53 protein-coding genes (1 of these 53 cut by a window edge) are annotated in these 56,842 nt (G+C 69.0%); 25 read left to right on the forward strand and 28 right to left on the reverse strand.

Going from position 1 to position 56,842, the window contains the following annotated elements:
• Positions 1-480: hypothetical protein (locus NE2_RS36210; protein WP_063025389.1), on the forward strand; the 480-nt coding region annotated here is incomplete at its 5' end.
• Between the two features lie 12 nt (positions 481-492).
• On the opposite strand, the gene NE2_RS08340 is transcribed toward NE2_RS36210, so the two are convergent.
• The 3 genes from NE2_RS08340 to NE2_RS08345 all read right to left on the reverse strand — a co-directional run bounded on the left by NE2_RS08340 (position 493) and on the right by NE2_RS08345 (position 2,435).
• The gene (locus NE2_RS08340; RefSeq protein ID WP_063025391.1) at positions 493-1,587 is read right to left on the reverse strand and encodes a methyltransferase; all 1,095 of its coding nucleotides are present in this window, start codon (positions 1,585-1,587) and stop codon (positions 493-495) included.
• Positions 1,588-1,709: 122 nt separating this feature from the next.
• On the reverse strand, positions 1,710-1,841 hold the full coding sequence (locus NE2_RS37430) for a hypothetical protein (RefSeq protein ID WP_267468902.1): 132 nt from the start codon (positions 1,839-1,841) through the stop codon (positions 1,710-1,712).
• A 27-nt stretch (positions 1,842-1,868) separates the two neighbouring features.
• Positions 1,869-2,435: a helix-turn-helix domain-containing protein gene (locus NE2_RS08345; protein ID WP_063025393.1), complete on the reverse strand. Its 567-nt coding sequence runs from the start codon at positions 2,433-2,435 to the stop codon at positions 1,869-1,871.
• 80 nt (positions 2,436-2,515) lie between these two features.
• Here NE2_RS08345 and NE2_RS08350 point away from each other — a divergent pair, with 80 nt between their 5' ends.
• Entirely contained in the window at positions 2,516-3,790 is a 1,275-nt protein-coding gene (locus tag NE2_RS08350) for an alpha/beta hydrolase family protein (RefSeq protein ID WP_063025395.1), read from the forward strand.
• Positions 3,791-3,841: 51 nt separating this feature from the next.
• Here NE2_RS08350 and NE2_RS08355 read toward each other — a convergent pair whose 3' ends face one another.
• On the reverse strand, positions 3,842-4,447 hold the full coding sequence (locus tag NE2_RS08355; RefSeq protein ID WP_063025397.1) for a TetR/AcrR family transcriptional regulator: 606 nt from the start codon (positions 4,445-4,447) through the stop codon (positions 3,842-3,844).
• 91 nt (positions 4,448-4,538) lie between these two features.
• Here NE2_RS08355 and NE2_RS08360 point away from each other — a divergent pair, with 91 nt between their 5' ends.
• A complete protein-coding gene (locus tag NE2_RS08360) occupies positions 4,539-5,000 on the forward strand; it encodes a nuclear transport factor 2 family protein (RefSeq protein ID WP_063025400.1) in 462 nt (153 codons plus the stop codon).
• A gap of 13 nt (positions 5,001-5,013) precedes the next feature.
• Here NE2_RS08360 and NE2_RS08365 read toward each other — a convergent pair whose 3' ends face one another.
• The 4 genes from NE2_RS08365 to NE2_RS08380 all read right to left on the reverse strand — a co-directional run bounded on the left by NE2_RS08365 (position 5,014) and on the right by NE2_RS08380 (position 10,083).
• A complete protein-coding gene (locus NE2_RS08365; protein WP_063025402.1) occupies positions 5,014-5,943 on the reverse strand; it encodes a D-isomer specific 2-hydroxyacid dehydrogenase family protein in 930 nt (309 codons plus the stop codon).
• Positions 5,940-6,908, reverse strand: a complete 969-nt coding sequence (ligD, locus tag NE2_RS08370) for a non-homologous end-joining DNA ligase (RefSeq protein WP_063025404.1) — start codon at positions 6,906-6,908, stop codon at positions 5,940-5,942. Before ligD ends, NE2_RS08365 begins: the two co-directional genes overlap by 4 nt.
• A gap of 57 nt (positions 6,909-6,965) precedes the next feature.
• Complete coding sequence (locus NE2_RS08375) at positions 6,966-9,080, reverse strand: RecQ family ATP-dependent DNA helicase (RefSeq protein WP_063025406.1); 2,115 nt, start codon at positions 9,078-9,080, stop codon at positions 6,966-6,968.
• 115 nt (positions 9,081-9,195) lie between these two features.
• Positions 9,196-10,083: an alpha/beta fold hydrolase gene (locus tag NE2_RS08380; protein WP_063025408.1), complete on the reverse strand. Its 888-nt coding sequence runs from the start codon at positions 10,081-10,083 to the stop codon at positions 9,196-9,198.
• Positions 10,084-10,232: 149 nt separating this feature from the next.
• On the opposite strand from NE2_RS08380, the gene NE2_RS08385 reads away from it, so the two are divergent.
• Positions 10,233-10,712: a hypothetical protein gene (locus tag NE2_RS08385; RefSeq protein ID WP_030512770.1), complete on the forward strand. Its 480-nt coding sequence runs from the start codon at positions 10,233-10,235 to the stop codon at positions 10,710-10,712.
• Positions 10,713-10,761: 49 nt separating this feature from the next.
• On the opposite strand, the gene NE2_RS08390 is transcribed toward NE2_RS08385, so the two are convergent.
• The 4 genes from NE2_RS08390 to NE2_RS08405 form a co-directional block, all read right to left on the reverse strand.
• Complete coding sequence (locus tag NE2_RS08390; protein WP_063025410.1) at positions 10,762-11,985, reverse strand: RtcB family protein; 1,224 nt, start codon at positions 11,983-11,985, stop codon at positions 10,762-10,764.
• A 136-nt stretch (positions 11,986-12,121) separates the two neighbouring features.
• Positions 12,122-13,075, reverse strand: a complete 954-nt coding sequence (gene lipP1, locus NE2_RS08395; RefSeq protein ID WP_063025552.1) for a LipP1 family hormone-sensitive lipase — start codon at positions 13,073-13,075, stop codon at positions 12,122-12,124.
• A 26-nt stretch (positions 13,076-13,101) separates the two neighbouring features.
• Entirely contained in the window at positions 13,102-13,863 is a 762-nt protein-coding gene (locus tag NE2_RS08400) for a glucose 1-dehydrogenase (protein ID WP_063025412.1), read from the reverse strand.
• A gap of 109 nt (positions 13,864-13,972) precedes the next feature.
• A complete protein-coding gene (locus NE2_RS08405) occupies positions 13,973-15,100 on the reverse strand; it encodes an LLM class flavin-dependent oxidoreductase (protein WP_063025414.1) in 1,128 nt (375 codons plus the stop codon).
• Positions 15,101-15,253: 153 nt separating this feature from the next.
• On the opposite strand from NE2_RS08405, the gene kstD reads away from it, so the two are divergent.
• Genes kstD through NE2_RS08420 form a run of 3 tightly spaced genes read left to right on the forward strand, consistent with a single transcriptional unit; the run spans position 15,254 to position 18,572 of the window.
• A complete protein-coding gene (kstD, locus tag NE2_RS08410) occupies positions 15,254-16,999 on the forward strand; it encodes a 3-oxosteroid 1-dehydrogenase (protein WP_063025416.1) in 1,746 nt (581 codons plus the stop codon).
• Positions 17,000-17,001: 2 nt separating this feature from the next.
• Complete coding sequence (locus tag NE2_RS08415; protein WP_063025418.1) at positions 17,002-17,733, forward strand: glucose 1-dehydrogenase; 732 nt, start codon at positions 17,002-17,004, stop codon at positions 17,731-17,733.
• Between the two features lie 17 nt (positions 17,734-17,750).
• Positions 17,751-18,572, forward strand: a complete 822-nt coding sequence (locus NE2_RS08420) for an SDR family NAD(P)-dependent oxidoreductase (RefSeq protein WP_063025420.1) — start codon at positions 17,751-17,753, stop codon at positions 18,570-18,572.
• A gap of 44 nt (positions 18,573-18,616) precedes the next feature.
• Here NE2_RS08420 and NE2_RS08425 read toward each other — a convergent pair whose 3' ends face one another.
• Positions 18,617-20,350, reverse strand: a complete 1,734-nt coding sequence (locus NE2_RS08425) for an AMP-binding protein (RefSeq protein WP_084493907.1) — start codon at positions 20,348-20,350, stop codon at positions 18,617-18,619.
• 275 nt (positions 20,351-20,625) lie between these two features.
• Between NE2_RS08425 and NE2_RS08430 the strand changes: the two genes are divergently transcribed.
• Positions 20,626-22,755, forward strand: a complete 2,130-nt coding sequence (locus NE2_RS08430; protein ID WP_063909331.1) for a pyruvate, phosphate dikinase — start codon at positions 20,626-20,628, stop codon at positions 22,753-22,755.
• On the forward strand, positions 22,745-23,527 hold the full coding sequence (locus NE2_RS08435) for a tyrosine-protein phosphatase (RefSeq protein WP_167356722.1): 783 nt from the start codon (positions 22,745-22,747) through the stop codon (positions 23,525-23,527). Before NE2_RS08430 ends, NE2_RS08435 begins: the two co-directional genes overlap by 11 nt.
• A 6-nt stretch (positions 23,528-23,533) precedes the next feature.
• On the opposite strand, the gene NE2_RS08440 is transcribed toward NE2_RS08435, so the two are convergent.
• On the reverse strand, positions 23,534-23,719 hold the full coding sequence (locus NE2_RS08440) for a hypothetical protein (protein WP_063025426.1): 186 nt from the start codon (positions 23,717-23,719) through the stop codon (positions 23,534-23,536).
• A gap of 126 nt (positions 23,720-23,845) precedes the next feature.
• Between NE2_RS08440 and NE2_RS08445 the strand changes: the two genes are divergently transcribed.
• A complete protein-coding gene (locus NE2_RS08445; protein WP_063025553.1) occupies positions 23,846-24,295 on the forward strand; it encodes a thioredoxin family protein in 450 nt (149 codons plus the stop codon).
• On the opposite strand, the gene NE2_RS34830 is transcribed toward NE2_RS08445, so the two are convergent.
• The 3 genes from NE2_RS34830 to NE2_RS08455 form a co-directional block, all read right to left on the reverse strand.
• Complete coding sequence (locus tag NE2_RS34830; RefSeq protein WP_218018576.1) at positions 24,292-24,456, reverse strand: hypothetical protein; 165 nt, start codon at positions 24,454-24,456, stop codon at positions 24,292-24,294. The two genes, NE2_RS08445 and NE2_RS34830, sit on opposite strands and share 4 nt — an antisense overlap.
• Before the next feature lie 89 nt (positions 24,457-24,545).
• Positions 24,546-25,529 (reverse strand): GlxA family transcriptional regulator, encoded by a 984-nt coding sequence (locus NE2_RS08450; protein ID WP_063025428.1) that lies wholly within the window; start codon positions 25,527-25,529, stop codon positions 24,546-24,548.
• A 60-nt stretch (positions 25,530-25,589) separates the two neighbouring features.
• Entirely contained in the window at positions 25,590-26,978 is a 1,389-nt protein-coding gene (locus tag NE2_RS08455; RefSeq protein ID WP_106958603.1) for an MFS transporter, read from the reverse strand.
• Positions 26,979-27,049: 71 nt separating this feature from the next.
• On the opposite strand from NE2_RS08455, the gene NE2_RS08460 reads away from it, so the two are divergent.
• On the forward strand, positions 27,050-28,072 hold the full coding sequence (locus tag NE2_RS08460) for a GlxA family transcriptional regulator (RefSeq protein ID WP_228831070.1): 1,023 nt from the start codon (positions 27,050-27,052) through the stop codon (positions 28,070-28,072).
• Positions 28,073-28,110: 38 nt separating this feature from the next.
• Here NE2_RS08460 and NE2_RS08465 read toward each other — a convergent pair whose 3' ends face one another.
• The 3 genes from NE2_RS08465 to NE2_RS37500 form a co-directional block, all read right to left on the reverse strand.
• Positions 28,111-29,586, reverse strand: coding sequence for an FAD-dependent oxidoreductase (locus NE2_RS08465; RefSeq protein ID WP_063025430.1), 1,476 nt, complete (start codon positions 29,584-29,586; stop codon positions 28,111-28,113).
• Positions 29,587-29,659: 73 nt separating this feature from the next.
• Positions 29,660-30,592: a tyrosine-protein phosphatase gene (locus NE2_RS08470; RefSeq protein WP_233429714.1), complete on the reverse strand. Its 933-nt coding sequence runs from the start codon at positions 30,590-30,592 to the stop codon at positions 29,660-29,662.
• Positions 30,593-30,684: 92 nt separating this feature from the next.
• Positions 30,685-33,102, reverse strand: a complete 2,418-nt coding sequence (locus NE2_RS37500) for a PEP-utilizing enzyme (RefSeq protein WP_146165289.1) — start codon at positions 33,100-33,102, stop codon at positions 30,685-30,687.
• A gap of 314 nt (positions 33,103-33,416) precedes the next feature.
• Here NE2_RS37500 and hsaA point away from each other — a divergent pair, with 314 nt between their 5' ends.
• A complete protein-coding gene (hsaA, locus tag NE2_RS08480) occupies positions 33,417-34,580 on the forward strand; it encodes a 3-hydroxy-9,10-secoandrosta-1,3,5(10)-triene-9,17-dione monooxygenase oxygenase subunit (RefSeq protein WP_063025434.1) in 1,164 nt (387 codons plus the stop codon).
• Positions 34,580-35,434, forward strand: coding sequence for an alpha/beta fold hydrolase (locus tag NE2_RS08485; RefSeq protein WP_063025436.1), 855 nt, complete (start codon positions 34,580-34,582; stop codon positions 35,432-35,434). The genes hsaA and NE2_RS08485 overlap by 1 nt, the downstream gene beginning before the upstream one ends.
• Positions 35,435-35,542: 108 nt before the next feature.
• On the opposite strand, the gene NE2_RS08490 is transcribed toward NE2_RS08485, so the two are convergent.
• Positions 35,543-37,825 (reverse strand): LuxR C-terminal-related transcriptional regulator, encoded by a 2,283-nt coding sequence (locus NE2_RS08490; protein WP_063025438.1) that lies wholly within the window; start codon positions 37,823-37,825, stop codon positions 35,543-35,545.
• A gap of 170 nt (positions 37,826-37,995) precedes the next feature.
• Between NE2_RS08490 and NE2_RS08495 the strand changes: the two genes are divergently transcribed.
• Both NE2_RS08495 and NE2_RS08500 read left to right on the forward strand, forming a co-directional pair.
• Positions 37,996-38,907, forward strand: a complete 912-nt coding sequence (locus tag NE2_RS08495) for a TIGR03564 family F420-dependent LLM class oxidoreductase (RefSeq protein ID WP_063015506.1) — start codon at positions 37,996-37,998, stop codon at positions 38,905-38,907.
• Positions 38,908-38,961: 54 nt separating this feature from the next.
• On the forward strand, positions 38,962-39,324 hold the full coding sequence (locus NE2_RS08500; protein ID WP_063025557.1) for an MmcQ/YjbR family DNA-binding protein: 363 nt from the start codon (positions 38,962-38,964) through the stop codon (positions 39,322-39,324).
• Between the two features lie 32 nt (positions 39,325-39,356).
• Here NE2_RS08500 and NE2_RS08505 read toward each other — a convergent pair whose 3' ends face one another.
• Entirely contained in the window at positions 39,357-40,598 is a 1,242-nt protein-coding gene (locus NE2_RS08505) for a bifunctional 3,4-dihydroxy-2-butanone-4-phosphate synthase/GTP cyclohydrolase II (protein ID WP_063025440.1), read from the reverse strand.
• Between the two features lie 147 nt (positions 40,599-40,745).
• On the opposite strand from NE2_RS08505, the gene NE2_RS08510 reads away from it, so the two are divergent.
• Positions 40,746-41,408, forward strand: coding sequence for a class I SAM-dependent methyltransferase (locus NE2_RS08510; RefSeq protein ID WP_063025442.1), 663 nt, complete (start codon positions 40,746-40,748; stop codon positions 41,406-41,408).
• 38 nt (positions 41,409-41,446) lie between these two features.
• Here the strand turns inward: NE2_RS08510 and NE2_RS08515 are convergent, their stop codons facing one another.
• Together NE2_RS08515 and NE2_RS08520 are read right to left on the reverse strand one after the other, a co-directional pair.
• Positions 41,447-42,073 carry a PadR family transcriptional regulator gene (locus NE2_RS08515; RefSeq protein WP_063025444.1) on the reverse strand — a complete coding sequence of 209 codons (627 nt, stop codon included), beginning with the start codon at positions 42,071-42,073 and terminating at the stop codon, positions 41,447-41,449.
• Between the two features lie 38 nt (positions 42,074-42,111).
• Positions 42,112-42,954 carry an IclR family transcriptional regulator gene (locus NE2_RS08520; RefSeq protein ID WP_036522673.1) on the reverse strand — a complete coding sequence of 281 codons (843 nt, stop codon included), beginning with the start codon at positions 42,952-42,954 and terminating at the stop codon, positions 42,112-42,114.
• A 233-nt stretch (positions 42,955-43,187) separates the two neighbouring features.
• Here NE2_RS08520 and NE2_RS08525 point away from each other — a divergent pair, with 233 nt between their 5' ends.
• The 5 genes from NE2_RS08525 (at position 43,188) to NE2_RS08545 (ending at position 47,518) form a co-directional block, all read left to right on the forward strand.
• Positions 43,188-43,688 (forward strand): flavin reductase family protein, encoded by a 501-nt coding sequence (locus NE2_RS08525; RefSeq protein ID WP_106958614.1) that lies wholly within the window; start codon positions 43,188-43,190, stop codon positions 43,686-43,688.
• A gap of 326 nt (positions 43,689-44,014) precedes the next feature.
• Entirely contained in the window at positions 44,015-45,157 is a 1,143-nt protein-coding gene (locus tag NE2_RS08530) for a 3-ketosteroid-9-alpha-monooxygenase, oxygenase component (RefSeq protein ID WP_063025448.1), read from the forward strand.
• 47 nt (positions 45,158-45,204) lie between these two features.
• Positions 45,205-45,414, forward strand: coding sequence for a hypothetical protein (locus NE2_RS08535; RefSeq protein WP_233429715.1), 210 nt, complete (start codon positions 45,205-45,207; stop codon positions 45,412-45,414).
• Positions 45,415-45,465: 51 nt separating this feature from the next.
• Positions 45,466-46,617: a ferredoxin--NADP reductase gene (locus tag NE2_RS08540; RefSeq protein WP_084493895.1), complete on the forward strand. Its 1,152-nt coding sequence runs from the start codon at positions 45,466-45,468 to the stop codon at positions 46,615-46,617.
• 22 nt (positions 46,618-46,639) lie between these two features.
• Positions 46,640-47,518 (forward strand): VOC family protein, encoded by an 879-nt coding sequence (locus NE2_RS08545; protein ID WP_063025452.1) that lies wholly within the window; start codon positions 46,640-46,642, stop codon positions 47,516-47,518.
• A gap of 60 nt (positions 47,519-47,578) precedes the next feature.
• Here NE2_RS08545 and NE2_RS08550 read toward each other — a convergent pair whose 3' ends face one another.
• Positions 47,579-49,282: a nitroreductase family deazaflavin-dependent oxidoreductase gene (locus NE2_RS08550; protein ID WP_063025454.1), complete on the reverse strand. Its 1,704-nt coding sequence runs from the start codon at positions 49,280-49,282 to the stop codon at positions 47,579-47,581.
• A gap of 129 nt (positions 49,283-49,411) precedes the next feature.
• On the opposite strand from NE2_RS08550, the gene NE2_RS08555 reads away from it, so the two are divergent.
• On the forward strand, positions 49,412-49,975 hold the full coding sequence (locus tag NE2_RS08555) for a TetR/AcrR family transcriptional regulator (protein WP_063025559.1): 564 nt from the start codon (positions 49,412-49,414) through the stop codon (positions 49,973-49,975).
• Here the strand turns inward: NE2_RS08555 and NE2_RS08560 are convergent.
• The 3 genes from NE2_RS08560 to NE2_RS08570 form a co-directional block, all read right to left on the reverse strand.
• Positions 49,950-50,819: a ribokinase gene (locus tag NE2_RS08560; RefSeq protein ID WP_063025456.1), complete on the reverse strand. Its 870-nt coding sequence runs from the start codon at positions 50,817-50,819 to the stop codon at positions 49,950-49,952. The two genes, NE2_RS08555 and NE2_RS08560, sit on opposite strands and share 26 nt — an antisense overlap.
• Before the next feature lie 50 nt (positions 50,820-50,869).
• Positions 50,870-51,328, reverse strand: coding sequence for an SRPBCC family protein (locus NE2_RS08565; RefSeq protein ID WP_063025458.1), 459 nt, complete (start codon positions 51,326-51,328; stop codon positions 50,870-50,872).
• An 82-nt stretch (positions 51,329-51,410) separates the two neighbouring features.
• Positions 51,411-53,003 (reverse strand): MFS transporter, encoded by a 1,593-nt coding sequence (locus tag NE2_RS08570; protein ID WP_063025460.1) that lies wholly within the window; start codon positions 53,001-53,003, stop codon positions 51,411-51,413.
• Between the two features lie 92 nt (positions 53,004-53,095).
• On the opposite strand from NE2_RS08570, the gene NE2_RS08575 reads away from it, so the two are divergent.
• The 3 genes from NE2_RS08575 to NE2_RS08585 all read left to right on the forward strand — a co-directional run.
• Positions 53,096-54,364, forward strand: a complete 1,269-nt coding sequence (locus NE2_RS08575; RefSeq protein WP_063025462.1) for a glutamate-5-semialdehyde dehydrogenase — start codon at positions 53,096-53,098, stop codon at positions 54,362-54,364.
• A gap of 158 nt (positions 54,365-54,522) precedes the next feature.
• On the forward strand, positions 54,523-55,416 hold the full coding sequence (locus NE2_RS08580) for an AAA family ATPase (protein WP_030512810.1): 894 nt from the start codon (positions 54,523-54,525) through the stop codon (positions 55,414-55,416).
• Positions 55,417-55,464: 48 nt separating this feature from the next.
• Positions 55,465-56,842 carry the 5' portion of a vWA domain-containing protein gene (locus NE2_RS08585; protein ID WP_106958613.1) on the forward strand. 68 nt of this gene lie beyond the right edge of the window, so only the first 1,378 of its 1,446 coding nucleotides appear in the window; the start codon lies at positions 55,465-55,467; its stop codon lies off the right edge, out of view.

The following is a 56,842-nucleotide window of genomic DNA, read 5'->3' on the forward strand; positions in this document are numbered from 1 at the left end:
GGCGCCGTGGGGACGGGCGCCCCGGGCACGGCCGCCGAAATCCACCCCGGAATACCCGACGGGCACGAACTACTCGCCGCCTGCTGCGGCCATATCGGCGACCACGCCGACGACCATCCGGTCACCCGGGCCGCCCGTCAACTGGCCGAACTGCACCTCGCCCGCCGTCGCTCCCCGGTGCGCGCCGCGGAGATCGACTGCCGTAGAAGGGAAATCGTCGTCCACATCGACCGCTGGGTCAGCGACCGCACCGGCGCCCCGGCGCATGCGCGGTCTCTCGGCGCGGCCGTCGACGGACTCGCCGCCGCGCAGGTGCGCGCCACGGTCCTGCTGCGCGACGCCGAGACGGTCGACGACGAACGAATCCGGGCCGCATGGTTTCTGGTCGGCTCCCTCGCCAACTGGTGGGGCGAACTGGTCGAGCAGCATGTCGGCAATGCCCGCCCGTATCCGCGCCGGCGTCCGCGCGGACCGCGATAGCGCAGGCGGCCCTTATACCGGTCGCGCCTCGATCACGGATTCCGGTGACACCGTCTCGGTGATGCGGGTCAGCGTGAAACCGCAGCGCGCGAGCAGAGCGCGGTAGTCACCGGCGGTGCGCTCGCGGCCGCCGCTGTTGATCAACATCTCCAGGTCGGTGTACTTGCCCGGATGCGGCCGATTGCCTTGGGGCAAAACGATTTCCACGACGATCAGCCGGGCGTGCGGGGCCATCGCGGCGCGTACGGTGCGCAGGATCTGCTCGGCGCGCGCATCCGGCCAATCGTGAATCACGTGTTTGAGCAGATACGCCTCCGCGCCCGCGGGAACCGATTCGAAGAAGGACCCCGGAGCCACCTCGGCTCGCCCGTCGAATCCGGCGGCCGCGAACCGCTCCGCCGCGTCGGCCACCACATCGGGCAGGTCGAACAGGATGCCCCGGGTGCCGGGTGCGCGCGAGAGGATCTCGGAGAGCATCGCGCCGCGCCCACCGCCGACGTCCACGATCGTCGCAAAGCGCCCGAAATCGTATGCGGCGAACAATGATTCCGTGGTGAGCGATCCGATGCTGGTCATCGCGCGGTCGAACAGATCACCGAATCGACGGTCGGTGCGGATGTATTCGAAGAAAGGCGCCCCGTCCAGCTGTGGCCCCACCGGCTTGCCGGTCCGTACCGCATCGACCACATGTGTCCAATGCGCCCGGTGCGTGGCCGAACCGAAGAACAGTGCGGCATCACGCAGCGATTCCGGGGAGTCGCTGCACAGCGCACGAGCGGGCGCGGTGAGCCCATACCGTCCGTCGCGTCGCTGAGCGAAGATGCCGTGACTGATGAGCAGCCGCAACAGCCGGCGCAGCGCATCCTCGTCCGCACCCACGCGCCGCGCCAGCTCGGAGCCGGTGAGCGGTCCCCGCGCCAGCTCATCGGCGATCCCCAGCGCCGCCGCCGCATGAATCGCCTGTGCCAGCCACCCCGCCGCCAGCAACTCCATCAACGACAGCGGCGCCGGCGCCAACCGCCGATAGGCTTCGCCGAGCGCGTAGCGAACGGTCTCGACGGCCCGCACCACCGGCAGCGGCGGCAGTTTCGGTAACCCGAACACCATGCACAACTCCTCCGATAGGCGGACAGGGTCGCGCTCCGCAGCCTACGGCGTAAACCGGAAACGCGGCCACCGTAACGCGGGACTGTGGAGACTGCCCGTCGCGGGGTGGGGCCGCTGCTCGGTCACGCGTTGTCGGCATGTGTGGTCGGGATGAAGTCGAAGGCGGGGGCTCCGGCGTCGCTGTTGGTCGGATCGGGGCGCTCACCGGGGGCGGTGTCGGGCGGCGCGCGCGGATGCGGGAGTAGCTGGGGCATGTCACGCCATGCGGTGTCCGCTGCGTCTCACTCGGTGGTGCCGGCTCCGTCCCGGCTCTCGGCGTGTGGGTGGCCGATCGGAAAAAGTATGGGGCTCAACAGATATTGTGTCCGGCCGTCGGCCGGCTCGTTGTGCAGGCGCGGAACGATCGCGGCACGCAAATCGGCGATGAGGTCCGCCAGCTCGTCCGGGTCGAGCCACAGGGCATGCTGGCGGTATCCGACGGAGTCGGTTGCGGGATCGGCGTTCTCACGATCGAGATAGGCGTTGAACTCCGCGAGCAGGGTGGTCATCGCGGTGGTGAAGACGGCGCGATGCTCGTCACGGCTCGCGGCGGCCACCGCGTCGGCGTCGATGACGGCCCGCTCGCGGCGCAGCCGGTAATGCCGCTCCACCGCCCCGCGCACCCGCCGCTCCTCGGTCACCTCGAGAATCCCGCCAGCGGTCAGTAGATCCACGTGGCGATAGACCGTGGCCTTCGAGACGTCGGGAAGGCGCGCGCACAACTGCGCGGTGGTCAGCGTATGGCCGCCCGACATCGCGTGCACGATGCGCAGGCGCACCGGATGTGCCAGCAGTTCGATCGGTCCCATTGGCAAATCTTCTCATTCTTGCTACCTTTCTCAAAATTGAGAAAGATATAGCCGCGATATGCGGTGTAAGGGAGGACCTGATGAACCGCAACGACGCCGCAATGGGTGAGACCGTGGTCCGGATGCTGTGCGCGGGCCGGTTCGGCGAGGCCTACGAGCATTTCGGGACCTCGCTGCGCGCATTGCTGTCGCTGGAAAACCTCATCGCCGCTTGGCATCGGGAGATCGGGCCGGGTGCGACGCCCGGTGCAGCGGAGGACCGCGACGGCGTAGTGGCGGTGCCGGTCCTGGACCGGGAGGCGACGATCCTTATGTCGGTCGTGCGCGGGAAGCTGAGCGGCCTGCGCATCGCGCGCGATGTGCCGCCGTGGCAACCGCCGCACTACGTCGACTCGGCGGCGTTCGACGAGGAGGAGATCGACCTCGAGACCGCGGCCGGTCCGGTCCCGGGCACGGTGAGTGTTCCGCGTCGTCGCGCCGCGCGGCATCCCGCGGTCGTATTGCTCAGTGGCGGTGGGCCTTTCGACCGCGACGGTACGGCCGGCGCGAACAAGACGATGAAGGACATCGCCTGGGGCCTGGCCACCGGTGGGGTTGTCGTGCTGCGGTTCGACAAGCCGAGTCATCTCGAAGCGGCGCGCGGTGGGAACTGGGCGGACATCACTCCGACCGCCGATTACGTGCCGCCGGCGATCGCGGCGGTCCGGGCGCTGCGGGCGCGTGCCGACGTCGATCCGTGCCGGGTATTCGTCCTCGGGCACAGCTTGGGTGGCAGATACGCGCCGCGCGTCGCGGCGGCCGAACCGGCGATCGCCGGTGTGATCCTGCTGGCCGCCGATACCCAGCCGATGCAGCGCGCGGCCGTGCGCGTCGCCCGGTATCTGATGACGGTCGCACCGGAGTCCGCGCGAGCAATGCTGCCCGATCCCGAGGAACTTCTCGTCCAGGCCGAACGAGTGGAACGCGCCGATCTGTCCGAATCCACTCCGGCCGACGAGTTGCCCCTGGGGATGGCGGCCGGCACCTGGCTGGACCTGGGCGAATACGACCCGGTCGCCACCGCGCTCGCGGCGCGCAAGCCCATGTTCATCGCCCAGGGCGGACGCGATTATCAGGTCACCGTCGCCGACGATCTGGCCGGTTGGCGGCAGGCTTTCGACGGCCGGGGCGACGTGGACATTCGCGTATACGAATCCGACGACCACATGTTCTTCCCGGGAAGCGGTGCCTCCACGCCGTCGGATTACGAAGCGCCACAACACGTCGACGAGGCTGTGATCGCCGACATCGGATCCTGGGTGGCGGCGGTCGCGGTCGGGGAGCGGGGGGCCCAGGCGGCCGGCGGGCGATCGTAGGGGCGCGGCTGCGAGTCGGAACGAGCGGGCGCCGGATGGTTGGAGCGGAACTCAGCCCCGGCGTGCCCGTCGTTCGTTCGGTTCGCCGGGCCCTGCGGCCGAAAGTGTCCGAGCGGCCGCGGATTCCGCTACCGACGCGATCTCGGGGTCGCCGGTGATGCCCGCGGTGACGATGGCCCCCTCGGCGAGCAGGTAGATCGCGTCGGCGGCGTCGGTCCCGGTCGCGTCCACCCATTCGGCGATCATGGTGCGAAACGCCGCCTTGTGCGACCGCACTTCCGCCAGGACGGCGGGGGAGTCGGCGCCGAGTTCACCGTGGATATTGATCCACGCACAGCCGCGAAATCCCTTCTCACCGAACCAGTTCCGAAGCCACTCGAAGATCGCCAGAACCCGCCGCGAGGGGTCCTCGTGCCGTTCGACATGCTCGGCCAGCGCATGTCGCCATCGCTCGTCGCGGCGGCGCAGCATCGCCACGACGAGGTCCTCCTTGGTCGGGTACATCGAGTAGATCCGCTTCAGCGACAGACCGGACGCTTCGCGGATCCGGTCCATGCCCACTGCCTGCACGCCGTGCGCGTACATCAACTGCTCGGCGGCGTCGAGCAGCGCCGTGCGGTCGGACGCATTCCGTTCGGCACTGAGTGTGGCGGGCATGGACCGGACTCCCTTGACATCGAGAACGTACGTTCCCTACCGTAACGCATCGGTAGAGAATGAGCGTTCTCCGTTGAAAGGCAGGAATCCGATGTCCGAAGCACGCCCGCCCTATCCGCCGTTCACCCTGGAAACCGCCACGCAGAAGGTGCAGGCGGCCGAGGATGCGTGGAACACCCGCGACCCGCGGCGGGTTGCGCTCGCGTACACACCCGACTCGGCCTGGCGGAACCGGGACGAATTCATCACCGGCCGGGAACAGATCGTCGAATTCCTGACCGCGAAGTGGGAACGCGAACTCGACTACGCGCTGCGCAAGAGCCTGTGGGGCTTTCGCGAAAACCGCATGGCCGTCCGGTTCCAGTACGAATGGCACGACCGTACCGGTCAGTGGTGGCGCAGCTACGGCAACGAGCTGTGGGAATTCACCGACCAGGGGTTGATGGCACGCCGAGAGGCGAGCATCAACGATGTGCCCATCACCGAGGCCGAACGCCGGATATTCGGTCCGCGCCCGGCCGCGGAGCACGGGGTCGACATCCCCCTGCGGTAGCCGTCGGCGGTGATCAGTAACCGGCGGCCGGATCGATTCGGGCGATGAGCTCACGCCCCTGCGCGAAGCGGCGGACGTTCTCGGCGACGTGTTCGGCGAACGCGGCCGTCCGCAGCTGCGGCGGGTTGGAATCGTGCGGAGTGATGATCACATTAGGGAGGTCCCAGAGCGGATGACCATCGGGGAGCGGTTCGGGATCGGTCACGTCCAGGCCCGCGCCGCCGATGGCGCCCTGCCGCAGTGCGGCAACCAGAGCTTCGGTGTCGATGAGCGAGCCGCGGGCGACATTGACCACCCACGAATGCGGTTTCAGCTGGGCGAGTTCGTCTTTGCCGATCAGGTGCCGGGTGCCGTCGGTCGCGGGGGCGGCGACGACCACGTGATCGGCGCGAGTCCACACGTCCGAAAGCCGTTCCGCCGGAACCGTGTCCGCCACGTTGGGAGCCTCGATCGGCCGGCCGGAGCGGTTGACGGCGATCACCCGAGCCCCGAACGGCTCCAGCATGGCGATGACCTCACGACCGATACCGCCCGCGCCGACGACAGCGACGGTCGCCCCGCGCAGGGTCCCGATATGGGGAAAGAACTCGCCCTGCCGCCAGCTGTGGGCGCGGATATGTTCCGGCAGATACCGCACACCGGCGAGCAGCAGCGCCATCGTGCCCTCGGCAACACTTTTCGCGAAAGCGCCTGCGGCCGAGGTGAACACCACATGGGGACGGCGTTCGAAGATGCCGGCGGCGAAGAACTCCTCGACCCCGGCGGAGTACAGCTGCACCCATTCGATCGATGCGGGCAGGTCGGGGAATCCGTTCGGACCACCGTCCCACACCAGCGCCCTGGCATCACCCAGCTCCGCGAGTTGTGCTCCCGCGCCGGTGATCGCCTGTGCCACAAGGTCGTCGGTGATCGGTGCCAGTGCGATGCGGGGTGCGCCCGTCATGCCTCGTGTGCTCCTTCGTCGTCGAGGTCCACCTCGACCCGGTCGCGGTCCGCCCACTCCAGCAGCGTAGTCAGGTCGAAGACCGCGTCGTCGATGCCCGCGTGCAGATCGCCGAGTTCGGCGTAGCGGGCGGGGACGGTGTTGATCGTGAAGTCGTTCGGTTCGATATCCGGAATCTCGTTCCACCGCACCGGGGTCGAGACGGTCGCGGCCGCATTCCCCCGTACCGAGTAGGCGGCGGCGATCGTGTGATCGCGGGCGTTCTGGTTGTAGTCGACGAACAGCAGTGCCGGATCGCGGTCGCGGCGCCACCACGTCGTGGTCACATCATCGGGGGCGCGGCGCTCCACCTCCTGCGCGAAGGCCAGCGCGGCGCGGCGCACCTGCTGGAAGCCGTGCTCGGGGGCGATGCGCACGTAGATGTGCAGGCCGTGCCCGCCGGAGGTTTTGGGCCAGCCGACCGCGCCCAGCTCGTCGAGAACCTCGTGTGCGACCTCCGCGACGCGCTGAACCCGCGACCACGGGCAATCCGGCATCGGATCCAGATCGATGCGCCATTCGTCCGGCTTCTCGGTGTCGAAGCGGCGCGAGTTCCACGGATGGAACTCCACCGTCGACATCTGCACCGCCCAGATCACGTCCGCCAGTTCTCGCACGCACAGCTCGTCCGCATACCGGTTGTAGCGCGGAAAGTGCACGCGCACGGTCGGAATCCAGTCCGGTGCCCCCGCCGGCAGCCGCTTCTGATGTACCTTCCCGCCCGGCAATCCCTTCGGGAAGCGGTGCAGCATGCACGGCCGGTCCCGTAGGGCGTTGACGATCCCGTCGCCGACGCTCAGGTAGTACTGCACCAGATCGAGTTTCGTCGCCCCGAGTTCCGGGAAGTACACCCGATCGGGATTCGACACCCGCACCGTATGCTCGCCGACTGTCAACTCCACCGCCGGCGTCGACTTACTGGTCACCGGATCGACGATAGTGGGTGATCGATCGCCGGGCACTGTACGCGCCGCGTGCGGGCCTCACGTCGGGGTCGCCAGGGCGAAGGGGAGGACGGCGGGGGCGCCGGCGTGGCGGAGGGTGCACGCCGCGAGGGTGAGGGTCCAGCCGGTGTCGGTGTGGGTGTCGACCAGCAGGACGGGAGTGTCGAGGCCGGTGAGGTCGGGGGTTTCCCACGAGTCGAACAGGGCTGCGACGCGGTGGGCCGAGTTGGCCGCCGACACCGGTGGCCGGTCGGGCCGGGTGTGCATGACCCCGAGGTCGGTGAGACGGCCGATGCGCGCCAGGCGGGCGGCCAGGTCGGCGGCCAGCGCGGGATGCGTCGCCGATTGCAGTGCCATCACCGCCCCGGGGCGTTGCGTCCAATTCCATTCGCGCAGAACGGCGATGCAGGCGTCGACGATGTGGTCGGGCGCGGGGCCGTCGGGGGCGTCGAGCAGGGTTCGCAGGCGCTGGCCCCACCCCAGATCGCTGAGCCGGCCCAACACCCGGCCCACCTCCGGGCCGTCGGATATCTTGCCGGACAACGGAACTCCCAGCTTCGACAGCCCGGCCGGCCATTGCTTGCGGGGGAGCAGATCGATTCCGGGCCGGTCCAGCCGGGCGCGGACGGTGGCCATCTCGTCGGCGTCGACCGAGACGTCGAAACGGCGGCCGGTGCAGTTGTCGCAGCGACCACAGCCGGGCGCGTCCGGGGCGAGGCCCGGATCGTCGAGTTGGCGGCGCAGGAAGTTCATCCGGCACTCGGTGGTGCTCTGATACTCGAGCATGGCGTTCTGTTCCGCTTCGCGCGCCCGGTCGAGGCGCTCGTAGCGTTCGGTGTCGTAGGTCCACGGTTGCCCGGTGGCCAGCCAGCCGCCGCGCACCCGCCGCACGGCGCCGTCCACATCCAGCACCTTGAGCACCATCTCCAACCGCGACCGGCTCAGTTCCACCAGCGGTTCGAGGGCCACCGTGGACAGGGGCCGTTCGTAGTCCAGCGCGGCCAGCACCGACCGCACCACCTGCTCCCGCGGAAAGGCCACGGAGGCAAAGTAATTCCAGATCCGCCGGTCCTCGGGACCGGGCAACAGGATGACCTCCGCGCGGTTGGAAGGGCCGGAGCCGCTCGCGACCAGTCCGCGTCCGGCGCGGCCGACCTGCTGGTAGTAGGCGATGGGGGAGGAGGGGGCGCCGACGTGGACCACGAAGCCGAGGTCGGGCTTGTCGAAGCCCATGCCGAGCGCCGACGTGGCGACCAGCGCCTTGACTTCGTTGTCCAGCAGCGCCTGTTCGAGGGTTTCGCGTTCCCCGGGTTCGGTGCGGCCGGTGTAGGCCGCGACGGGGTAGCCGTGGTCGGCGAGGACGTCGGCCAGGTCGTGGGCGGCTGCGACGGTGAGGGTGTAGATGATTCCGGAGCCGGGCAGCTCGCCCAGTTGCCGGCTGAGCCAGGTGGTGCGCTGGACGGCGTCGTCGATCCGCACGACGGACAGATGCAGCGACTCCCGGTCCAGGGTGCCGCGCAACACCAGGGTGTCGGTGCCGATCTGCGTGGCGACGTCGGTGACCACGCGGTCGTTGGCGGTCGCGGTGGTCGCCAGCACCGGGATGTCCTCACCGAGGTCGGCGATCAGGGTGCGGATGCGGCGGTAGTCGGGGCGGAAATCGTGCCCCCAGTCGGAGATGCAGTGCGCCTCGTCGACCACGACCAGGCCGGCGTCGGCGGCCAGTTTGGGCAGCACCGAATCGCGGAAATCGGGATTGTTCAACCGTTCCGGACTGACGAGCAGCACATCGACCTCACCGGCGGCGACCCGCTGGTGGATCTCGTCCCATTCGGTGACGTTGCCGGAGTTGATCGTCTCCGCGATCACGCCCGCCCGGCGCGCGGCGGCGACCTGGTTGCGCATCAACGCCAGCAGCGGCGACACGATCACCGTCGGCCCGCGCCCCTGCGACCGCAGCAACCGGGCGGCGATGAAGTACACCGCCGATTTGCCCCAGCCGGTGCGCTGGACGACGAGCGCCCGCCGCCGCTGGACGACCAGCGCTTCGATGGCCGTCCACTGATCCTCGCGCAGCCGCGCCTCGGGCCCGGCCAGCTCGCGCAGCAGGGATTCGGCGGATTCGCGCAGCTCGGTGGTAGTCACGCGCTCCATCGTGCCCGACCCCTCCGACGCCTGGCCACCATCCGGCTACAGCCGCACCCGGTGCCCGGAAACTCGGTCCGAGAATCGGCCGGCCTGGCGGAGGACCGCCCGGTCGCGGCGCTATCTAACCGGTTTCGGCGGCCAGCGCCAGCAGCCGGTCCCGGACGAGGTCCGGTCGCTCCTCCGGGATGAAATGCCCGCAGCCGTGGACATATTCGACGGTGTAGTCGTCGGCCCGCGCGGTCTCCGCGGCCGCCAGCGCCGGGTGGATGGCCGCGTCGCCGGTGCCGAACAGCGCACGGATCGGGATCGTCGCGCGGCGGCGTTCCGGATGACGGGCGGCGGGAAGTTCCCGCAACCAGAAGGTGCGGTAGGTGTCGGTGGCCGCGCGGGCCACCGCCGGATCGCGGAACCGCTCGCCGTAGATCCGGGCGAGTTCCGGGGTGAATGTGCGCCGGGACTCGGCGTTGAGCCGCAACAGGCGATCGACGAACGGCGTGTACCGCTGCAGCGGTACGCCGAATGTGGCCACCAGCGGCTGGTACATCAGGAAGCGCCACGCATGCGGCGCGAACGTCTTGGCGGTGATCCACGGGTGCGCGATATTGAGCGGCAGATAGCCCTCGAACCGCTCCGGCTCCCGCAACACCATCAGGAATCCGACGAACCCGCCCCAGTCGTGACCGGCGAGCAGCAGCCGGGACAGTTCGAGTTCGTCGACCAGCGCCAGCAGATCGGAGGCGACGTCCTCCTTGGCCCAGCGATGCGGAGGTGGTCCGGACCATCCGTACCCCGGCAGGTCCGGGGCGATGAGGCGCAGCCCGGCGGGGGGATCGGCGAGCAGATGCCGATAGGCGTAGTGGTGCTGAGGCCATCCGTGCAGCAGCAGCACCGGCCGGCCGTCGGGCACACCGGCCTCGGTGACGTGGAATCGCACGCCGCGGGCCTCGATGAAACTGCGGCGCACTCCGGGAATTTCGGGCGGTCGGGCAGATCCGGATGTCGAGGGCATAGCCGATGCTAACCATCGGCAACCCGGGACCGCCACGCCACGAACGTTTTCCGCCCGGCGTCGGGCATTTTCGGCCGCGAGGCAGGACAATGAGGGCGATCGGACTGCGAGGTCCACTGGCATGCGCGGGAATGCGGGAGGAACGGGCGATGGCCAAGAAGTTCGAATCACCTGCGGATTGGGCCCCACCGGGGGCGCAGTTCCAAAGCCGCGGTGTCACCAGCCGGACCCTCTCGGGCGTGCTGTTCGGGCTGATCGTGACGCCTATCGGAATCGCGTTCGCCGCCAAGGGGGGAGCCGATATCCGGTACTGGGTCATCGTCGGTGCGGTGACCGATCGCTGGACCGCGGCGCTGGAGATCTTCGGCGGCTCCCTGCTGTTGTTGTTCGTCGCGGCGATGGCGGCTTTCTCGCCGGTCGGCACGATCGTGGCCAGTCTGGTGTGGGGGATCTTCCCCGGTGTGCTGCATCTGCTGTACCCGGACGACACCTTCCGCCTGATCGGCGACCTCCCCTTCACCGATGCCACGATGCAGGTGGCGCTGCACTCCTGGGTGACCTACGGCTTCGCGCTCATCTCGGGCATGATGCTGCTGGGCGCGGGCATGGTGGGGGTGCTGCGCAAATAGCTCCGGGCGTTCCGGCACGCCGACCACGGCATGCCGGAACGAATCCGCATCAGCCCTTCACGCACAGCACCTGACGCAGCGTCGCGACCACGTCGACCAGATCGCTCTGCGCCGCGATGACGGTGTCGATGTCCTTGTAGGCCGCGGGGATCTCGTCGATCACCCCGGCGTCCTTGCGCGACTCCACACCGTCGGTCTGCGCGATCAGATCCGCGACGGTGAACTGCCGCTTGGCCGCATTGCGGCTCATGCGTCGGCCCGCACCGTGCGATGCGGACTGGAACGAGGCGGGATTTCCCTTGCCCCGCACCACATACGAGCGGGTACCCATGGATCCCGGAATCAGAGCGAGGTCACCGGCCCCGGCCCGGACAGCGCCCTTGCGGGTCACCAGCATCGGCATGCCGTCGATGATCTCTTCCGACACGTAGTTGTGGTGGCAGGAGATGGGCTCGTCGAAACGCACCGCCAGCGAATCGAATTCGTCACGCACCGCACCGCACACCAGGTCGAGCATCACCGCCCGATTGCGCGCCGCGTACTCCTGTGCCCAGGTGAGGTCGCGCCGGTAGGCCTCCATTTCCGGTGTGCCGGAAAGGAATACCGCCAGATCGCGATCCGGCAGATCCCGGTTCTGCGGCAGGGTGCGTGCCACGGCGATATGCCGCTCCGCCAGTTCCTTGCCGATATTGCGGCTTCCGGAGTGCAGCAGAATCCACACGCGCTGTTCGGTGTCGAGGCAGACCTCGATGAAGTGGTTGCCGCCGCCGAGGGTGCCCATCTGCTTGTGCGCCTTGGACTCTCGCTGCTGCACCGCCGGGTCGAGATCGCCGAACCGGCTCCAGAACGCGGACCATCCGGCGCGCAACGTGGCGCCGGTCGCCCGGCGGCCGTGCACGTCCATCTGCAGGCGGGTGACCTTCACCGGCTCCTTGTGCGCGTTGAATCCGACCGGAACGGCCGCCTCGATGCGCGAACGCAGCGAATGCAGATCGTCCGGCAGATCGGAGGCGGTCAGCGAGGTCGCGACCGCTTCCATCCCGCAGCCGATGTCGACGCCCACGGCGGCCGGGGCGACGGCGTCCTGCATCGCGATGACGGATCCGACCGTGGCTCCCTTACCGAGATGCACGTCGGGCATCACGCGGACGCCGTAGACCCATTCCAGTTGGGCGAGGGTGCGCAGCTGCTGCAGCGCGGCCGGCTCGACCTCGTGCTCGTGGGCCCACATGAGCGTCTGCGCCTTGGTGCCGCGCAGCTCGACGGGAAACATGATCCGATCCTTTCGTGAACGAACTCTCCCTGTTCACGGTAGGGATCTCGGGGCGAGGACGCACTCGAATATTCGATCGGTTGCCCGCCGCGGGCGACCGCGCGTCAACCGATCGGCCAGGACCTCCGCTGGACGGTCACGGGGTGCTCCCCACGCGGAGCGCGAACGCCCGGCGCAGCGCCGCGAAGGCGCGTTCGTTCGCGGCGGCGGTGTCGGGCAGCACATCGCCCATGGTCATGAACCCGTGGAACATGCCCTCGTAGCGGTGCACCTCGACCGGGACACCGGCCGCGGCCAGATGCGCCCCGTAGGCCTCGCCCTCGTCGCGCAGCGGGTCGTACTCCGCGGTGGCGATATGCGCCGGAGGCAGTCCGGCCGGATCCGCCAGCAGGGGTGCCGCGTACGGATCGGTGCCGTCGGCATCGCCGAGGTACTGCTCCCAGTACCAGCGCAGATGATCGTCGGTGACGAAATAGCCCTGTGCGTTGTCCCGGTACGACGCGCCGGCGCGCGTCGGGTCCAGCATCGGATACATCAGCAGCTGCGCTGCCACCGCCGGGCCGCCCAGATCGCGCGCCATCAGGGCCGCGACCGCCGCCAGATTGCCGCCCGCGCTGTCCCCGGCCACGGCGATCCGGGTGGGGTCGCCACCGTACTGCGCGATGGCCGCGCCGATCCAGCACAGCACGGCGTACGCGTCCTGCGCGGCGGCCGGGAACCGATGTTCCGGGGCTTGCCGGTAATCCACCGAAACCACCAGTGCGCCGGTCTCGTTCGCCATCGTCCGGCAGAACTGATCGTGGCTGTCGAGACTGCAGATCACGAAGCCACCGCCATGGCAGAACAGCACGACCGGCAGCGGCCCGGCGCCATCCCGCGGGGTGTACACCCGCACCGGGATGTCGACGTCATCAGGGCCCGGGACGATCGAATTCCGCACCGTCGCAACCGGAATCGGCACGACCGGCGCCGCTGGGCGGGACGCGAGCTGTCGCCGGGCCTGGGCCGCGTCGAGCACTTCGGTTCCGAGCTTGGGAAACGCGGCGGTCGCCGCATCGACCACCGCGCGTGTATGCGGCGTCATCGGCATGGGATACCGCCCGTCACCGCGTATGCTCACGGTGCCTCCTGCAGCTCCGGAGGCATGAACTTTCCGGCGGCGAGTCCGCCGTCGATGGTGACTTCCGCGCCGGTGACATACGACGATGCGTCCGAGGCGAGGAAGGCGACCAGCTCCGCGACCTCTTCCGGCACACCGGTGCGCTGCAGTGGCAGAGTCGGGAAGCTGCCCGGACCGGTGGTCAGATACGGGACCATCGGGGTCGCGATCGGGCCGGGGTGAACGGAGTTGACGCGAATTCCTCTGGGCCCCAGTTCGAGTGCCGCGGTCTTGGTGAGACCGCGCAGCCCCCATTTGGAGCTGCCGTACGCGGAGTGACCCATCAGCCCCTCGAGCCCGGCCTGCGACGAGATGTTCACGATCGACCCGCCCGCCCCGGACATCGGCCCCACGACCGACCGGATGCCTCGGAACGCGCCCACCAGATTGACCTGGAGAATCTTCTCGAGTTCTTCCGGCGTGGTGTCGGTGAGCGGTTTCGCGGTGTAGATGGCGGCGTTGTTCACCAGTACGTTCAGCGCACCGAATTCCGAAAGGGCCACGGCGACAGCGGCATTCCAATCGTCGGCGGAGGTGACGTCGTGGCGGACGAAGCGCGCCGCCTCGCCGAGCTCGTCGGCCAACTGCTTTCCGTCGGCGTCGAGAACGTCGGTGAGCACGACCCGCGCACCGCGTTCGACGAACAGGCGTGCCTCCGCCGCGCCCTGCCCGCGTGCCGCGCCGGTGATCAACGCGACTTTGCCTGTGAGATCGACCATTCGACTTCTCCTCCTCGGAAATATGCCGAGATCCTGCGCCGCATTCGGCGTACTCGGCTCGCGGCAGTCTCGATGAGCGAGATCGGCGCGTGGTTCGGCTGTGACGGGTTCACTGATTCCGGAAGTGCGGGATGACCTTTTCGCCCCAGTGCCGGATCGTCTCGAGGCATGCCTCCTGCGGCACGGTGCCCATCTGGATGAGGCACAGGATCTCGTCGGCGCCGGCATCGCGCAGTCGTTCGACGTAGGCGATCGCGTCCTCCGGGCTGCCGTAGGCGTGGTCGGCGTTGAACACCGAGGTCGATCCCGCCTTCACCGGAATCTTGGCCTCGTGCAGGTAGGCGACGTGCTCGTCGGCGGCCTCCTTGATCCGCGCCATCTCGTCCACGGTGGGATCCACGGCCTCGTCCGGCACCGGACCCGCGCCGTAGTAGTGCTTGATCGACTGCGCGAAGAACCGCTGGCCACGCGCGCCGATCTGCTGTGCCCGCTCCCGGTCGTCGAGCACGATGGTGGGGCACAGGGCGGCGAAGTGGTCGTTGGTCACCGTCGAGACGAACCGCTCGCCGGTGCGGGCCGCGATCGCCTCGTCGTAGGTGCGGCGCAGTTCCGCGATCTCCTCCACACCCGCGAAACCCAGTACCAGAGCGCCGATTCCGTAGTCGGCGGCCAGCTTCAGGGTGTCTTTCTTGGTGCATGCCATGAACAGCGGCGGATGCGGACGCTGCACCGGACGCGGCAGCAGCGCATGCGGCTCGATGTCGAGCAGGTCGCCGTGATACTCGAAGACGCCTTCGGGGTCCTGCCACGCCGTGCCGATCATCCGCAGCGACTCCTCGACCTCGGCATAGGTGCGTGCCGGGTCCACCCCGCACATGGAGGTCTCGACCGGTGTCGCACCGCGCCCGGCGCCAAGATTCAGCCGGCCGCCGGAGAGCACGTCCAGCATCGCCGCACGCTCGGCCGCGCGCACCGGATGGTTGAAGTTGAAGGGCATGCACACCACGCCGTGGCCGATCCGGATGTGCTGTGTCTTGGCCGCCACCCAGGTCAGGAAGATCTCGGGGGCGCTCATATGCGCGTACCACTTGAGCCCGTGGTGCTCGACGGCCCATACGGTGTCGAAGCCCATCTCGTCGGCCAGCACGGCTTGCTCCACACAGTCGCGCAGCACCTGCGCCTCGTGCTCGGCGGTCGGATCGGTCATCTGGGCTTCGAAGATCATCGAGAACTTCATCCGCGTGCTCCCTGTCGTCGCGTGTATGCCTAATCGAAATAGTCCTTTCCGGACCCGCACTGGTCAGCCCGAAGTCCCGCTGGTCGGGACCGTGCCGTGTCGGCGCGGCCGAGCGGCCATAGCGTCGAATGCAACGACGGGGAAGAAGGACGGATGACACAGGAATTCGAATTCGACGTGGTGGTCGTCGGCTCGGGCGCGGCCGGTATGACCGCGGCATTGACCGCCGCCTATCGCGGGCTGTCGGTGACGCTGATCGAGAAGAGCCGCAGCTTCGGCGGATCCACCGCGCGCTCCGGTGGCGGTATCTGGATCCCGAACAATCCGGTGTTGCAGGCCGCGGGTGTGCCGGACAGTCCCGAACTGGCTCGGACATATCTGAAAGTCGTTGTGGGCGAACGCGTTCCGGAGGAAAAGCAGCGTGCCTTCCTCGATCACGGGCCGGAGATGATGCGCTACATCGGTGCGCGCAGCAAGTACTGGCAGTTCGTCTACGACCGCGGCTACTCCGACTACCATCCGGAATTCCCGGGCGGGCTGGCTCAGGGGCGCAGCATCGAACCGGCTCCGATCGACGGCCGGCTGCTCGGTGGTGATCTGCACAAGATCAACCAGCCCACCATGTCGGGGCCGAAGGGAATCGCCTTCACCGTCAGCGACTTCCACGATCTGAACATGATCGCCCGCACCTGGGCGGGTAAGCGCACCGCGATGAAGGTGGGGGCGCAGGCCGTGGCGAACAAGCTGCGCGGCCGGCTGCCGCTGAGCCTGGGCAAGGCCCTGGCCGCGCGGCTGTGGCTGTCACTGCGCGACGCCGGGGTGCCGGTGTGGCTGAACACCCCGCTGACCGAGCTGGTCACCGAGGCCGGCGCGGTGGTCGGGGTGCGCGCCGAACACCAGGGCGTTCCGGTGCTGATCAAGGCGCGTCGCGGCGTGGTGCTGGCGGCGGGCGGTTTCGAACACAACCTGGAGATGCGCAAGCAGTACATCTCCGGGCCGCAGTCCACCGACTGGACGGTCGGCGCCACCGAGAACGTCGGCGAGGGCATCGTCGCGGGCCAGAAGGCGGGCGGCGCGGTCGATCTCATGGACGACGCGTGGTGGGGACCCTCGGTGCGCAACCCCGAGGGGCCGCCGTTCTTCTGCCTGGCCGAACGCGCGCAACCCGGCGGCATCATGGTCAATCACGCCGGGCAACGGTTCGTCAACGAGTCGGCGCCGTATGTGAATGTCGTGCACACCATGTACGAGCAGCAGGCCGCAGGGGTGGACCACATCCCGGCGTACTTCATCATGGATCAGACCTTCCGGGACCGGTATCTGTTCCTCGGCAATTTCCCGAAGCGCCCGATTCCGCAGAAGTATCTCGACGCCGGAATCATCACCCAGGCCGATACGCTCGAGCAGCTGGCGAACAAGATCGGCGTTCCCGCGGCGACGTTGGCGGCCACGGTGCAGCGCTTCAACGGTTTCGCCCGCAGCGGACGCGACGAGGATTACGGTCGCGGCGATTCCGCCTACGACCGGTATTACGGCGACCCCACCGTGCAGCCGAATCCCTGTCTGGCCCCGCTCGAGCGAGGGCCGTTCTACGCCGTGGAAATGGTGCCCGGCGACCTGGGCACCAAGGGCGGGCTGTGCACCGACGAATATGCCCGCGTGCTCGACGAACAGAACGCACCGATCGCGGGTTTGTATGCCGCGGGCAACAATTCGGCGTCGGTCATGGGTAACGACTACGCGGGCGCGGGCGCGACGATCGGGCCCGCCATGGTCTTCGGGTACATCGCCGCCAACCATCTCGCCGACGCACGCGAACCGCAGACCGCGGCCGCCGCATCGGCGTCGAAGCGGGCGACCAACGGCCGCAGGGCCGCCGCGCGCACGGGACAGGAGTGACCATGGGCAGGATCGACGGTAAGACGGTCGTCGTCACCGGCGGAGCCCGGGGAATGGGCGCGGCGTTCGCGCAGCGGCTCATTTCCGAAGGCGCCTCCGTCGTGATCACCGATGTGCTGGCGGAGGAGGGCAAGCAGACCGCCGCACGGCTGGGCGATGCGGCGCTGTTCCTCGCCCACGACGTGACCGACGAAGCCGCGTGGAACGATGTTGTCGCGCAGGCGGAATCGGCGTTCGGTCCCGTCTCGGGCCTGGTCAACAATGCCGGCATCGTGCATGTCGATCCGATCGAAACCCTCGCCGAAGCCGACTACCGCAAGGTGATCGATGTCAATCAGGTCGGTGTTTTCCTGGGCATGAAGGCAGTCGTCGGATCGATGCGGCGGGCCGGTGGGGGGTCGATCGTGAACATCTCCTCGGTCGGCGGGATCATCGGCTTCTCCAACATCCTCGGTTACACCGCGTCCAAATGGGCGGTGCGCGGCATGACCAAAGCCGCGGCACAAGAGTTCGGGCCCATGGGAATTCGCGTCAACTCGGTGCATCCGGGTGTGGTGATGACCGAAATGACCACCGATTCGGCGCGGTCGAATTCGATGTTCCACGATCAGCCGCTGGCACGTCCCGGCACTCCCGAGGAATTGGCGAATCTCGTGCTCTTCCTCATCTCCGACGAGTCCGGTTACAGCACCGGTTCGGAATTCGTCGCCGACGGCGGATTCACCTCCCACTGACACAAAGGATTTCCGCGGTGAAGAATTTCGCAGGTAAGACCGCCGTGATCACCGGCGCCGGAGCCGGCATCGGCCGTGCGCTGGCCTTGGAGCTGGCCGGCCACGGCGCTCGCCTGGCCCTGTCCGGCCGCAATATCGACAATGTCGCCGAGACCGCCGCACGGTGCGAGAAGAAGGGCGCCCACGCTCGCGCCTACCGTCTCGACGTCACCGACCGGGACGCGGTGTACGCCCACGCCGACCAGGTGGCCGGCGATTTCGGTGGGGTGAACATCGTGGTCAACAACGCGGGTGTGTCGCTGACCGCCAGCACCGAAGAGGTCAGCTGGGACGATTTCGAATGGATCGTCAACATCAACTTCTGGGGCGTGGCCTACGGGACGAAAGCCTTTCTGCCGCACGTGATCGCCTCCGGTGACGGCGCGATCGTCAATGTGTCGAGCATGTTCGGCCTGGCCGCCTGCCCGACCCAGGGTGCCTACAACGCGACGAAGTTCGCGATCCGGGGCTTCACCGACGCGTTGCGCCAGGAAATGAAGATCGCCGGGCACAACGTCGCGGTCAGCTGCGTTCATCCCGGCATGATTCAGACCGAGATCGCGTGGAAGGCGCGCGCGGGAGCCACCCGGGACCGCGATGCGCTGGCCGCCAACTTCGACCGGCTCGCCAAAACCAGTCCGGAACAGGCCGCCAAGGCGATCGTCGACGGCATCCGCAAGGACAAGGCGAAGGTGCTGATCGGCAACGACGCCCGGATGATCGACCTGCTGCCGCGGATCTTCGGCTCCGGATATCAGAAGATTCTCACCGCCCAGATGCGCAACGAAGTCGGCGCGTAGGCCACTCGCGGCCGGGCCGGCGATCAGCGGCCCGGCCGCGAACATCATTGCGCGCAACGTAATCGGCGCTTGTGCACCTTTCCCGCCGGAGTGCGAGGCAACCGGTCGAGTATCCGCACCGTGCGCGGAATCTTGTATCCGGCCAACCGGGTGCGACACCACGCGAGCAGGTCGTCCGCGTCGAACGGCGCCGTCCCGGAGGGAACCACGAAGGCGGCGCCGACCTCTCCGAGGCGCTCGTCGGGTACGCCGACGACCGCGACCTCGGCGATCCCGGGAAAGCCGCGCAACGTCTGTTCGACCTCGGCCGGAGAGACGTTGAAACCGCCGACGATGAACATATCCGCGAGCCGATCGGTGACCCGCAGATAACCGTCGGGGTCGAGAGCGCCGACGTCACCGGTATGCAGCCAGCCCTGCGGATCGACCGCGGCGGCAGTGGCGTCCGGGTCGTCGAGATATCCGCCCATCACGTTCGGGCCGCGCACCACGATCCGGCCCGGCGTACCGACCGGCACCTCGCGACCATCGGTACCCAGGATGCGAATTTCGCTGCCCGGCAAAGCCTTACCCACGGTGTGGGCGGTGCGGTCGATATCCGTGCCGGGCGGGCAGACCGTGACCACGCCGATGGATTCGGTGAGACCGTAGGCGGTGAACACCTGATCGGCGCCGAGGTCGGCGCGCATCCGGGCGATCAGCTCCGCCGGGATCGCTGTGCCGCCGGTGCCGGCCAGTCGCAGCTCCGGGTAGGACCGCCCCACCGCGAGCAGATCGGTGAAAACCGTCGGCGGGCCGGCGAGTACGGTGATTCGCTCGGCCGTCATGAGATCCGCCGCGGATCGTGGATCGAACACCGCCACCGGAAACATGGTGGCCGCCCGCAGCAGGCAGGCGACGATGCCCGCCTTGTATCCGAAGGTGTGCGAGAACGGATTGACCAGCAGGCAGCGATCACCGTGGCGCAAGGTGACCGCGCTCGCCCACCGATCCAGCACGGCGAGGGTTTGCCGATGGGTCGCCAGGACTCCCTTGGGCGTGCCGGTTGTGCCGGAGGTGAACAGAATGTCGGAGAGTGCTTCCGCAGATACCGCGTCGGCGCGGGACCGCGCTTCCGACAACGGGATTCGCTCGCCTCCGGCCAGGAACGCCCGCCAGCCGGTCGGTGCGCTGCCCGACCGGCGCCCGGCCGGGGACGACTGGGCACCGGTTCCGGCCGAGTCCCGATGCGACCCCGAAGCTCCGGCGGATGCGAACACATCGTCGGCTGTTTGTCGATCCGCCGCTGTGCGGCGGGAGTGGGCGATCTCGGGCGCGACGCCGGTGCTGTCCATCGTGCGCGTGTCGGACAGCACGACCCTGAAATCCAGATCCGGCAGGACGCCCTGATCCGTGAGCAGGCTCGGATAGTCGATTCCCAGAAATCCGCGCACCGTGAACAGCCCACGGCATCGGGTGCGGCGCAGAATGTCCGCCGCTTCCGGTCCGCGCAGCCGGGTGCCGATCGGAACCAGGGTGGCCCCCGCGCCGAGCAGGCCCAGTGCCGTCACGATCCAGCGCGCACTGTTGGGCGCCCAGATCGCGACACGATCCCCGGCGGTCACGCCGCAGGCCATCGCCGCGCGGGTCACCCGCGACGCCTCGGCGTGGAGTTCGGCATAGGTGCGGCGGGTGCGGCCCTCGACGATCGCGACGGTCGACCCGTTCCGGCGTGCCTGTTCGGATACCAGACCCGGGATCGTCGCCCACGCTGTCGGAAATTCCGGCTCCGCCGTCATCTCTTCGCACACCATCGCCGTCTGGATACACCCTGTCGAACACACCTCGCCGGCCGCCGGTCGGGCGGTCCACGGCCCATGGTGCCGCAGGCAGGTGCCGCGCAGGCCGTTGGCACACCACGAGTCCCGGTCAGTGGTATCGCACGCGCGCCGGCGGGTCCGGCATCCGCTGAGCGGGACCATCGCTACTGGCCCGAGCGGTCGGGCGGCACTCTCGAAGGATGACCGGGGCGGCTGGGGGTTCGATGCCTCGATGGATGGACCGAAGGAGTGACATGACCGCGGGTGCGGAGCTGGCCCAACGATCCGAGACCGTCGTCGGACTGGACGGCGACTGCCCGTTGTCGCGGGACCGGATCGGCGGCAAGGCCTGGAGTATCAACCACATGCGCGGGCTCGGGCTGCCAGTGCCGCCGGCATTCGTGCTCACCACCGACGCGTGGCGTGATTTCACCGAGCGGGGCGCGATCGCCGACGACATCTGGCGGGCCGTCTGCGACGGCGTCGCCATGCTCGAACACGGCACCGGCCGCACCTTCGGCTCGATCCGCCGACCGCTACTGGTATCCGTGCGCTCGGGCGCGGCCGTGAGTATGCCCGGCATGATGGACACCGTTCTCAACCTCGGCATCAACGACGGCGTCGAACAGGCGCTCGCCGCGGCGACCGGCAGCGCCGGCTATGCCGCCGACACGCATCGGCGCTTCCGGGCGCAATATCGCGAGACGGTGCTGCAGACGCCCGACGGCGTGGTGCCGGCGGATCCGTGGGAACAGCTGCGCGCGGCGATCTCCGCGGTGTTCCGGTCGTGGGATTCGGTGCGCGCCAAAGCGTATCGACGCAACCGCGGCGTGTCCGACGACCTCGGCACCGCGGTCACCGTGCAGGCGATGGTGTTCGGCAACCTCGACGACGCGTCCGGCACGGGCGTGCTGTTCAGCCGCAACCCGAATACCGGCGACGGGCCGGCCTACGGGGAATGGCTGGTCGGTGGGCAGGGTGAGGATGTGGTGTCCGGCCGCACCACGCCGCGGCCGCTGAGCGACCTCGCCGCCACTCAGCCGCAGGTGCACGACCGGCTGATCGCCGCCGCGGACCTGCTCGAACGCGACGGGCGCGATATCCAGGACATCGAATTCACCGTGGAATCGGGCACGCTGTGGATGCTGCAGTCGCGACCGGCGAAGCGTTCGGCGCGGGCGGCGGTGCGGGCCGCGGTCGCGATGGCGGAGGAAGGGCTGATCACCCCGGCGGAGGCACTGCGGCGGGTTGGGGCCGACCAGATTCGCGTCGTCCTGCAGCCCGCGACCACGGCGGCGGATGCGGGCGAAGCGCTGGCTCGCGGCGAATCGGCCTGTCCGGGTTTGGCTTTCGGTGTCGCGGTCACCGATCCCGACGAGGCCGAGGCGCGCGCGGCTGCGGGGGAGAATGTCGTCCTCGTCCGGCCGACGACCAGTCCCGATGATCTGCCCGGCATGATCGCGGCCCGTGCGGTGGTCACCGAACTGGGTGGTACCACCTCGCATGCCGCTCTGGTGAGCCGGGAACTCGGGCGGCCGTGTGTCGTCGGATGCGGGCCGGGTGTCGTCGACGCGCTCGCGGGGCGCACTGTCACCGTCGACGGCGGCGCCGGCGTGGTGTGGGCGGGCGAGGTCGCCGGTGGAGATGTGGACGGCGCGGTCCTCGACGATGTGCGCAGGCTCGCCGAATGGGCGAATGTCGTACCCGATGAACTCGCGGGGACGCTCGCCGGTGACGCGGAAGTCGTTGTGGCCGAGGCCGTTGTCCGAAACGTGACCGAGCTGGAACTGCTGCGGCTGATCGGGGTGAAGGGCCGGGTCCGCGGTGACGCGGTGGCCGCGAGCCTGGGCGGCGACGCGGACGAGGTGAGCGCGCGATGCGCGGATCTGGTGGCCGGTGGTTTGTGCGCCGACACGCCCGCGGGTGTGCGGTTGACACCCGATGGGCGAAATCGCCTGGCCGAGCTGCTGACCGCCGAACGCGGCGGGGTCGACACCGCCGTCATGGCCGCCGCTTACGAGGACTTCTGCGTGGTCAACGCGGAGCTGAAGCAGATCGTGACCGCGTGGCAGATGAAGGACGCGGCCACCCCCAACGACCACGGCGACGCCGAATACGATGCGGCGGTGCTGGACCGGCTCACCGACCTGCACACCCGGGTGCGGCCGCTGGCCGAGCGGCTGGGATCGATCGCGCCGCGGCTGGCCCGGTACCGCGAGCGGCTGGAGACGGCCGTCGAGCGGATCGCCGACGGTGACCACGCCTGGGTGGCGCGGCCGATCATGGACAGCTATCACACCGTGTGGTTCGAACTGCACGAAGATCTGATCGGGTTGTGCGGACTCAGCCGTGCCGACGAAGCGGCGGCCGGCCGTGCCGAGTAATCCGATCGCCCGGGAATTCGACGCGACCCGGCGCTGGGTCGACTTCGAGGAAATCGACAACGTCCGCGATCTCGGCGGGCTGCCGGTCGGCGGCGGTACGACGCGATTCGGCGTGGCGCTGCGGTCGAGCACCCTGCAGCAGGCGACCGAGGCGGATGTGGCGTTGCTCCTCAGCTCGGTCGGGATGCGCACCCTGATCGACCTGCGGCTACCCGACGAGGTGGAGCGGGAAGGCTACGGTCTGCTGGCCACCGCGGCGATCGAGAAGGTGAACCTGCCGGTCCGCAAATCGGCGCAATCCTCGCTCGCCGCACGGGATCTGGTGCCGGACAAGACCCGCGTGGATCTGGCGCAGCTGTACGGACAGCTGCTCGCCGGCAGTCCGGAGGAGATCGTCGCCGCGGCGCGGCTGGTCGCCGATGCCGACCGGCAGGCGGTCGTATTCCATTGCGCGGCAGGTAAGGACCGCACCGGAGTATTGGCGGCGGTACTGCTCGATGCGGTGGGGGTGGCGCCGGAGGTGATCGCCGCGGACTACGCCCTCACCAACGAGCGGATGACGCGGGTCCGCAACCGGCTCGACGCGCTGAACTCCTATGCCGGGCTGCCGCCGACGAGCACCGGGATCCTGGCTGTCGAAGCGGCCGTGATGCTGCGGTTCCTCGACGACCTGCGCCGCCACCACGGCGGTGCTGCCCGCTGGCTGCGCGAGCACGGGCTGACGGCCGAGGAGCTGACGATGTTGCGAGTCGCCCTGGTCACCGGGTGGTGAAGGCCCTCACCGCGAATAGTCGCGGAAGGTCATCACGAAGGCGGGTGCGGCAATCATGACGAGCAGGATGTAGGCCAGGACCTGCAGGCCGACATACGGCAGCTCGTGCACCCAGATGCCCAGGAACAGAACGCCCAACAGCAGCAGCACGCCGTAGAGCGGTGTTCGTTGCGGGTGGTCGCCCATACCCATGACTCCACGATACTCAGCCGGGCCGCCGTCCGACAGCGCTCGATGAGCCGCAGGCTCGAACCCTGCTGTGACCGGCGATCCATGGGAGAATCCGGAATCGACGATGGCCGACGCCGGGAGGAACCCATGCCCACCCAACCGTTGACCCAGCAGAACTTCGAGCAGGTGATCGCGAGCCATGCGATCGTGCTCGTCGACTTCTGGGCCTCCTGGTGTGGCTGGTGTACTCGCTTCGCCCCGATCTTCGCCGAATCCGCGGCCGCGCACCCCGAGATCGTGCACGCCACCGTGGACACCGAGGCCGAGCAGACCCTCACCGCCGCCGCCCAGGTCACCAGCCTGCCGACCCTCGTCGCCTTCCGCGAGGGCCTGCTCGTCTACTCCAATCCGGGCTTCCAGACCGCCGCCCAACTGGAAGAGGTCGTCCAGCAGATCCGCTGGCTCGACATGGACGAGATGCGCCGCGAACTCGGCGCCCGGACCCCGGCCGTCACCGCACCCACCCCACCGATGGCCCGCGCCGGCGCCGCCACCGGCCGCCCGCACTACGGCTGGCCGGGTCTGAACCCGCGTTAGGTCTTCTTCGACCCAGCATGATCGCCTGCGCCGATGCGGCGCACCCGTGTGGCCCGGTAGGTGTTCTGGAAATCGATCATGACGACGGTGGCGTCGGCCAGGCGGGGCAGCTCGTCGTCGAGGCCGAGGACTCGGCGCAGGGGAGCGGCGACGGCGGACATGGTTACCTTCTTTCCTTGGAGGACAACGTTTTCGGGCAGGACGGAGCGCCGGGCCGGGCGGTCGCCCGGTCCGGTCGTCGCAGAGGAGATCAGGCGGAGGTGCGGAACCGCCGGCGGTACGCGCCGGGGTTGGTACCCAGCCGTCGCAGGAACGCGCGGTGCAGGGTCTCCACCGAACCCAGTCCGGCGGACCGGGCTACGCGCGACAGCGGGAAGTCGCTGGTTTCCAGCAACCGCCGGGCCGACTCCACGCGCGCGGCTTCGACATAGGCGGCCACGGTGAGCCCCATCTCCTGCCGGAACACCCGCGCGAAATGCCGCTCGCTCAGGCACATTCGGCTCGCCAGTGCGGCGGCGGACAAATCGGCGTCGAGATTTTCCGCGATGTAGGTGCGCAGTTGTTCGATATCGCGGCGGGCCGGCGCCGGACGGCTCAACGGCACGCTGAACTGACTCTGGCCGCCCTGGCGGCGCAGGTAGACGACGAGTTGGCGGGCCACCGACAACGCCAGGTCCTCGCCGTGGTCGTCGGCGACCAGCGCCATGGCGAGATCCAGGCAGGCACTGATTCCGGCGCCGGTCCACACCCGGCCCGAGCGCGTGAAGATCGGATCCGGATCCACCACGACCGCCGGATGGTCCGCGGCCAGCTGTCCGGCCGTCGACCAATGGGTGGTGGCCGTTTTCCCGTCCAGCAGCCCGGCGGCCGCCAGCAGATGCGCACCCACACAGACCGAGGCGATCCGGCCGGTGCGCGGCGCGACCTCGCGCAGCCAGCGAACCACCTCGTCGTCGACGCGGGCGACCGGGCCGGACGGCGCCGGATCCACCGCGCCCGGCACGATGAGAGTGTCCACGCCCGAGCCGATGTCGTCGAAGGACAGATCGGTGACCAGCCGGATGCCGGCCGAGGTGCGCACCACACCTCCATCCGGTCCGGCCAGTAACACCTCGTAGTCGGCGCTACCGCCGCTCTCCCGATTGGCTAGTGCGAACACCTCCGCCGGCCCGGTGACGTCGAGCAGATCCACGTCCGGAAAGGCCGCGATAACCACACGATGCTTCGATGACATGCCTCCCATCCTCTGGGTTGCCCCGTGGCGATCGCAACGACGGATCACTGTCGGATCCGGTCATGTGCGCGGACGGAACGCCCACCCCGCTGCCGCGGCCAGCAATCCCATCGCCGCCATGTAGAGCCAGCCGGCGCGGAAATCGGCGAGGTCGTAGCCCGCGGTGCGGGTGAGGATCGCGGTCAGCACGGCAACGCCGAGTGCCGATGCGGTCTGGCGCGCCATCATCAACGTGCCCGAACCCAGGGACAGTTGATCCGGTGGCAGCAACGACGAGGCGCCGAACAGCGGCGGTTGCAACAGGGCCGTACTGACGCCCGCGAGCACGGCTCCCGGCAGGAAGACCAGCGGATACGAAGCGCCGCAACCGCTCAGAGCGATCCACCACCCCGCGCCCGCCGCGATGGCGAGCCCACCCAGCGCGGCGGAGGCACGGGCGCCGATGCGAGCGACGAGGCGGCCGGACAGTGGTGACACCAGCAGGCAGCTGATCGGAATCGGCGCGATCCCCAGGCTGGCTCCCAGCTCGGAGTAGTGCCACTGCGCGGTGAGGTACAGGGTGCCCGAGAGCAGGAGGGCCGCGAAGGCCAGGTAGTAGCAGAACACGCCGAGGGTGGCGATGCGAAACATGCTGTGCCGCAAAACCGCCGGACTCACCACCGGATCGGGATGGTGTCGTACGTGGTAGGTGAAGGCCGCCGCGAGTGCGACCGCTCCGGCCAGTGTCGCGGCCGTGGCCGCCGACCCGTAGCCCCACGCCGCCGCCTGGACGAAGACGGTGGTCAGTGCCGCGGTGGCGCCGAGAATCAGTGCGGCGCCGAGCAGATCGAGCCGGCGCCGCACCCGCGCCCGGATGTCGGGCAGTACCCGCCATCCGACAGCGAGCGCCGCCATCGTGATCGGCACGTTCAGCCAGAAGATCCACCGCCACCCCCATTCGAGCAGTAGACCGCCGATCACCGGGCCGCTACTGGCGCCCGCCGCGGCGATCGCGGTCCAGATCCCCATCACCGTCGGATGTTCGCGAACGTCGAAGGAGGGCAACACGAGTCCGAGGCCGGTCGGAACCAGCAGCGCCGCCGCCGCGGCCTGCACGACCCGCGCGGCGATCAACGCCACCAGCGTCGGCGCGACCGCGCACCCGATCGAGGCGACGCCGAAAAGTGTTATCCCGATGAGGAATCCACGTCGGCGGCCGGTGTCGTCGGCCAGACGGCCCGCGGGGACCAGCAGTGCGGCCATCACGATCGTGTAGGCGTTGAGCACCCACGACACGGTGTTCGGAGAGGCGCCGGCGAAGGAGGTCTGCAGGGTGGGGAAGGCGACGGTGACTGCGAAGAGGTCGAGAATCGCGAGGAATTGCGCGACGCTCGCCACCGCCAGAATCCGCCACCGCCGCGGCGATTGGGTGATCGGCGTATCCGCGCGAACATTGGCCGTAATTGTCATGTATGCAACTATTCAGCCGCAGAACCACCGGATCGAGTGGCGGATTTGCCAACATGCGCTAGATTTCTGACATGACTGCGGACGTGATGTGCGAATCCGGACACGCCGGAACAGTGGCGGTCGCGGTGGCGCCGGGCCAGCCGGTGTTCGAGGTCGCGATCCCGTACCAGGTGTTCTTCGAACCGCCGCCCGGGGTCGACGCCGAGCAGTGGTATCGGCTGCGCATGTGCGGCCCCCGCGGCACCCGGCATGCGACGCTGCGCGATCCGTTCGTCACGCTGACCGATTACGACTACGACGATCTGATCGCGGCCGACACCGTCGTCGTCCCGGCGACCCCGAACGTGCGCGAGGAGCCACCCGCCGAATTGGTGGCGGCCGTGCGCGCGGCTTACGAGGCGGGAGCGCGCATCGCCGCATTGTGTTCGGGCGCTTTCGTTCTCGCGGCGGCCGGTCTGCTCGACGGGCGCCGCATGACCACACATTGGAAGCATGTCCCGGCCCTGCTGGAACGGTATCCGCACCTCGATGTCGACGCGAGCGTGCTCTACATCGACGACGGGCAGATTCTCACCAGCGCGGGAACCATGGCCGGGATGGATCTGTGTATCCACCTGATCCGCAAGGACCTCGGCTCCCGCGTCGCCAATGCCGCCGCGCGCGGGCTGGTGGTGCCGCCGCACCGCGCGGGCGGGCAGGCGCAGTATCTGCGGAATCCGGTGCCGGTCGACGCGGCCGATCCGGGCGTGGCCGCGACCCTGCAGTGGGCGCTCACCCGGCTCGACACCGTACTGACCGTCGGGGACCTGGCCCGGCACAGCGGACTCAGCGAGCGGACCCTGGCCCGGCGATTCCATGCCGAACTGGGCACGACCCCGCTGCGCTGGCTGCTCACCCAGCGCATCATCCGAGCGCGAGAATTGCTGGAAACCACCGACCTCGCCGTCGACGTGGTGGCCGAGCGCTGCGGCCTGGGCAGTGCGGCGAATCTGCGCGCCCACTTCGGGCGCGAGGTGGGCGTCTCACCGAGCGAATACCGTCGGTCGCACCGGAGCAATCGGCACGAGGTGGTCGTGGCGGCGCAACACGCGTAGACCGGTGCACCGGCAGCGCGCCGGTCCGATGATCGTGGCTAACCCCGCGCCGCGGCAATTCCCGCGCGGCGGCCGAAGAACGTCCCGTCACCGAGCGACGTCCCGCTGATATATCCCTGCCCGTGCAGATTGACCGCCGCGCGGCCGGCGGCGAACAGTCCGGGCATGAGTGCGCCGTCGATATCCAGGACCCGGCCGTGCCTGTCGGTGTGCAAACCGCCGAGCGTGAACACCGAGGCGCCGGTGCCTCGGCGGTCGCCGGCTTCGGCGGGCGGGCGAATGCCGGCGCGCACATCGATGGCCGCCAGCGGGGCGCGCAGCGGACGTAGCCACCGCGCCGCCTTGTGCTGGTCGGGATCCGTTCCGGCAGAGGCGAATTCGTTGTAGCGGCACAGTGTGGCCGCCAATGCGCCCGGCGGCAGATCCATCGCGGCGCCGAGTTCGTCGGCGGTTTCGGCCAGATGGGTCGGCTGCACACCCCAGCGTTGTTCTTCCGGCACGGCCTCGAACGCTTCCTCGTCGACCACCACCCACACCCGCATACCCTGCGTGAACAGCGCCGCCTGGCCGATGCGGCCCGGATAGGTGTCCTCGTTGACGAAGCGCTGTCCCTTGTCGTTCACCACGATTCCGCGCGCGGCCAATCCGGGAATCAGCGAAATCCCCACCTGCCCCGTCGACATGTGCCGCACCGCCGCACCCGCGGCCTGCGCCATGCGGATGCCGCTGCCGTCGTCGGTACCGGCGCTGACCTTGGTATGGCCGAGCAGCAGCGGGGCGTGCGCGGCGAGCATCTCGTCGTTGTCGACGAATCCGCCGGTGGTGAGGACACATCCGCGCCGGACTCGAATCGTCAGTTCGCGGCCGTACTGCCGGGCGACCACGCCGGTGACCGTGCCGTCGCCGGCGAGAATCAGCGCTGTTGCGGCGGTGTCGAAAAGGGATGTCACACCGGCCGATTCGGTTGCCGCGCTGAGGCATTGCATCAGCAGGCGGCCGCCGAAGTCGTTGGCGGTGGGCCGATGCCCGCGCGGGGCGGGACGTGCGATCTCGGTGAAGGGCCAGCTGTTCTCGCCGAGCCACATCAGGCCGTCGTCGGTGGGTGGCACCCACGCCGGGGCATCCCAGAGCGACGGTGCGAACGGCACGCCGCGGTCGACCAGCCAGTGGAAATGTTCGACACTGTGCTCGCAGTAGTCGGCGATCTTCGCGGTGTCGGCGCCGGGGCCGAGGGCGGCGGTCAGGTAGGCGGCCATATCGGCCGGGGTGTCGTCGAAGCCGCAGGCGGTTTGGATCGGGGTGCCCCCGCCGAGGTAGATCTCACCGCCGGACATCGCCGACGAGCCGCCCGGACCGCCCGCGCGATCGAGCACCAGGACCCGCGCTCCCGTGCGCGCGGCTTCGAATGCCGCTGCGGCACCGGCGCATCCGTATCCGACGACCAGCACGTCGGTGTCCAGGTCGTAGCGGGTGATCTCGGTCGACGATCGTGGCGTCACCGCGTGAACCGGCATGGTCTGCCTCTCCTCGGCGGCACGCCGCGCTCGACGGTGAGCGCGGCGTGCCGGTGGCCGGGTCCGAGTGGGTTCAGCGGCCCGGCTTGTCCAGCAACTTGGCCTTCAGGGCGTCGACCGTCGCCGAATCCACGCCCAAGCCGTCGGACAGGAACCGATCGAAGGATCCGTAGGACTGCTGGACCTGGTCGAAGGAGGCGTCCAGATAATCGGCCTGGACACCCAGAATCGGTTCGAACAGCGACGGATCGGTGACCAGACCCCGCTGCATCAGCGCATCCATCTGTGCCTTGTTGCTCGCGGCCAGATAGTCGTTGGACGCCAGGTAGTCCTTGTAGATCTGGCCCTTGGGCACATCCAGCGCCGACATCAGGATCGCGGTCATCCAGCCGGTGCGGTCCTTACCGGAAGTGCAGTGGTAGAGCACCGCATTCGGGGAGTTCGCGATCTCCTTCAGCGCCGAAGCGAACTGCGCCCGGGCCGAACCGTCGCTGACCAGCCAGCGGTAGTAGTCGCGCATGATCTGCGCGGCCTTCCCGTCGCCGAGCTTGTCCTGCTGCACCTGCGGTCCGCCGGCGATGGTGCTCGACACCATGAGATAGAAATCGTTGTTCGGATCCCAGATCGACTGCGCGCTGTAGGGGATCGACGACGGCAGCTGATCCGGGGCGGCCTTCATCTCGTTCGGGCTGCGGAAGTCGATGGCCTTGCCGATCTGCAGCGAAACCAGTTTCTGCTGATCCGCCGGCGTCAGCCGGTTGAGCGCATCGGAGCGGTAGACCAGGCCGAACCGAATCTTCCCGCCTCCGTGCTGCGTCGGATAGCCACCGATATCGCGGGCGTTGGGTGCGGAAATGCCCAGGGACTGTTGCTGATCCGAGGTGGCCGGCGCGGTGTGGACCAGTGGCGGCGCAGCGAACGCCGGGGTGGTCGCGGCGGGGAGGACGGCGATGAGCGCGGCGGCCAAACCGGCCACCGACCCCCGCAGGACATGCGAAATCGGCACGGGTGGTGTTCCTTTCCTCGAGGTCCGCCGGATCGACGACGGACCACGTCCTGAGCCGCGGATTCGTTCGCGCGGCGTCGTTTCGGCGAGCCTCAGGCGTCGGCGTCGGCCAGCAGCGTCACGGTTCCGGCGGCGCCGTCGACCCGAACCCGCTGACCGTCGGACAGACCCGTGCTGGCGGTCTTGGTGTCCACCACGCACGGAATGCCGAACTCGCGGGCCACGATGGCCGCATGCGAGGCCGAGCCGCCGATATCGGTGACCACCGCGGCGGCGTAGGCGAACATCGCGGTATGGCCGGTATCGGTGACCGAGGCGACCAGGATGTCGCCGGGCTCGATATCGTCGTCGGAGCTCAGCACCAGTTTCACCGTGCCCTCCACGACACCGGCGCTCACTCCGGTGCCGGTGAGGCTCTCGCCGACGGCGAGCGCACCCGAGACCGGCTGCGGTTCCCAGCGGCCGACCACCAGATCCGGCATCCGCACCGCCTGCAGCCGCACCCGCTCTTCGCGTCGGCGTGCCACGCGATCCTTCAGATCCGCCGGGGCCCACAGCAATTCGTCGAGCGTGAGGAACCAGGCGTCGTCGACATTGTTGAGTTCGTGCCGGTCGACCAGACGCGCCGCCAGCTCACGGGCCGCCATGCGCAGGCAGTTCGTATACCGCACCACCGCATCGCGGACACGTTCCCGCGAGACCGTGGCGCCGACGGCCATCCGCGCGGTGCGGGCGGTCGGGTCGGCGACCGCGTCGCGCTTCGGCGCCGGGAGTTCCGCGGCCCGAGCCGCGGCCGTGACCAGCAACTCGGGGCGGTCGCCGAAGGTCGGGTTGAGGAATTCGCATTCGCCCGGCCCGCGATGGCCGACCACCGCCAGTTCGGCGTCCAAGGCCTGCGCGAAGCGCGGCGAGCGGCTGCGGGCCAGGGCGACGTCGCCGGCCCGGGCGGCCTCGTGAACGGCGGGTTCCGCGCGGCAGACCGCGGCCAGCCGTTCCACCGCCAGCATCGGTCGCGCCGATTCGAGGCGGTTCACGTCGATCGGAACGTCCGGATCGTCTTTGCCGCGTGCGTGCATGGCGGTCGCGGCGCCGACCAGCATGACGCCGATGGAGGCCGCCGCCCACGACTGGTTGAGCCGATCCCGCCACAGCAATGCCCGCGCATGCAGCTGCGCATCGGTCAGCTTCTCGATGTCGTTGCGGGACAGTGCCTCGCAATGTGAGGCGGCGTTGATCGTTTCGGTGGTGGTACCGAAGCGCAGTGCTGTCGCCAGCACCCGGCCGGTGGCCTTGGCCGTCCCCCAGCTGCTGCCCAGTCCGGTCGGCATCGGCGGACGGCCCTGGGGCTGCAACGGGACCTCGGGCGGGATGGCGCCGTACACGTCGCGGCGGATGCTGTCCTCGTCCCAGCCCGGCATATTGTCCGCGGCGAGGACGCCGATCGAGGCGTTGATGAAGATGTGGTGGCCGAGCACCGAGGTGACGCGGCTGGTCCAATGCTCGAGGGCGATGCCCTCGAGGGCGATCATGTGACCCATCGCGGCATTGGCGAGCCGGATGGCCCCCGCCTGCAGGTCGATGGTGAGTGGGCTCATCGGGCCGGGCAGCGCCTCGGAGGTGTTGGTGGCGGTGTGCACGGGAATGCGCGGGTCGACCCGATCGTCGAATTCGCCCTCCAGGCCCTCCGGCGCGGCCACCTCCAGCGGATGCCCGTCGGAAGTCTTCGCGCGGGCGGGAATCACATAGTCGGTCAGCGGGATCGCGCCGCGGCGGGCGCGGAAGCCGGTGCCGTGCGCGCGGCGGCCGATCAGGCCACGCACCATGTCCTCGACCACTTCGGTGCCGGTCCAGCCGTAACGGAAGTCCCAATCATGCTGTGCGGCAGCAGGATCGAGATCGGGCAGGCGACTGCCGCCGGTGCCCGGTACGCGAGGCGGAATCCGCAGACCGGCTTCCCGCAGCATGGTCCGCGCCTGTGAACCGGAAACAAGCTCGGGCGCAACGAGGTCCACCGCGCCGATGCGATCGGAAATCGCAGCTAGTACCAGGAAGCGTTCCACGTCGTCGGTGTGCACCAGCGGAATCCGCTGAGAGCCGTTCGCGTTCAGCAGTGTCCGGACCACCGCGCGGCTTCCCTCCGTGGTGCGCCGACCGGCTACCAAGGCGGGACGAACCAGCAGCGCCCGTGCGCCGGTGGCCGCAATGGCTGAGCGCGCCAGGCTCTCCCGCTCGGGCGAGGCGAGCACAACCAGCCGGGCGCCCGCCTCCTGCGCCGCGGCGGCAACCGCCGCGACCGGTCCGTCCGAAACGTCCAGCACCACGTCGCAACCGTCCACGATGCCGCGGTAGGCGCCGGCACTGCCGGGATCGGCGATATGCACCTCGATCCGCGGGTCCACATACCGGTGCCGGACCCGGTCCGCTCCGGCGACGTCGTGCCCGGCGGCCGCCAGCATGCGCGCCACCGCGCGACCGGTGGGTGTGGTGACTCCGGTGATCAGGACCCGCATCGACTCTTCCTCCTCGCGTGCGCCACCCACGAACGTGACGCCGTTCACACACCATGACGAGTAGATCGCGGGGTGCCCGCGCAAAGTCCCGGTCAGCGGGCGCCCCGGCTCGCTGAGTGGGGCGGTGTTTTCGGCCTTCGCTTCGCTCCGGCGGGTCTCGGCCCCTGCTCGGCGGACTCCGGCGGTCCTACGCCCTCCCGCGCCGCCTGCATTCCGATGATCGGGACTTCTCGGTCCCACCACCTGCACCCGCCCCTACCGTCGAGGCATCGACCCAGTGCGTGGCAGCGCAGAGGCAGGGAGGAACACCGGCAATGACGAACAAGGTGCTCGATCGGGTGCGGGACCTGCTCCCGGCGATCGGGGAACGGGCGGTGACGGCCGAGCAGGAGCGGCGGGTGCCTGCCGAGACGATCCGCGAGCTGACCGAGGCCGGCGTGTTCCGGATGTTGCAGCCGAGCCGCTTCGGCGGTGCGGAGGAGTCGCCGGTCGCCTTCTACGAGGTGATTCGCGCGATCGCGACCGTCTGCCCGTCGACCGCGTGGGTGGCCTCGGTGCTGGGTGCGCATCCGTGGCAGCTGGCGTTGTTCGACCCGCGGGCCCAGCAGGATGTGTGGGGTGAGGATCCCGACACGCTGGTCTCCTCGTCGTATGCGCCCACCGGCAAGCTGACTCCGGTCGACGGCGGCTTCGAGATGAGTGGCCGGTGGAGCTTCTCCTCCGGTTGCGATCACGCCGACTGGGCGTTCCTGGGCGCGGTGGTGCCGAACGATCAGGGCGGAGCCGACTACCTGACGGTGCTGGTGCCACGCACCGACTACCGCATCGAGGACGTCTGGCATGTATCGGGCCTGTCGGGCACGGGAAGTAACGACATCATCGTCGAGAAGGCCTTCATCCCGGCGTATCGCGCGTACAGCGCCGCCGATCAGTCCGCGCTCGTAGGCCCCGGGCAGGAGGTGAACACCGCTGCGCTGTACCGGATTTCGTTCGCCAGCGTGTTCTCCAACACCATCACCGCGCCGATCATCGGCGCCGCGCAGGGCGCCTACGAGTCGCATCTGCGGCGTCAGCGCGAACGGGTCCGGCTGTCCTACGGCGGGCAGAAGGTCGCCGAGGATCCGTTCGCCCAGGTGCGGATCGCACGTGCCGCTTCGGAGATCGACGCGGCCATCCTGCAGCAGGAACGCAATATCACCGAGCAGCTGCGCTACGCCGAAGCGGGCGAGGAGATTCCGTACGAGCTGCGGTTGCGCACCCGCCGCGATCAGGTGCGCGGCACCGAACGCGCGATCTACGCGATCGATCTGCTGTTCGAGAACTCCGGCGGCCACTCGATCCGCAAACCCAATGTGATCGAACGCAACTGGCGCGACGCCCACGCCGGCAACGCGCACGTGATCAACGATGTCGAGCGAGCGCTGGCGATGTACGGTCAGGGTGAGATGGGTGTCGAGGTCACGGAGCGGATGGTCTGATGGGTTTCACTGCCGAGGACACCACCCGCTGGGTCACCGTCGACGGCGTGAAACTGCGGTATCACGAGGCGGGCTCCGGTGCGCCGCTGGTGCTGTTGCACGGTTCCGGCGCCGGTGTGTCGGGCTGGGCCAACTTCGGCGCCAATCTCGAGGCGCTGGCTCCGCACTTCCGCTGCCTGGTGCTGGATCAGCCGGGATTCGGCGCCAGTGAACGGCCGGAAACCTACGACCGCAACTATCTGCGGATCGCCGTCGACGCGGTCCTGGGCCTGTTGGACGAACTCGGCGTCGACACCGCGCACCTGCTCGGCAATTCGATGGGCGGGGCGGTGGCGACCCTGCTGGCCGCCGAACATCCCGATCGCGCCGACCGGTTGGTGCTGATGGCCCCGGGCGGTGTAGGCGTCAACATCCTGGGACCCGAACCGTCGGAGGGGATTCGGCGACTGCTGGACTTCAACGCCGACCCCACTCCGGAGCGCGCGGTCGACTGGCTGAAGACGATGGTCTTCGATCAGACCGTGCTCACCGAGGAGCTGATCGCGGCCCGCACGGCCGCGGCCTCGGATCCGAGCCAGACCAAGGCGCTCGCCGACGCCTACGCCACCTTCTACAACCCGGCCTTCGCCGATCCGGTTCCGCTGTGGGCCCGGCTGCGGGCGATCCAGCACGAAGTGCTGATGCTGTGGGGCCGCGACGACCGGGTGACGCCCGTGGAGGGCGCCCTGTTGCCCGCCCGCCAGCTGCCGCGCGCCGATCTGCGGATCTTCTCGCGCTGCGGGCATTGGGTTCAGGTCGAGCGCAAGGACGCGTTCGAACGCGCCGTGATCGATTTCCTGCGGAACGGATTGTGAACGCGCGCTGATCCTTTTGCGCCGACGCCGCAGTGGCCGCCGCACCTCACGAGGGTGCGGCGGCCACCGTCGTCTCCGGGCCGCGCCGGCCGCACGTCGTGCGCCGGGCTACAACCCGTGATCGCGCGCCCACCCCGCGATCTGGGTCCGTGAGGTGAAGCCGAGTTTGGTCAGGATGTGCTCGACATGGGTCTCGGCCGTGCGCACCGAGATCACCAGATCGGCGGCGATGCGTTTATTGCTGTGCCCGGCGGCGACGAGCCGGGCCACATCCTTCTCCCGGCGGGTGAGCAGCGACAATGCCGCGGTGTCGACGGGCGTGGGGCGCGCGGGCGGGGCCGGTGCTTCCTCGGCGGCGGGCCCGCGGCCCAGGGCGAAATCGATCGCCGCCGGTAGCGTCATCGATGCCCCCGCGTCATAGGCGGCCCGGAAACCACTGTCGCCCAGTGCGTTCCGCACCTCGTCGCGCACCTTCTCACCCACCGCGCTGGTGATCGTATGGGCCAGGCGCACCGTACTGCGCTGCAGCGTCTCGGCCGCGCCCATCAGCCGCGCCGACCGTTCCATATCGCCGCGGGCGGCGGCCGACCATGCCATGCCGTCGAAACCCGAAGCCAGCCACACACATCGGTCGAACAGCGCGAATTCCTCGATCGCGCGTCCGAGGTAGTCGTCGGCGGCGTCCTGATCGCCGAGCCGCCACTGATCGATGCCGAGCGTCCACAACGCCAGCCCACCCAGCATATGCGGGCCGTAGCGCTGCGTGAGCACCTGGAATTCGCGGGCCATCTCGGTCGATCGGGGCTCCTCCAGCAGGGTCGCGCACATGAAACCGAAAGCGAGACTGTCCATTTCGGTGGCGTGATGCTCGGTGGCGCGGGCCAGCCGGACCGCCTCCTCGGAGCGGCGCAGCGCACCGGCGGTATCGGCGTCGGTGAAATCGATCAGTGCCGCGTCCAGTTCCGCCTCTGCGAGGATGTCGGTGGCGCCCAGATCGGTGGCGACGGTGACGCATTCGCTCGCCAGCCGCGCCGCCGACTCCCGATCCGACAGCAGTGCCGCCAACGAGGCCGCCGACGACAGCGCGCGCGCTCGTTCCCAGCTGGGTTCCGGATTCCGGGCCAGGGCGTCGGTCAGCCACCGATACCCCTCGGAGAGGAACCGGTAGTGCTCCCAGAACGGGCGCAGCACGGTCGCGGTCTCCATCGCCAGCTGCGGTGCGTCGAGCATCGAGAATTGCAGGGCCGAGCGCAGATTGGCGTGTTCGCGTGCCAATTCGCGGAACCACGCCAGATCGTCGGAACTCCAGTACGCGGTCTGCCCGCGCAGGGCCAGCCCGCGGTAGTGGTCGCGGTGGCGGGCCCGCGCCCGGCGCTCGTCACCGTGTGCGACGAGGCGGTCCTGGCCGAACTGCCGGATCGGTTCCAGCATCGAATAGCGCGGCGCGGCAGCGTCGTAGCGCAATCGCAGCACCGACTTGTCGACCAGACCGGTCAGCGCGTCGAGCAGTCCCTGTGGCCCCGGTGGCAGCTGACATACGGCCTCGGCGGCCTCGATGTCGAAACCACCGGCGAAGACAGACAACTGTTGCCACAGCTGCTGTTCCGCGGGGGTGCACAGTTCGTAGCTCCAGCGGATCGCGCCCTCGATGGTCTGCTGACGCTGCGGTGCGGTGCGTGGTCCGGCGCTGAGCAGGTCCATGGTGTCGTCGAGCCGGTCGCGAATCTGCTCGGGCGTGAACACCCGGAACCGCAATGCCGCCAGTTCCAGCGCCAGCGGGATGCCGTCGAGGCGCTGGCAGATCGCGGCGAGGGTGTCGCGGTTGGCTGGGGTGAAGGTGAAATCCGGATTCGCGGCGGTCGCCCGGTCCACCAGCAGCCGCATCGCATCGCTGTCGACGTCGGCGACCGACAGCGGCGGAATCGGCATCACCTGCTCGCCGGGTATGCCCAGCACCTCGCGGCTGGTGGCCAGCACCCGTACCTCGGGGGTGGCGGCGACGAGATGGGCGACCAGGGTCGCGCACGCGTCGATGAGATGTTCGCAGTTGTCCAGGATCAGCAGGAGTCGTTTGCTGGCGAGGAATTCGGTGAGCCGGTCCAGCGGCGCCGTGGTGTCGTCGCGCAGATCCAACGCCTCGGCGACGCTGAGGGTGACCAGATCGGGATCGTGCACATCGGCCAGTTCGACCAGCCACACCCCGTCCGGGAAGGCGCGCGCCATCGCCGCGCCGACCTGTCGCGACAGCCGCGTCTTGCCCACGCCGCCCGGGCCGAGCAGAGTCAGCACCCGGGTCGCGGGCAGCAGCCGTTTCGCGGTGGCCAGTTCGTCGCGGCGGCCGACGAAACTGGTGACCTCGGCGGGAAGATTCCCGGTGACACGCCGCGCCATGATCGCCAACCCTATCGTGATCGAAACGCGTGCGGACCACATCGGCGATGTCGGTCCCACGTGCCCGCGGACGGTGGAAACGGGAATAGGCTGAGACGGCGAACCGATATTCGACCCGCGGTCCGTCGGGGCCGCGGACCCACAGACCCCTCGTCCCCAGGAGGCCCGCAGTGCGGATCGGCATCATGCTCAGCGAACAGACCGGACCGGATGCGCTCGTGCGCCTGACCGACGAACTGCAGCAGGTGGCCGACGAGGGTTTCGAGTCGGCGTGGCTGTCGCACATCTTCGGTCTCGACGCGCTGACCGCGCTCGCCGTCGCCGGCAGCAAGGTGCCGAATATCGAACTCGGCACGGCCGTGGTGCCGACCTATCCGCGGCACCCGGGCGCACTGGCCCAGCAGGCCGCCACCACCGCGCTCGCCGTCGGTCGCGGACGGCTCACCCTGGGGATCGGGCTGTCGCACCAGATCGTCATCGAGAACATGTTCGGCTACGACTTCGGCCGCCCGGCCCGGCACATGAAGGAGTACCTGTCGATTCTCGGGCCGCTGCTCGAGGGACAGCCGGTGTCGTACCAGGGCGAGACCCTGAGCGCGAACCTCGGCCTGACCGCGGGAGAGACCGGCCGGATCCCGGTGCTCGTGGCCGCGATGGGAACCCAGATGCTGAAATTGGCCGCGCGCCGCACCGACGGCACCGTGCTGTGGATGACCGGCCCCGCGACCATCGCCGACCACATCGCACCGACCATCACCGCGGCTGCCGCCGAGGCCGGCCGGCCCGCGCCGCGGGTGGTCTGCTCGCTGCCGGTGCTGGTCACCGACGATATCGATCGCGGCCGGGAGAAGGCCGCGACCGTCTTCGCCGCTTACGGTTCGCTGCCCTCGTATCGGGCCATGATGGATCGCGAGGGCGCCGAGGGGCCGGCCGATCTGGCGATCATCGGCACCGAGGAGCAGGTCGCCGCCCGCATCGAGAAGGTGTTCGCCGCCGGTGCCACGGAATTCGTGGCCGCGCCCTTCGTCGGCGGCCAGGCCGCCGAGCGCACCCGCAAACTGCTCACCCAGCTGGCGGACTGAGCCACGGTGGCGCGCCGGGCGCGGATCGAGGACGTGGAAGAGCTCGCCCTGGCGATGCCGCACGTCACCGTGGTGCGCGGGTCCAGCGGCAATCCGGTCTTCCAGGTCGGTGGCAAGTCGTTCATCTTCTTCCGCACCCCACGCCCGGACGCCGTCGATCCGGACACCGGCGAACGGTACCCGGACGTGATCGTCTTCTGGGTGCCGTCGGAGTCGGACAAGCGTGCGCTCGTTCAGGATCCGGATTCGCCGTTCTTCACCACCGCTCATTTCGACGGGCATCTGTCGGTGCTGCTGCGCGGGGCCCACATCGGTGAACTCGACCTCGACGAACTGCGCGAAATCGTCCAGGACGCCTGGCTGTCGCGGGCCTCAGCGGCGCGCGGCCGGCGCTGGCTCGCCGAACATCGGCTCTGATCTCGACGATAACCGTTGCGGCACAACATATTTCAGTTAGCCGCGGCGGAGGCGATGTCGAGCCCGGCCAGCTGGTGGCGCATGCGCTCGCGTTTGGTGCGCAGGTAGCGGACGTTGTGCTCGGTCGGGTCGGTCTGCAGCGGAATCCGGTGCGTGACCGCGATGCCGTGTGCTTGCAGACCCGCCTGCTTGTCCGGATTGTTGCTGAGCAACCGCACCGATTCGACACCCAGATCGCTCAGGATCTGCGCGCCCGCGCCGTAGCGGCGGGCATCGATCGGCAGGCCGAGACGCAGGTTCGCGTCCACGGTGTCGGCGCCCGCGTCCTGCAGTTCGTAGGCGCGCAACTTGTTCAGCAGGCCGATGCCGCGGCCCTCCTGGCCCCGCAGATACACCACGACACCGCGTCCCTCGGCAGCTACCGCGCGCAGGGCGGCGTCGAGCTGTTCACCGCAATCGCAGCGCAGCGAGCCGAACGCGTCGCCGGTCAGGCATTCCGAGTGCAGCCGGGCCAGGACGTCGGTTCCGGACGGATCGCCGAAGACCAGGGCGAGATGTTCGACCGGTTGCGTGCCGGAGTCGGCGTCGCGGTAGCCGAAGACCTGGAAATCGCCGTAGCGGGTGGGCAGCCGGGTCTGCGCGAGCCGGGTGACGGTGTGCTCGCGGTGCTTTCGGTACTCGATGAGGTCGGCGATGGAGATGATCGGCAGCTCGTGCTCGCGGGCGAAGGTCAGCAGCTGCGGCAGCCGGGCCATCGATCCGTCGTCGTTGACGACCTCCGCGATCACGCCCGCGGGCCGCAACCCGGCCGCGCGCAACAGGTCGACGGTCGCCTCGGTGTGCCCGGCGCGGCCCAGCACGCCGCGCGGATGCGCCCGCAGCGGGAAGACGTGCCCGGGCCGGGTGAGGTCGGCGGGGGTGGTGCGCGGATCGGCCAGCAGCCGCATGGTGTGGGCGCGGTCGGCCGCCGAGATACCCGTGCTGACGCCCGCGGCCGCATCGACCGATACGGTGTATGCGGTGCCCTTGGGATCCTCGTTGACCGCCGTCATCGGGGGTAGCGAGAGCCGGTCGAGATCGGCGCCGGGCATCGGCACGCACAACACGCCACTGGTGTGGCGGATGAGGAATCCGATGGTCTGCGCGGTCGCGAATTCCGCGGCCAGTACGAGATCACCTTCGTTCTCCCGATCCTCGTCGTCGACCACTACGACGGGGCGGCCGGCGGCCAGGGCGTCGAGTGCGTTCTGGATGGAATCGAGTTCACCGGTCATCGTGCACCTCCTGTATGCCTAATAGAAATATTCCGAAAGGCCTCCCGCTAGGAAGGATTCCGCTCAGTGAGATTCTGGGGAGGTCGATCTTCCGGAACTCGGCGTCGGCGTTGACCTCGAGTGCGGTTGAGGATGCACGCTGGGTGCATGACACAGGCCGCAGAGTTCTGGAACACCGTCTACGACGACGACACCGCTCCCTGGGTGATCGGTGAGCCGCAGCCGGCGATCGTGGAGGTGGAACGCGAGGGGTTGATCCGGGGGCGGGTGCTCGACGTCGGAACGGGTGCGGGGGAGCACACCATCGCCCTCACCGCCCTGGGCTACGACGTGCTGGGTATCGACCTGTCGCCGAGCGCCGTCGAGTACGCGAGGCGCAACGCCGCCGCGAAGGGGGTGCCCGCGGCGCGCTTCCGGGTGGCCGACGCCGTCCGCCTCGGCGCCGATCCCGAAGCGGCCGCCGAACTCGGCGTCTTCGACACGATCGTCGACAGCGCCCTGTTCCACATCTTCCGCGAGGATCCCGGCACCCGCGCCGCCTACGTCCGGTCGCTGCGCACCCTGTGCGCTCCGGGCGGTCTGGTGCACGTCCTGGCGCTGTCCGACGCCGACCCGGGTTTCGGGCCCCGCATCAGCGATCGGATGCTGCGTGAATCCTTCGATACCGGTTGGGATTTGGAGGATCTGCGCCCCACGTCCTATCGCGGCCGGGTCACCCCGGTGGTCGCCGATCAGGTCGCCGGGCTGAACGTCGCCGAGAACGGGACCGTGGACACCGCCGCCTGGTTGGCCCGGATCCGGCGAGTGTAGCGACGGACCCGGTATGTACCGGGCGTCCCGCCGTGCGGCTATCGGGGACGAGACTTCGACTTCGGCGGTGCGAGCGGCGCCTCGCGATTGCGGGGCAGCCGCCCGCGCTTGTTCAACGCCTCCAGGTCGTCGAGCAGATCCTCGGCCAGTTGGCGCTCCGCCTCGTAGTGGCGGATGCACCACCGCAACACGGCACTGGGAAAGGCCCAATCCGGGTTGGCGTCGGACCCCTCGGCGTCCGCGGCGGCGCGGCGGCGCATCTTCTCCGCGTAATCGATATGCGCGGTGAGGATTTCGCGCAGCCGCTCCGGCTCGGCCAGATGACCGAGCCAGGCCCGCAGCAGCACACTGTGTTTCAGCACCGGCGCTTCCACCGGTGAATGATTGACCCAGTGCGCCACGGCATCCCGGCCGCTCGGGGTGATCGCGTACATCCGCTTGCCGCGCACACCGTCCTCGGAGGTCACGGTGCGCGACGTGACGTACCCGTGCTTCTCGAGGCGTTTGAGTTCGGCGTAGATCTGGCTGAACGACGGACTCCAGTAGAAGAACTGCAAACTCCAGTCCGCCCACTTCTTCAGGTCGTAGCCGGACAATTCGTCCGCATGTGAAAGCATCCCGAGCACGGCCCACGAAGTGGTCGGCAGATCGGTGCCAGATGTCATCGCCGAACTATACCGCCCAGTCATATGCGGATCCGAAATCAGCGCCAGCGGGTGCGGTGCGGGAACAGCGCTCGCCCGGCCTCGTGCACGACCTCGAGGACCACCCGGGCCAGCCGGTCGTAACTCATCGCCTCGGCTCGTCCCGAGAGCGAGAGCGCGGCCGGTGGGGCGCCGCGGCCACGCAGCGGCGCGGCCACACACGCGATGCCGACCATGGCCTCCTCGCGGTCGATCGCCACGCCTTGGCGCAACCGGATCTGACCGAGTTCGCGATGCAGCGCATCGGGTTCGGCCAGGGTGCGCGGAGTGAGCCGGGGCAGCCGGCCGCGGAACGCGGCCTCGGCGATGGTGGGTTCCAGCGCCGCAAGCATCGACTTGCCCAAAGCCGTTGCGTGCGCGGGCATCCGGCCCCCGAGCCGGGTGGGCAGCGCCGCGGCGAACCGGCCGCCGGCCTTGTCCAGGTAGACGACCTCGCGACCGTCGAGCACCGCCAGATGGCCCACCATGCCCGTCCGCTGCGACAGTTCGTGCAGCAGCGGACTCACCGCATCGCGAATCTCGTTGTGGTCCGCGGTGAGTCCGCCCAGTTCGAGCGTGCGCATGCCGAGGCGGTAGCCGCCGGCGGAATGCGCCAGCCAGCGCAGCCGGATCATCTGATCCAGGATGCGGTGGACCGTCGAGCGCGGAAGTCCGGTCCGCTCGACCAGTTCCAGCAGTGTCAGAGTCGGGGTGTTCGCGTCGAAGGCGTCCAGGATCAGCGTCATTCGCTCGATCATCGACACCGGAATCGGCGCGCCGGCTCGATGAGCCCTGGCGCCCGTCGTCGCGTGATGCGCGGCCGTGGTGGTGCGTTCCGCGGAGGGCAGCACGGTGACGGTCATATGTACCTCCGTTGGCTCATATGCAGGCTAGAAGTATTTCGACTAGGCATGTTCGGTTTCGGCATTTGTGTCACCTATCACAGTGGCTGCCACCACACCGGTCGCGAATCGGTGGAACTACGTAAGTGCTACCGAAATCTCTCCCGTTCACTGGACCTGGCCGTTGACGGGTCCCGGGGCCGACCTGGTGTCATGACTTACAGCTATATGTCTGTCCGAAACAAGGAGTGGCCGTGGAGCCGGTAGTACAGGTGGACGAGATATCGGAGGCGACCTTCAAATCCGTGCTGAGCAGGTTCTGCTCCGGGGTCACGGTGATCACCGCCCTGACCGGCGACCAGCCGATCGGGTTCAGCTGCCAGTCGTTCTCGTCGCTGTCCCTCGATCCGCCCCGGGTCTGCTTCTTCCCCGCGCGGACCTCGACGTCGTGGCCGCGCATCCGCGAGGTAGGACGATTCTGCGTCAACATTCTCGCCCACGATCAAGCCGACATCTGCCGCGCGCTGGCCCGCAGCGGCACCGACAAATTCGCCGGCGTGGACTGGGAGGTGTCCGGAAACGGGTCGCCGCGGTTGAGCGGTGCGCTGGCCAGTATCGACTGTGAACTGGATCGCGAGGTGGACGGTGGCGACCACACCATCGTGATCGCGCGAGTCACCGCACTGGCCGAACATTCCGAACAGGCGCCGCTGCTGTTCTACCGCTCCTCGTTCGAACGTCTGCACGGGCACTGACGCGAGCGTCTGCATGGGCACTGACGCGAGCGTCTGCATGGGCACTGACGCGAGCGTCTGCATGGGCACTGACGCGAGCGTCTGGACGGGCACCGACGCGGTTCCGCGGGCATGCCGGTGGTGACGAGCCCGGTGCGTACCCGCCCGCACCGCCGGGGCGTCCCGTCACTGCCGATGGCCGGAGCGGATCTCCCGGCCAGTGGGACTACGCGTGCCGGGCCCCCGTCCCGATGGCGAGCATCGAGTCATCACCCGGGGCGGGTTCGGCCGGCGGGTAGTCGAGGCCGATCGCAATCGAGGCCGATCGCATTCGAGACGGAGGAATCATGAACAGCGACAGCGAAGTGCGGGTCATCGACGCCGGCGCACCGCCGACCCGGTTCGCCCGCGGCTGGCACTGCCTGGGCCTGGCGGACTCCTTCCGCGACGGCAAGCCGCACACCGTCGCCGCCTTCGGTACCGAACTGGTCGTGTTCGCCGGCGAGGACGGCACGCTCAGCGTCCTCAACGCCTACTGTCCGCATATGGGCGGCAATCTCGCCGACGGCACCGTCAAGGGCGATTCGCTGGCCTGCCCCTTCCACGACTGGCGGTGGAACGGCAAGGGCAAATGCACCGGAATCCCGTACGCGCGCCGGGTGCCTCCGCTGGCGCGCACCAAGGCGTGGCCGACGCTGGAGCAGAACAAGCAGCTGTTCGTCTGGAACGATCCGGAGGGCAAGCAGCCGCCCGCGGACATCACCATCCCGCGCATCGACGCCGCCTTCGACGACGAATGGACCGACTGGACCTGGAACTCGATGATCGTCGATGCCAACTGCCGCGAAGTGGTCGACAACGTGGTCGACATGGCGCACTTCTTCTACGTGCACTACGGCTTCCCGACATTCTTCAAGAACGTTTTCGAGGGCCACATCGCCAGTCAGTACATGACCTCCATCTCGCGCGAGGACATGATGGGCGAGACGGCGAAGGCATTGGGCGGCAAGAACACTCTGCATTCGGAGGCGTCCTACTACGGGCCCTCCTACATGATCGACTACCTGCGCAGCGACAGCGCGGATCTCTCGGTCGAGGGCTATCTGATCAACTGCCATTACCCGATCACCGAGAACCGGTTCGTGCTGCAGTACGGGGCCATCGCGAAGAAGCCGCAGGGCGTCTCGCCGGAGCGGGCCGAGCAGATCGCGGCCTCCTTCGTCGGCGGTCTCGGCAAGGGGTTCGAACAGGACGCGGCGATCTGGAAGCGCAAGTCGCGCATCAACAATCCGCTGCTGTGCGAGGAGGACGGACCGGTCTATCAGCTGCGCCGCTGGTACGAGCAGTTCTACACCGACGTCGCCGACATCTCGGAGGAGATGACCGCGCGCTTCGAATTCGAGGTGGACACCACCCGCGCGGTCACCGCCTGGGAGGCGGAGGTCGCCGAGAACCTCGCCAAGCGGGCCGAGCAGGCCGTGGCGGGCTGAGAGTTATCGCGATGGACGAGGTTTCGTGCCGATCCTGCGGAACGTGCGTGCTGGTGGAGAAATTCAGCCCGCAGCACACGAGCGTGCAGTGGAGCCGGTCGGCGATGCGCGTATGCACCGAATTGTCGCAGCCGGGCACGCATGCGCACACCTGCACCGCCCTGCGCGAGAGCATCGACGCGGCGGTGCAGTCGGGCCGGTTGAGCGTGAGTACCCGCGATGTCGATGTGCGCACCCGCGGCCGGACGGTGGCATGACAGGGGCAGGAAGCTGGATGAACGGCACAGGAATGGATGTGGTGGTGCTCGATGGATACCGCGATCGAACTCGACGTGCGTGAGCCGCGTACGTCGCGCGAGGACGCCGGCCCTCGTCGCTCGGCAACCGGCGGCGAATCCGCGGACGGCGTCGTGGCGGCCGCCGGGTCGCCGGCCGATCCGGTCGTCGTCGAGATCGTCCGTGTGGTGCGCGAAACCGCGGACGCGGTATCGCTCGAATTGGCGCCGCAGCCCGAACACGCCGAGCGGTTCGGCTATCGGCCCGGGCAATTCCTCACTGTGCGCATCCCCAGTGAGCTGACCGGTTCGGTGAGCCGGTGCTACTCGCTGTCGAGCGCACCGCACGAGGGTGGACCGCTGAAGGTCACCGTCAAACGCACGGCGGCCGGATATGCGTCGAATTGGTTGTGCGACAACGCCGTCGCCGGTGACACCCTGCAGGTGCTGCCGCCCGCCGGACTGTTCACCCCGGCCTCGCTGGACGCCGATCTGCTGCTGTTCGCCGGCGGCAGCGGCATCACCCCGGTGTTGTCGATCCTGAAATCGGTGCTCGCGCAGGGCAGCGGCCACTGCACCCTCGTGTACGCCAATCGCGACGAATCGTCGGTCATCTTCGCCGCGGAACTCGCGGAACTCGCGGGCGCCCATCCGGATCGGCTGCAGGTGCTGCACTGGCTGGAATCGGTGCAGGGCCTGCCGAGTGTGCCGCAATTGTCCGCGCTGGTGCGGCACTGGGCCGATCGCGAGACGTTCGTCTGCGGTCCGGAGCCGTTCATGGACGCCGTCGCCGCCGCGATGGCCGCGCACGGCGCCGACCGGCGGCGCGTGCACATGGAGAAGTTCGTTTCCCTGACCGGCAATCCGTTCGAGGCCGCACCCCCTGCGAGCGACGACGCCGACCTCGCCGACTCGGCGAACGTCGAGGTCGACCTCGACGGCGAGCATCACCGGGTGGCATGGCCGCGACGCCAGGTCTTGTTGGATACCTTGCTGGCAGCGGGACTCGAGGCGCCGTATTCGTGCCGCGAAGGCGCGTGCAGTGCGTGTGTGTGCCGGGTGGTGTCCGGCGAGGTGTCCATGCGCCGCAACGAGGTTCTCGAGGAGGAGGATCTCGCCGAGGGCTACGTGCTCGCCTGTCAGGCGGTACCGGTCACCGACGACGTTTCGATCAGCTATTCCTGAACCCATTCTTCGAGGAGAGAAAATGGCCGCCGTCAGCTCGCTCGGTTATGTCCGAGCGCGGATCGCCGATGTCGCCGCGTGGCGTGAATTCGCCTTCGACATCATCGGATTCGCCGAAGGGTCGGGCCCGAATCCGGAGTCGGTCTATCTGCGTACCGACGAGCACACCTACCGCCTGGAGCTGGTACCGGGCGATCGCGACGAGGTGATCGCCGTCGGCTGGCAGGTCGCCGACCGGCGCTCGCTGATGCTGGTGCGCGAAACGCTCACCGCGGCCGGTGTCGAGGTCACCGAACTCACCCTTGCCGAATCCGCCGCGCGCCACGTCGAGGAGGCGATCAGCTTCATCGATCCGGCCGGATTCACCGTCGAGGTCTTCCACGGACCTCTGCTCGATCACAGCCCGGTGGTCGGCAAGTACGGAAACCGTTTCGTCTCCGGCGATCTCGGTCTCGGCCACGTTGTCCTGCCGGTGCCCGATATCGAGGCCGCGCGGCAGTTCTACACCGAGGTACTGGACTTCGCCTCGCGCGGTTCGTTCCGGGTGGGTCCTCCCGAACATCCGATCTGGATCCGGTTCATGGGTGTCAATCCCCGCCACCACAGCCTGGCGCTGATTCCGGGCGGACGTGGCGACGGTCCGGGGATCGTGCACGTGATGGTCGAGGTCGACGCGCTCGACGATGTCGGCCGGGCCCTCGACCGGGTGACGAAGGCGGGCTATCACCTGTCCTCGACCCTCGGCCGCCACACCAACGACAAGATGATCTCCTTCTACGTCCGCACCCCGGGCGGCTGGGACCTCGAATTCGGTTGCGAGGGAATGCTCGTGGGCGAGGACTATGTCGCGGAGGAGATGACGGCCGACAGCTACTGGGGCCACGAATGGGCGCGCGGCTGAGCGGCCGTCACCACCGTGTGGCGGCCGGCACGCGGTGAGGTGAACCGGCGACCACAGTAGTTACAGGTCTGGTTCCTGCACGTCGGTGAACGTGACCCGCACCGAGATCGGATCGGTCTGCAAGGCGGCGAATCCGGCGGCGGTCAGCGGTGCGAGCGCCGGGTGCGGGGCGAAGGCGCGGGCCCGGGCGACCACGTCGTCGTCCGGGCGCAACTCCGCCGTGGCCGCGCGCCAGGTTCCGTTGTGCCGCAGGCGCACCGAAGGATTGGCGCGCACATTGTTGCCCCAGCCCGACCGCATGCCGTGCTGGCAGATGATCCATGCGCCGTCGTCGTCGAACAGCACCGATACCGGAACCCGGCGCGGCTGACCGGATTTGCGGCCGATGGTCTCCAGTTCGGTCGCGAAGGTGGACCGCACACCCACCCGGTCCAGTGCGGCGAATCCGGGATTGACCAGATAGCGGCCGACGGCGCGTTCGATCCGGAATTTCGTCGACTTCCGGTCGGTGCCGGCTGTCGTGCGCCGGGATCGGAAAGCGTCCAGTCCGTTGCGGCGCAGCATGGTTATCGCGGTCGACCACGGTGACCGGGCCGGATCCGGATCCAGCCCGGCGCCGAGGCGATGCAGCTGATCGGTGTGCCATTGCAGATCCAGGGCGCCGTCGACCGCGCGCAACGCACCGATGCGAGCGATCCGGCCGCGCAGGCCGAGCGAAATCGACGGTGGCCGAAGGATTTCGGTCCCGCCGGTGAGCAGGTCGGCGGCAGCGGCCGGGTACACCGTGGTGGGGCGGCCGAGTCCGACCACATCGCAGGCGCCGGAGTCGACCGCCCCGCCCATCGCCGTCCGGCTGCGGAACCCGCCGGTGACCGCCAGCGGCACCGCGGCCGCGACCTGCCGCACGGTCTCCGCGTACTCCAGGAAGTAGGCCTCCCGCGCTCGGGTACTCGCCGCCGCGCGGGACCTGCCCATCATCGCCGGGGATTCGTAACTGCCGCCGCTGATTTCGATCAGGTCCAGCGGCTGCCGGGCCAACTGCCGGACCACCTCCCGCGATTCCTCCTCGGTGAAACCGCCGCGCTGGAAATCCGCCGAATTCAGCTTGACGGCCACCGCGAAGCCCGGCTGGACCGCCGCGCGAATCGCACCGACCACCTCGAGCAGAAAGCGGGCGCGGCGCTGCCCGTCACCGCCCCAGTCGTCGGTGCGCTGATTGGCCAGCGGGGAGAGGAACTGAGACACCAGGTAGCCGTGGGCGCCGTGAATCTGCACCCCGTCGAAGCCGGCCGATTCCGCGATCCGCGCCGCGTCGGCGAAGCGCCGGATCAGGTCGTGGATCTCGGTTTCGGTGAGCGCCCGCGGCGTGGGCAGGCCCGGCACTCCCGACGCGATCGCCGAGGGCGCCACCGGCCGTTGCCGGGTGGCCAGCGGATTCGCTTGGCGGCCGGGATGATTCAGCTGCATCCAGATCGGGGTGCCGCCGTCCTTGGCGGCCTTCGCCCAGCGCGTCAGCGCGGCGAGATCGCGATCGTCGTCGATAACCACATTGCCCGGCTCGCCGAGCTGGGTGCGGTCGATCATCACATTGCCGGTGACGATCAGGCCGTAGCCGCCCGCTCCCCAGCGGCGATACAGCCGGACCAGCCGGTCGTCGGGAGCATGTGCCGCGGTGCCGAGCCCCTCGCTGAGCGCCGATTTCATGATCCGGTTGGGCAGTACCTGGCCACAGGGCAGGGGGAGTGGGTCGTGCAGTCCGGTCATGCCTATCCTCCAGGGCGCGGATCGGAAATGAGGTATACCGATCGGTATAGTCGGCACAGTAGTACACCGATCGGTATAGGGCAACGGTAGGCTGGACCGTGCAGGGTGCACGAGGAAAGGGGTCGCATCATGGGAGCCCGCGACCGGCTCATCGACAGCGCCGTGGATCTGATGCGCAGCAACGGTGTGGCCGGCACCGGCATCGCGCAGCTGCTCGACCACAGCGGCATCTCGCGTCGCTCGGTGTACCTCAACTTCCCCGGTGGTAAATCGGAACTGATCGCGGAGGCGACCCGCGCGGCCGGTGCCACCTACAGCGCGTTGCTGCGCACGATCACCGCGGGGGCGGACGTGGCATCGTGTGTCGGCGCCTTCCCGGCGCTGTGGCGCGAGAAGCTCGCGGCGAGCGACTTCACCGCCGGCTGCCCGATCGTCGCGGCCGCGCTGGGCCGGTCGGAAGCGCCCGAAGCGGCCGACGCCGCCGGTGCGACCTTCACCGAATGGGAGACCATCCTCGCCGAACGCCTCGAAACCGAGGACGTCGAGCCCGATCTGGCGATATCGCTGGCCACCACGGTCGTGGCAGCGCTGGAGGGGGCGGTGATCCTCTCAGTGGCGACCCGCTCGATGGCGCCCCTGGAACGGGTGGGCGCCCAGATGTCGGAACTCATCGCGCGCCATACCGCGAAGTGAGTGCCCGCTCTATCGCCGCGGCGGTGGGAATGGACGCGGAGGCGCCGACGACGGTGGTGGCCAGGGCGCCGGCGGTGCAGGCCCACGCCAGAGCGGTCGCGGGGCCCTCGTGCCAGTGTGCGGCCAATGCGCCGGTGAACGTGTCCCCGGCGCCGGTGGTGTCGACCACCTCGACCCGCACGCTCGGATGAGAGAACTCACCGTCGGGTCCGCGATAGCGCGCGCCGTCGCCGCCGCGGGTGGTCAGCACATGCGGGACCGCCCGGAGTTCCGAATCCAATCGCGCCGCTTCGCCCTCGTTGACCACCGCGATGTCGACCGCCTCCCACAGCTGCGGTGGCAGTGACCGCGCCGGGGACGGATTGAGCAGAACGAGAGTGCCGTGCTCACGGGCGCAGCGGGCGGCGCCGAGCACGGTCTCCACCGGAATTTCCAGCTGGCACAGGAGAATATCCGCCTCGGCGACGAGGGCGCGATCACCGTCGGTGAGCCCGGACAGCTCCGCATTGGCTCCGCCGACCACGATGATCGTATTCTCGCCGGCGTCGTCGACCACGATGGTGGCGGTCCCGCTGGCCCCCTCGACGGTGCGCAGTCCGGCGGTCCCGATCTCGTTGTCCTCGAGCACTTTTCGCAACTCGACGCCGAAGACGTCGGTTCCGACCGCGCCGACGAAATCGACCGCCGCGCCCGCACGCCGAGCGGCGATCGCCTGGTTCGCGCCCTTTCCGCCGGGCACCGTATCGAAGGCGGTGCCGAGGACGGTCTCACCGGGCCGCGGCCGCCGCGGCGTGCGGGTCACCAGATCCATGTTGATACTGCCGACCACTGCGATCCGTGCCATGCACGCACCGTAACCCGCCGCGGCGGGCGCGGGTTCGAACGTCGCCGCCGTCAGGCGTGGTCGGCCGCCGTCGCCACCGCGGCCAGCCGGTCGAGCGACCCGAGTAGTTTGTCCGAGGTCGTCGCCCGGGCCCTGGGCAGCCGGACCTCGTCGGTCAGCCGCGTCCAGTCGTAGGTGTGCCGCACCAGGGTCCGGCTCTCGTCGACGGGTTCGAGCTCCCAGCGCCACAGATGTCCCGGCGGCCGCTGCCCGGATTCCGCGGGCAGCCAGGCGATCCGGCGTCCCTCCTCGAACTCCACCACGTGGTTCTCGCGCACACTCCCGTTGATGAGTGTCATCGCGAAGACATCACCCACGCTCCGCACGCGCTGCCCGATCTCCGCCCGGTCGAGATTGTCGTTCCCGTCCCATCGCGGCTGCTGCGCCGGATCGGCGATCAATTCGAAGATGTGCCCGGCCGGCGCGGCGACCTCACGCTCCGCCGACACCACCCTGTCGATATCTGCCATGACACCATCGAATCATCCGCGGGCATCGCCGACAACGCGGCCGCGAAGGGCGTTCGGACACAGGCTGTTCCGTGCGTGCGGCTCACTCCTGGTTCTCGACCGGGCCGGACGTGGATTCTGCATGCCGGGGCTCCAGGGGTGGCCCCGCGACCGGGCAGTTGACCTTGCATTGCGGCGTGGCCTCGGGACCAGCGCTCTCGAGCGCGTCGTCGCGGACGGTGACCACGGTCAGTGCCGCGGCCGCGGCCATCACGATCGCGCAGATGAGCATGGCCTCGTGGAACCCGCGCTCGAAGGCGGCGGGATCGGTGTAGGCAGCACCGGTGAGTCCGGTGAGCGGCGGGACAGCCGCTACCGCAAGCAATCCGGCCGCTCGGGCGACGGCATTGTTGACGCCGCTGGCCACCCCCGCGTGCCGTTCGTCGGCCGTCGCCAGCACGGTCGCGGTCAGCGGTGCGACGGCCAGGGTGAGTCCGAGGCCGAACACCAGGGCGGCGGGCAGCACATCGGCGACGTAGGAGGCGTCGGTGCCGATCCGCATCATCAGCAACATCCCGGCGGCGGCCAGCAGCACACCCGCGGTGATCGGGATGCGCGGTCCGATCCGCTGAGCCAGATCGCCCGAGCGGGCGGAGAACAACAGCATCAGCACGGTGGCGGGCAGCATCGCGGTCCCGGCCGCCATCGGACTGAAACCGGCCACCACCTGCAGGGTGAGCACCAGCAGGAAGAACACCACACCCATCGCGCCGTACATCACGAAGGTGACCGCGTTGATCGCGCTGAACTGCCGCGAGGCGAAGATCTCGACCGGCAGCATCGGCGGCGGCCCGTGGTGTCCGGGCGCGTCGTGCCCCGCCGAGCGCCGCCGCTCGACGACGACGAAGGCCACCCCGGCGAGCACGCCGATCACCGCCGTCGCCAGCACGGCCGCCCGGCTGCTCCCGTGTTCGGGTGCCATGGTCAGTGCGTAGGTGATGCCTGCCAGGCACAGTGCCGCGAGGAAGGCTCCCAGCACGTCGAAGCCCTCACGTGCCGGGCCGCCGGATTCGGGAGCCGGGCGGGTGGTCGCCGAGCCGTCGGACGCGCCGGAACCGTAGGTCTCCGGCACATGCCGCACCGCGACCAGCACCACCACCGCGGCCAGCGGAATGTTCAGCAGGAACACCCAGCGCCATCCGGCCGCGCCGACCAGCCATCCGCCCAGGAACGGACCGATCGCGCCGGCGACCCCGCCGAGCCCGGACCACGCGCCCACCGCGCGGGCGCGATCCGATTTCGCGAACGAGGCCTGGATGATCGCCAGTGAGCCGGGCGTGAGCAGCGCGCCACCCACGCCCTGCAGTGCGCGGGCGGCGATGAGCATCGGAATACCCTGTGCCGCACCGCAGATCGCCGAGGCCAGCGCGAACCACACCACGCCGACGACGAAGATCCGCCGCCGTCCGAATCGGTCACCCAGTGAGCCGCCGAGCAGAATCAGCCCGGCCAGCGTGAGCGTGTAGGCGTTGACCGTCCACTGCAGCCCCGCCATCGAGGCGCCGAATTCCTCGCCGATGCGGGGGAGGGCCACATTGACCACGGTCGCGTCCAGCATCGCCATTCCCGAGCCCAGCACCGTGGCCAGCAGAACCCAGCGACCCGAACCCGACGACAACCGGATGGTGGCGACCATGAGGACACGGTAGCGGCGGGCACCGACGGACAGCGGGCGTTCGGCGGTTATCCGGCGGCGGCGTCCGCGTCCCGGTCAGTAGGCTGTTCACCATGACTGCTGGAACTGTCGGCGAAGTGGATACCGTGCGCGAGGCGGTGCACGAGGCGGCGCGGCGGGCTCGGGTGGCGTCGCGGACGCTGGCACAGCTGACGACCGCGCAGAAGGATGCGGCCCTGCACGCCGCGGCGGATGCGCTGCTCGCGGCGAAGGATGCCGTCCTGGCCGCCAATGCCGAAGACATCGCGACCGCGGAGGCGGGCGGCACCGCGGCCTCGCTGCTGGATCGCCTGCGGCTGACCGAGCCGCGCATCGACGGCATCGCCTCCGGGTTGCGTCAGGTCGCCGGCCTGCCGGATCCGGTCGGCGAGGTGCTGCGCGGTTCGACGCTGGCCAACGGCCTGGAGATCCGGCAGGTGCGCGTGCCGCTTGGCGTGGTCGGCATGGTCTACGAGGCCCGCCCGAACGTCACCGTCGACGCCTTCGGCTTGGCGTTGAAATCCGGTAACGCGGCCCTGCTGCGCGGCTCGTCCTCGGCGGCCCGATCGAATGCCGCCCTGGTCGAGGTCATGCGCGAAGCCCTTGTCGCCCAGGGGCTTCCGGCCGACGCGGTCCAACTGCTGCCGAGTGAGGATCGCTCGAGCGTCACTCATTTGATTCAGGCCCGCGGCCTGGTGGACGTGGTCATCCCGCGCGGTGGCGCCGGGCTTATCAACGCGGTGGTGCGCGACGCGCGGGTCCCCACCATCGAAACCGGCACCGGCAACTGCCACGTCTACGTGCACGCCGCCGCCGATCTCGAGATGGCGGAATCGATTCTGCTGAACTCCAAGACCCGCCGGCCCAGCGTCTGCAATACCGCCGAGACGGTGCTCATCGATCGCGCGATCGCCGAGACCGCGGTCCCGCGCCTGATCAACGCGCTGGAACGGGCTCAGGTCACCATCCACGGCGATCTGCCCGGCCTGGTTCCCGCGACGGAGGAAGATTGGGCCGACGAATATCTGTCGCTGGATATCGCGCTCAAGGTCGTCGACGGTCTCGACGCCGCGGTCGACCACATCAACGAGTGGGGCACCGGCCACACCGAGGCCATCGTGACCGCCGATCTGAAGGCGGCCCGCGAGTTCACCGCTCGGGTGGACGCGGCCGCGGTGATGGTCAACGCCTCCACCGCCTTCACCGACGGCGAGCAGTTCGGATTCGGCGCGGAGATCGGCATCTCCACTCAGAAGCTGCACGCCCGCGGTCCGATGGCGCTGCCGGAGCTGACCTCCACCAAGTGGATCGTGTGGGGCGACGGCCAGATTCGGCCGAGCTGAACCCGTCCCCGGCCGTGACCGTCGGTGCCGGTCGGGCCTGTGGTCTCGCCGGCACCGCAGTATCGAACCCGGCCCGCGGGTGTGTACCGTCGTGAGCAGCTGGACTTTACGGTGCATACCTGCAGTGGGCTGCGCTGTTCCCGAAGGAGGGCCCAACTGTGCAGACGACCGTGCACGAGCCGATTTTCGCCTCGGTCGACGATGTGATCGACCGCCTGGCCACCACCGGCTACCTGGCCGACAAGGCCACCGCCACCTCGGTGTTCCTGGCCGACCGGCTCGCCAAGCCGCTCCTGATCGAGGGACCCGCCGGCGTCGGGAAGACCGAACTGTCGCGCGCGGTGGCCCAGGTCGCCGACGCCGAACTGGTCCGCCTGCAGTGCTACGAGGGGATCGACGAGGCGCGGGCACTCTACGAGTGGAACCACGCCAAGCAGATTCTGCGCATCCAGTCCGCGACCTCCGGTGGGTCGGATTCGGGTAACGCCTGGGCCGACACCAAAGCCGATGTGTTCAGCGAGGAATTCCTGCTGCAGCGCCCGCTGCTGACCGCTATCCGGCGCACCGACCCCACCGTGCTGCTGATCGACGAGGCGGACAAGGCCGATGTCGAGATCGAGGGCCTGATGCTGGAGGTGCTGAGCGACTTCGCCGTCACCGTCCCGGAACTCGGCACGATCACCGCGACCCGCCGCCCGTTCGTGGTGCTCACCTCCAACGCGACCCGCGAACTGTCCGAGGCGCTGAAGCGCCGCTGCCTCTACCTGCACATCGACTTCCCGGACGAGGAACTCGAGCGCCGCATCCTCGCGAGCCGCGTGCCGGAGCTGAAACCGGCGGTGGCCGCACAGCTGGTCCGGGTTGTGCACGTACTGCGCGGGATGCAGTTGAAGAAGTTGCCGTCGGTCGCCGAATCCATCGACTGGGCCCGCACGCTGCTCGCGCTGGGACTGAAGGATCTCGACGACAAGACCGTGCGCGCGACGCTCGGCGTGGTGCTCAAACACCAGAGCGACCATCAGCGCGCCCTGGCCGAGCTGAAATTGGCCTGAGCCGTGTCCGGTAAGCGCACCACCCCCCGCGCGCTGGTGTCCGCGGCGCTGCGGGGTGGGTCCGCGTCCGCGACGCAGGGTGCCCCGCAACCCGGCGAGACCGCGCCGCACGGATTGTCCGGGCATGTGGTCGGCTTCGTGGAAGCCTTGCGCGCCAGGGGAATTCCGGTCGGCCCGTCGGAAACGGTAGACGCCGGCCGAGTGCTCACCGTGGTCGATCTGATGGATCGCGAGATGCTGCGCGAGGGCCTGGCCTGTGCGCTGCTGCGCCGGCCCACCCAGCGCGCCACCTTCGACGGCTTGTTCGAGCTGTGGTTCCCCGCCGCACTGGGGGAGCGCGCGGGCGCCGAGGACATCGAGCTCCCGCGGCGCGACGACGGTGAAATCGACCTGTTCGAATTGCGGCGCATGCTGGCCGAGATGCTGGCCGCCGAGCCGACCGGGGACCAGACCCGGCAGCTGCAGAACCTGGCCGCGCAGATGGTCGAGCAGATGGGGCAGTACCAGTCGGCGAACGGGCCGTCGTTCTCGGCGTATCAAACGCTGAAGGATGTGCAGCCCGAGGTGCTGATCAGCAAGATCCTCGCGGGATTGGCCGCCGGGCAGAACAATTCGGAGTTCGACACCGAGGTCGCCCGCCGCGCCGCCCGGGAACGGGTCAAGGCGTTTCGCGGCACGGTCGAGGCGGAGACCCGGCGGCGCGTAGCCGAGCGGCTGGGCCGCGAGCGGGTGGCGACCTACGGTGTTCAGCGCCAAGCCGAGGATGCCGACTTCCTGCGGATCTCGGAGAACGAACTGGCCGAACTGCGGCGCGGTTCGCAGCGGCTGGCCCGGGTGCTGGCCTCCCGGCTCGCCGCCCGCCGCAGGCGGTCCCGGCGCGGCGAGATCGACCTGCGCAAGACGCTGCGCAAATCCATGTCCACCGGTGGGGTGCCGATCACGCTGCAGACCCGTAAGCCCCGGCCCGGTCGCCCGGATCTGGTGCTGCTGTGCGATATCTCGGGATCGGTCGCAGGATTCTCCAGTTTCACCATGCTGCTGGTGGATTCGCTGCGTGAGCAGTTCTCGCGGGTGCGGATCTTCGCCTTCGTCGACCAGGTGGACGAGGTGACCCACATCTTCGATCAGGTCACACCGCTGGATCAGGTGACCCGGCGCATCTTCACCGAGACGAAGGTGGTCGGATTCGAGGGGCATTCGGATTACGGTGCGGCACTGCGCGGTTTCGCCGCGGACTGGCCGGATGTGGTGACCAGCCGTACCTCCCTGCTGATCCTCGGCGACGCCCGCACCAACTATCGCGATCCGGCGCTGAATACGCTGCGGGAACTCGTCCAGGTGGCCAAGCACGCGCACTGGCTGAATCCGGAGGCCGAAAAGATGTGGGGCACCGGCGATTCGGCGGCCAACCGCTACGCCGAGGTCG

Origin of the sequence: Nocardia elegans NBRC 108235 (genome assembly GCF_001612845.1) — a bacterium.
In the GTDB taxonomy this organism is placed as follows: Bacteria; Actinomycetota; Actinomycetes; order Mycobacteriales; family Mycobacteriaceae; genus Nocardia; species Nocardia nova.

Coding starts and splice junctions, on each gene's coding strand:
- kstD (WP_063025416.1), top strand. CDS start 15,254: ATGACACAGGAATTCGAATTCGACGTGGTGGTCGTCGGCTCGGGCGCG.
- NE2_RS08385 (WP_030512770.1), top strand. CDS start 10,233: ATGGCCAAGAAGTTCGAATCACCTGCGGATTGGGCCCCACCGGGGGCG.
- NE2_RS08560 (WP_063025456.1), bottom strand. CDS start 50,819: ATGGCACGGATCGCAGTGGTCGGCAGTATCAACATGGATCTGGTGACC.
- NE2_RS08400 (WP_063025412.1), bottom strand. CDS start 13,863: ATGGTCGATCTCACAGGCAAAGTCGCGTTGATCACCGGCGCGGCACGC.
- NE2_RS08440 (WP_063025426.1), bottom strand. CDS start 23,719: ATGGGTATGGGCGACCACCCGCAACGAACACCGCTCTACGGCGTGCTG.
- lipP1 (WP_063025552.1), bottom strand. CDS start 13,075: ATGCCGATGACGCCGCATACACGCGCGGTGGTCGATGCGGCGACCGCC.
- NE2_RS08485 (WP_063025436.1), top strand. CDS start 34,580: ATGGGTTTCACTGCCGAGGACACCACCCGCTGGGTCACCGTCGACGGC.
- NE2_RS08555 (WP_063025559.1), top strand. CDS start 49,412: ATGGGAGCCCGCGACCGGCTCATCGACAGCGCCGTGGATCTGATGCGC.
- NE2_RS08360 (WP_063025400.1), top strand. CDS start 4,539: ATGTCCGAAGCACGCCCGCCCTATCCGCCGTTCACCCTGGAAACCGCC.
- NE2_RS08510 (WP_063025442.1), top strand. CDS start 40,746: ATGACACAGGCCGCAGAGTTCTGGAACACCGTCTACGACGACGACACC.
- NE2_RS08345 (WP_063025393.1), bottom strand. CDS start 2,435: ATGGGACCGATCGAACTGCTGGCACATCCGGTGCGCCTGCGCATCGTG.
- NE2_RS08490 (WP_063025438.1), bottom strand. CDS start 37,825: ATGGCGCGGCGTGTCACCGGGAATCTTCCCGCCGAGGTCACCAGTTTC.
- NE2_RS08415 (WP_063025418.1), top strand. CDS start 17,002: ATGGGCAGGATCGACGGTAAGACGGTCGTCGTCACCGGCGGAGCCCGG.
- NE2_RS37430 (WP_267468902.1), bottom strand. CDS start 1,841: ATGCCCCAGCTACTCCCGCATCCGCGCGCGCCGCCCGACACCGCCCCC.
- NE2_RS08505 (WP_063025440.1), bottom strand. CDS start 40,598: ATGACCGGTGAACTCGATTCCATCCAGAACGCACTCGACGCCCTGGCC.
- NE2_RS08500 (WP_063025557.1), top strand. CDS start 38,962: ATGCCGCACGTCACCGTGGTGCGCGGGTCCAGCGGCAATCCGGTCTTC.
- NE2_RS08565 (WP_063025458.1), bottom strand. CDS start 51,328: ATGGCAGATATCGACAGGGTGGTGTCGGCGGAGCGTGAGGTCGCCGCG.
- NE2_RS08455 (WP_106958603.1), bottom strand. CDS start 26,978: ATGACAATTACGGCCAATGTTCGCGCGGATACGCCGATCACCCAATCG.
- NE2_RS08425 (WP_084493907.1), bottom strand. CDS start 20,350: ATGACGGCGGAGCCGGAATTTCCGACAGCGTGGGCGACGATCCCGGGT.
- NE2_RS08520 (WP_036522673.1), bottom strand. CDS start 42,954: ATGACCGTCACCGTGCTGCCCTCCGCGGAACGCACCACCACGGCCGCG.
- NE2_RS08515 (WP_063025444.1), bottom strand. CDS start 42,073: ATGACATCTGGCACCGATCTGCCGACCACTTCGTGGGCCGTGCTCGGG.
- NE2_RS08450 (WP_063025428.1), bottom strand. CDS start 25,529: ATGTCATCGAAGCATCGTGTGGTTATCGCGGCCTTTCCGGACGTGGAT.
- NE2_RS34830 (WP_218018576.1), bottom strand. CDS start 24,456: ATGTCCGCCGTCGCCGCTCCCCTGCGCCGAGTCCTCGGCCTCGACGAC.
- NE2_RS08365 (WP_063025402.1), bottom strand. CDS start 5,943: ATGACGGGCGCACCCCGCATCGCACTGGCACCGATCACCGACGACCTT.
- NE2_RS08575 (WP_063025462.1), top strand. CDS start 53,096: ATGACTGCTGGAACTGTCGGCGAAGTGGATACCGTGCGCGAGGCGGTG.
- NE2_RS08350 (WP_063025395.1), top strand. CDS start 2,516: ATGAACCGCAACGACGCCGCAATGGGTGAGACCGTGGTCCGGATGCTG.
- NE2_RS08465 (WP_063025430.1), bottom strand. CDS start 29,586: ATGCCGGTTCACGCGGTGACGCCACGATCGTCGACCGAGATCACCCGC.
- NE2_RS08570 (WP_063025460.1), bottom strand. CDS start 53,003: ATGGTCGCCACCATCCGGTTGTCGTCGGGTTCGGGTCGCTGGGTTCTG.
- NE2_RS08375 (WP_063025406.1), bottom strand. CDS start 9,080: ATGGAGCGCGTGACTACCACCGAGCTGCGCGAATCCGCCGAATCCCTG.
- NE2_RS37500 (WP_146165289.1), bottom strand. CDS start 33,102: ATGCGGGTCCTGATCACCGGAGTCACCACACCCACCGGTCGCGCGGTG.
- NE2_RS08380 (WP_063025408.1), bottom strand. CDS start 10,083: ATGCCCTCGACATCCGGATCTGCCCGACCGCCCGAAATTCCCGGAGTG.
- NE2_RS08390 (WP_063025410.1), bottom strand. CDS start 11,985: ATGTTTCCCGTCGAGCTGCGCGGCACCAAGGCGCAGACGCTCATGTGG.
- NE2_RS08405 (WP_063025414.1), bottom strand. CDS start 15,100: ATGAAGTTCTCGATGATCTTCGAAGCCCAGATGACCGATCCGACCGCC.
- NE2_RS08460 (WP_228831070.1), top strand. CDS start 27,050: ATGACTGCGGACGTGATGTGCGAATCCGGACACGCCGGAACAGTGGCG.
- NE2_RS08530 (WP_063025448.1), top strand. CDS start 44,015: ATGAACAGCGACAGCGAAGTGCGGGTCATCGACGCCGGCGCACCGCCG.
- NE2_RS08355 (WP_063025397.1), bottom strand. CDS start 4,447: ATGCCCGCCACACTCAGTGCCGAACGGAATGCGTCCGACCGCACGGCG.
- NE2_RS08545 (WP_063025452.1), top strand. CDS start 46,640: ATGGCCGCCGTCAGCTCGCTCGGTTATGTCCGAGCGCGGATCGCCGAT.
- NE2_RS08550 (WP_063025454.1), bottom strand. CDS start 49,282: ATGACCGGACTGCACGACCCACTCCCCCTGCCCTGTGGCCAGGTACTG.
- NE2_RS08340 (WP_063025391.1), bottom strand. CDS start 1,587: ATGGTGTTCGGGTTACCGAAACTGCCGCCGCTGCCGGTGGTGCGGGCC.
- NE2_RS08540 (WP_084493895.1), top strand. CDS start 45,466: ATGGATACCGCGATCGAACTCGACGTGCGTGAGCCGCGTACGTCGCGC.
- hsaA (WP_063025434.1), top strand. CDS start 33,417: ATGACGAACAAGGTGCTCGATCGGGTGCGGGACCTGCTCCCGGCGATC.
- NE2_RS08445 (WP_063025553.1), top strand. CDS start 23,846: ATGCCCACCCAACCGTTGACCCAGCAGAACTTCGAGCAGGTGATCGCG.
- NE2_RS08430 (WP_063909331.1), top strand. CDS start 20,626: ATGACCGCGGGTGCGGAGCTGGCCCAACGATCCGAGACCGTCGTCGGA.